The 57,131-nt window shown below is 72.8% G+C and carries 50 protein-coding genes and 3 tRNA genes (1 of these 53 running past the window's edge); 13 read left to right on the forward strand and 40 right to left on the reverse strand.

What is annotated here, in order from left to right; genetic code table 11:
• Positions 1–122: 122 nt before the first annotated feature.
• The 4 genes from ACFVHI_RS08055 to leuA all read right to left on the reverse strand — a co-directional run bounded on the left by ACFVHI_RS08055 (position 123) and on the right by leuA (position 4,637).
• A complete protein-coding gene (locus tag ACFVHI_RS08055; RefSeq protein ID WP_380336833.1) occupies positions 123–962 on the reverse strand; it encodes an isoprenyl transferase in 840 nt (279 codons plus the stop codon).
• Between the two features lie 4 nt (positions 963–966).
• Positions 967–1,713, reverse strand: a complete 747-nt coding sequence (gene recO, locus ACFVHI_RS08060; protein WP_063347510.1) for a DNA repair protein RecO — start codon at positions 1,711–1,713, stop codon at positions 967–969.
• A 224-nt stretch (positions 1,714–1,937) separates the two neighbouring features.
• A complete protein-coding gene (locus tag ACFVHI_RS08065) occupies positions 1,938–2,480 on the reverse strand; it encodes a TerB family tellurite resistance protein (protein ID WP_244293348.1) in 543 nt (180 codons plus the stop codon).
• A 360-nt stretch (positions 2,481–2,840) separates the two neighbouring features.
• Complete coding sequence (gene leuA, locus ACFVHI_RS08070) at positions 2,841–4,637, reverse strand: 2-isopropylmalate synthase (protein ID WP_063347512.1); 1,797 nt, start codon at positions 4,635–4,637, stop codon at positions 2,841–2,843.
• A 330-nt stretch (positions 4,638–4,967) separates the two neighbouring features.
• On the opposite strand from leuA, the gene ACFVHI_RS08075 reads away from it, so the two are divergent.
• Both ACFVHI_RS08075 and ACFVHI_RS08080 read left to right on the forward strand, forming a co-directional pair.
• Entirely contained in the window at positions 4,968–5,990 is a 1,023-nt protein-coding gene (locus tag ACFVHI_RS08075; RefSeq protein WP_380336837.1) for a M4 family metallopeptidase, read from the forward strand.
• Between the two features lie 159 nt (positions 5,991–6,149).
• A complete protein-coding gene (locus ACFVHI_RS08080; protein ID WP_063351090.1) occupies positions 6,150–6,416 on the forward strand; it encodes a protealysin inhibitor emfourin in 267 nt (88 codons plus the stop codon).
• Positions 6,417–6,492: 76 nt separating this feature from the next.
• On the opposite strand, the gene era is transcribed toward ACFVHI_RS08080, so the two are convergent.
• The 14 genes from era to hrcA form a co-directional block, all read right to left on the reverse strand.
• Positions 6,493–7,422: a GTPase Era gene (era, locus tag ACFVHI_RS08085; RefSeq protein WP_063347514.1), complete on the reverse strand. Its 930-nt coding sequence runs from the start codon at positions 7,420–7,422 to the stop codon at positions 6,493–6,495.
• A gap of 59 nt (positions 7,423–7,481) precedes the next feature.
• Positions 7,482–7,631 (reverse strand): hypothetical protein, encoded by a 150-nt coding sequence (locus tag ACFVHI_RS08090; RefSeq protein ID WP_380336842.1) that lies wholly within the window; start codon positions 7,629–7,631, stop codon positions 7,482–7,484.
• Positions 7,632–7,791: 160 nt separating this feature from the next.
• Positions 7,792–8,145: a hypothetical protein gene (locus ACFVHI_RS08095; protein ID WP_063351091.1), complete on the reverse strand. Its 354-nt coding sequence runs from the start codon at positions 8,143–8,145 to the stop codon at positions 7,792–7,794.
• Between the two features lie 31 nt (positions 8,146–8,176).
• Positions 8,177–8,722: a DUF4383 domain-containing protein gene (locus tag ACFVHI_RS08100; protein WP_063347515.1), complete on the reverse strand. Its 546-nt coding sequence runs from the start codon at positions 8,720–8,722 to the stop codon at positions 8,177–8,179.
• A gap of 22 nt (positions 8,723–8,744) precedes the next feature.
• Positions 8,745–8,981 (reverse strand): hypothetical protein, encoded by a 237-nt coding sequence (locus ACFVHI_RS08105; RefSeq protein WP_063351092.1) that lies wholly within the window; start codon positions 8,979–8,981, stop codon positions 8,745–8,747.
• Positions 8,982–9,014: 33 nt separating this feature from the next.
• Positions 9,015–10,340: a hemolysin family protein gene (locus ACFVHI_RS08110; RefSeq protein ID WP_063347516.1), complete on the reverse strand. Its 1,326-nt coding sequence runs from the start codon at positions 10,338–10,340 to the stop codon at positions 9,015–9,017.
• A gap of 19 nt (positions 10,341–10,359) precedes the next feature.
• Positions 10,360–10,854, reverse strand: a complete 495-nt coding sequence (gene ybeY, locus ACFVHI_RS08115) for an rRNA maturation RNase YbeY (RefSeq protein WP_063347517.1) — start codon at positions 10,852–10,854, stop codon at positions 10,360–10,362.
• Positions 10,855–10,868: 14 nt separating this feature from the next.
• Positions 10,869–11,987 (reverse strand): PhoH family protein, encoded by a 1,119-nt coding sequence (locus ACFVHI_RS08120; protein ID WP_063347518.1) that lies wholly within the window; start codon positions 11,985–11,987, stop codon positions 10,869–10,871.
• 176 nt (positions 11,988–12,163) lie between these two features.
• Positions 12,164–13,087, reverse strand: a complete 924-nt coding sequence (locus ACFVHI_RS08125; protein WP_063347519.1) for a ribonuclease Z — start codon at positions 13,085–13,087, stop codon at positions 12,164–12,166.
• Positions 13,088–13,092: 5 nt separating this feature from the next.
• Positions 13,093–13,446 (reverse strand): histidine triad nucleotide-binding protein, encoded by a 354-nt coding sequence (locus ACFVHI_RS08130; protein WP_063347520.1) that lies wholly within the window; start codon positions 13,444–13,446, stop codon positions 13,093–13,095.
• 120 nt (positions 13,447–13,566) lie between these two features.
• Entirely contained in the window at positions 13,567–16,803 is a 3,237-nt protein-coding gene (locus ACFVHI_RS08135) for a S41 family peptidase (protein ID WP_063351093.1), read from the reverse strand.
• Positions 16,804–16,875: 72 nt separating this feature from the next.
• Complete coding sequence (locus ACFVHI_RS08140) at positions 16,876–17,625, reverse strand: 16S rRNA (uracil(1498)-N(3))-methyltransferase (RefSeq protein ID WP_063347521.1); 750 nt, start codon at positions 17,623–17,625, stop codon at positions 16,876–16,878.
• A gap of 112 nt (positions 17,626–17,737) precedes the next feature.
• Entirely contained in the window at positions 17,738–18,877 is a 1,140-nt protein-coding gene (gene dnaJ / locus ACFVHI_RS08145; RefSeq protein ID WP_063347522.1) for a molecular chaperone DnaJ, read from the reverse strand.
• A gap of 76 nt (positions 18,878–18,953) precedes the next feature.
• Positions 18,954–19,988 (reverse strand): heat-inducible transcriptional repressor HrcA, encoded by a 1,035-nt coding sequence (gene hrcA, locus ACFVHI_RS08150; protein ID WP_063347523.1) that lies wholly within the window; start codon positions 19,986–19,988, stop codon positions 18,954–18,956.
• A gap of 263 nt (positions 19,989–20,251) precedes the next feature.
• On the opposite strand from hrcA, the gene htpX reads away from it, so the two are divergent.
• The 3 genes from htpX to ACFVHI_RS08165 all read left to right on the forward strand — a co-directional run bounded on the left by htpX (position 20,252) and on the right by ACFVHI_RS08165 (position 22,680).
• The gene (gene htpX, locus ACFVHI_RS08155; RefSeq protein WP_063347524.1) at positions 20,252–21,172 is read left to right on the forward strand and encodes a zinc metalloprotease HtpX; all 921 of its coding nucleotides are present in this window, start codon (positions 20,252–20,254) and stop codon (positions 21,170–21,172) included.
• 71 nt (positions 21,173–21,243) lie between these two features.
• Positions 21,244–21,828: a hypothetical protein gene (locus tag ACFVHI_RS08160; RefSeq protein ID WP_063347525.1), complete on the forward strand. Its 585-nt coding sequence runs from the start codon at positions 21,244–21,246 to the stop codon at positions 21,826–21,828.
• 24 nt (positions 21,829–21,852) lie between these two features.
• Complete coding sequence (locus tag ACFVHI_RS08165) at positions 21,853–22,680, forward strand: DUF3097 domain-containing protein (RefSeq protein WP_063347526.1); 828 nt, start codon at positions 21,853–21,855, stop codon at positions 22,678–22,680.
• A 3-nt stretch (positions 22,681–22,683) separates the two neighbouring features.
• Here ACFVHI_RS08165 and ACFVHI_RS08170 read toward each other — a convergent pair whose 3' ends face one another.
• Genes ACFVHI_RS08170 through ACFVHI_RS08180 form a run of 3 tightly spaced genes read right to left on the reverse strand, consistent with a single transcriptional unit; the run spans position 22,684 to position 26,577 of the window.
• The gene (locus tag ACFVHI_RS08170) at positions 22,684–23,238 is read right to left on the reverse strand and encodes a Uma2 family endonuclease (RefSeq protein WP_063347527.1); all 555 of its coding nucleotides are present in this window, start codon (positions 23,236–23,238) and stop codon (positions 22,684–22,686) included.
• A 41-nt stretch (positions 23,239–23,279) separates the two neighbouring features.
• Positions 23,280–24,509, reverse strand: coding sequence for a radical SAM family heme chaperone HemW (hemW, locus tag ACFVHI_RS08175; RefSeq protein ID WP_063347528.1), 1,230 nt, complete (start codon positions 24,507–24,509; stop codon positions 23,280–23,282).
• Positions 24,510–24,567: 58 nt separating this feature from the next.
• A complete protein-coding gene (locus ACFVHI_RS08180; protein ID WP_063347529.1) occupies positions 24,568–26,577 on the reverse strand; it encodes a long-chain fatty acid--CoA ligase in 2,010 nt (669 codons plus the stop codon).
• A 359-nt stretch (positions 26,578–26,936) separates the two neighbouring features.
• Between ACFVHI_RS08180 and ACFVHI_RS08185 the strand changes: the two genes are divergently transcribed.
• Together ACFVHI_RS08185 and ACFVHI_RS08190 are read left to right on the forward strand one after the other, a co-directional pair.
• Positions 26,937–28,670 (forward strand): ABC transporter ATP-binding protein, encoded by a 1,734-nt coding sequence (locus ACFVHI_RS08185; protein ID WP_063347530.1) that lies wholly within the window; start codon positions 26,937–26,939, stop codon positions 28,668–28,670.
• A 239-nt stretch (positions 28,671–28,909) separates the two neighbouring features.
• Positions 28,910–30,808, forward strand: coding sequence for an ABC transporter ATP-binding protein (locus ACFVHI_RS08190; RefSeq protein ID WP_063351094.1), 1,899 nt, complete (start codon positions 28,910–28,912; stop codon positions 30,806–30,808).
• A 217-nt stretch (positions 30,809–31,025) separates the two neighbouring features.
• On the opposite strand, the gene lepA is transcribed toward ACFVHI_RS08190, so the two are convergent.
• A complete protein-coding gene (gene lepA, locus ACFVHI_RS08195; protein ID WP_079135577.1) occupies positions 31,026–32,894 on the reverse strand; it encodes a translation elongation factor 4 in 1,869 nt (622 codons plus the stop codon).
• Between the two features lie 188 nt (positions 32,895–33,082).
• Between lepA and ACFVHI_RS08200 the strand changes: the two genes are divergently transcribed.
• Both ACFVHI_RS08200 and rpsT read left to right on the forward strand, forming a co-directional pair.
• Positions 33,083–33,388, forward strand: coding sequence for an antibiotic biosynthesis monooxygenase family protein (locus ACFVHI_RS08200; RefSeq protein ID WP_380336856.1), 306 nt, complete (start codon positions 33,083–33,085; stop codon positions 33,386–33,388).
• Between the two features lie 174 nt (positions 33,389–33,562).
• Positions 33,563–33,832, forward strand: a complete 270-nt coding sequence (rpsT, locus tag ACFVHI_RS08205) for a 30S ribosomal protein S20 (RefSeq protein ID WP_063347533.1) — start codon at positions 33,563–33,565, stop codon at positions 33,830–33,832.
• 396 nt (positions 33,833–34,228) lie between these two features.
• Here the strand turns inward: rpsT and holA are convergent, their stop codons facing one another.
• Complete coding sequence (gene holA / locus ACFVHI_RS08210) at positions 34,229–35,227, reverse strand: DNA polymerase III subunit delta (RefSeq protein WP_380336861.1); 999 nt, start codon at positions 35,225–35,227, stop codon at positions 34,229–34,231.
• A gap of 173 nt (positions 35,228–35,400) precedes the next feature.
• On the opposite strand from holA, the gene ACFVHI_RS08215 reads away from it, so the two are divergent.
• On the forward strand, positions 35,401–35,694 hold the full coding sequence (locus ACFVHI_RS08215; RefSeq protein ID WP_244293349.1) for a hypothetical protein: 294 nt from the start codon (positions 35,401–35,403) through the stop codon (positions 35,692–35,694).
• A 206-nt stretch (positions 35,695–35,900) separates the two neighbouring features.
• On the opposite strand, the gene ACFVHI_RS08220 is transcribed toward ACFVHI_RS08215, so the two are convergent.
• The 15 genes from ACFVHI_RS08220 to ACFVHI_RS08290 form a co-directional block, all read right to left on the reverse strand.
• On the reverse strand, positions 35,901–38,525 hold the full coding sequence (locus tag ACFVHI_RS08220; protein WP_380336865.1) for a ComEC/Rec2 family competence protein: 2,625 nt from the start codon (positions 38,523–38,525) through the stop codon (positions 35,901–35,903).
• Positions 38,526–38,640: 115 nt separating this feature from the next.
• On the reverse strand, positions 38,641–39,693 hold the full coding sequence (locus tag ACFVHI_RS08225) for a ComEA family DNA-binding protein (RefSeq protein ID WP_380336868.1): 1,053 nt from the start codon (positions 39,691–39,693) through the stop codon (positions 38,641–38,643).
• A 152-nt stretch (positions 39,694–39,845) separates the two neighbouring features.
• Complete coding sequence (locus ACFVHI_RS08230; protein ID WP_063347537.1) at positions 39,846–40,691, reverse strand: DegV family protein; 846 nt, start codon at positions 40,689–40,691, stop codon at positions 39,846–39,848.
• A 163-nt stretch (positions 40,692–40,854) separates the two neighbouring features.
• Positions 40,855–41,655, reverse strand: a complete 801-nt coding sequence (locus ACFVHI_RS08235) for a hypothetical protein (protein ID WP_380336872.1) — start codon at positions 41,653–41,655, stop codon at positions 40,855–40,857.
• Between the two features lie 334 nt (positions 41,656–41,989).
• Positions 41,990–44,872 carry a leucine--tRNA ligase gene (gene leuS, locus ACFVHI_RS08240; protein ID WP_380336875.1) on the reverse strand — a complete coding sequence of 961 codons (2,883 nt, stop codon included), beginning with the start codon at positions 44,870–44,872 and terminating at the stop codon, positions 41,990–41,992.
• Positions 44,873–45,228: 356 nt separating this feature from the next.
• Positions 45,229–46,536 (reverse strand): hypothetical protein, encoded by a 1,308-nt coding sequence (locus ACFVHI_RS08245; RefSeq protein WP_380336878.1) that lies wholly within the window; start codon positions 46,534–46,536, stop codon positions 45,229–45,231.
• Between the two features lie 97 nt (positions 46,537–46,633).
• A tRNA-Ala gene (locus ACFVHI_RS08250) sits at positions 46,634–46,706 on the reverse strand.
• Between the two features lie 306 nt (positions 46,707–47,012).
• A tRNA-Ala gene (locus ACFVHI_RS08255) sits at positions 47,013–47,085 on the reverse strand.
• A gap of 43 nt (positions 47,086–47,128) precedes the next feature.
• Positions 47,129–47,201, reverse strand: a tRNA-Ala gene (locus ACFVHI_RS08260).
• Between the two features lie 224 nt (positions 47,202–47,425).
• Entirely contained in the window at positions 47,426–48,073 is a 648-nt protein-coding gene (locus tag ACFVHI_RS08265) for a histidine phosphatase family protein (RefSeq protein ID WP_380336979.1), read from the reverse strand.
• Entirely contained in the window at positions 48,070–48,528 is a 459-nt protein-coding gene (rsfS, locus tag ACFVHI_RS08270) for a ribosome silencing factor (RefSeq protein ID WP_063347541.1), read from the reverse strand. Before rsfS ends, ACFVHI_RS08265 begins: the two co-directional genes overlap by 4 nt.
• A gap of 130 nt (positions 48,529–48,658) precedes the next feature.
• Positions 48,659–50,533 carry an LCP family protein gene (locus ACFVHI_RS08275; RefSeq protein ID WP_380336880.1) on the reverse strand — a complete coding sequence of 625 codons (1,875 nt, stop codon included), beginning with the start codon at positions 50,531–50,533 and terminating at the stop codon, positions 48,659–48,661.
• A gap of 12 nt (positions 50,534–50,545) precedes the next feature.
• The gene (gene nadD / locus ACFVHI_RS08280; RefSeq protein WP_063347543.1) at positions 50,546–51,178 is read right to left on the reverse strand and encodes a nicotinate-nucleotide adenylyltransferase; all 633 of its coding nucleotides are present in this window, start codon (positions 51,176–51,178) and stop codon (positions 50,546–50,548) included.
• Between the two features lie 124 nt (positions 51,179–51,302).
• Positions 51,303–51,458, reverse strand: coding sequence for a hypothetical protein (locus ACFVHI_RS08285; RefSeq protein WP_167745857.1), 156 nt, complete (start codon positions 51,456–51,458; stop codon positions 51,303–51,305).
• 152 nt (positions 51,459–51,610) lie between these two features.
• Positions 51,611–51,757, reverse strand: coding sequence for a hypothetical protein (locus ACFVHI_RS08290; RefSeq protein ID WP_159398425.1), 147 nt, complete (start codon positions 51,755–51,757; stop codon positions 51,611–51,613).
• A gap of 248 nt (positions 51,758–52,005) precedes the next feature.
• Between ACFVHI_RS08290 and ACFVHI_RS08295 the strand changes: the two genes are divergently transcribed.
• Positions 52,006–53,100 carry a M48 family metallopeptidase gene (locus tag ACFVHI_RS08295; protein WP_063347544.1) on the forward strand — a complete coding sequence of 365 codons (1,095 nt, stop codon included), beginning with the start codon at positions 52,006–52,008 and terminating at the stop codon, positions 53,098–53,100.
• A gap of 213 nt (positions 53,101–53,313) precedes the next feature.
• Here ACFVHI_RS08295 and ACFVHI_RS08300 read toward each other — a convergent pair whose 3' ends face one another.
• Positions 53,314–54,711 carry a DUF2079 domain-containing protein gene (locus ACFVHI_RS08300; RefSeq protein WP_380336885.1) on the reverse strand — a complete coding sequence of 466 codons (1,398 nt, stop codon included), beginning with the start codon at positions 54,709–54,711 and terminating at the stop codon, positions 53,314–53,316.
• A gap of 129 nt (positions 54,712–54,840) precedes the next feature.
• On the opposite strand from ACFVHI_RS08300, the gene ACFVHI_RS08305 reads away from it, so the two are divergent.
• Positions 54,841–55,518 carry a response regulator transcription factor gene (locus ACFVHI_RS08305; RefSeq protein ID WP_380336888.1) on the forward strand — a complete coding sequence of 226 codons (678 nt, stop codon included), beginning with the start codon at positions 54,841–54,843 and terminating at the stop codon, positions 55,516–55,518.
• Complete coding sequence (locus ACFVHI_RS08310) at positions 55,508–57,088, forward strand: sensor histidine kinase (protein ID WP_380336891.1); 1,581 nt, start codon at positions 55,508–55,510, stop codon at positions 57,086–57,088. Before ACFVHI_RS08305 ends, ACFVHI_RS08310 begins: the two co-directional genes overlap by 11 nt.
• Here the strand turns inward: ACFVHI_RS08310 and ACFVHI_RS08315 are convergent.
• Positions 57,085–57,131, reverse strand: partial view of a hypothetical protein gene (locus tag ACFVHI_RS08315; RefSeq protein WP_063347548.1) — the end only. Its footprint extends 1,012 nt past the window's final position; only the last 47 of its 1,059 coding nucleotides appear in the window; its start codon lies beyond the right edge, outside the window; it ends in the stop codon at positions 57,085–57,087. The two genes, ACFVHI_RS08310 and ACFVHI_RS08315, sit on opposite strands and share 4 nt — an antisense overlap.

The raw sequence follows: 57,131 nt of genomic DNA on the forward strand, positions 1-57,131 counted from the left end.
GGTCCATCTCGCCCCCCTGCGCGGTGTGCCCCACTACGGTCGCCCCGGCGGCGCCCCGGCCCGGCGACGGGCCCGTGGGAGCGATTCCCACGGGCCCTTCGCCGTACCGCCGCCGTACCGCGTCAGCGCTGGGTGGGCAGGTCCAGCGGCTCGGGCACCTCGTTCGGGATCGCCCCGCCGAAGCGGCGGTCGCGCCTCGCGTACTGCTCGCAGGCGCGCCACAGGTCGCGGCGGTCGAAGTCCGGCCAGAGCACGTCCTGGAACACGAACTCGGCGTACGCGGACTGCCAGAGCAGGAAGTTGGAGGTGCGCTGCTCGCCGCTGGGGCGCAGGAACAGGTCCACGTCCGGCATGTCCGGGTGGTACATGTACTTGGCGAGGGTCTTCTCGTTGACCTTCTTCGGGTCCAGCTTCCCGGCGGCGACGTCGGCCGCGAGGGCCGCCGCGGCGTCCGCGAGCTCGGCCCGGCCACCGTAGTTGACGCACATGTAGAGCGTGACGGCGTCGTTGTCCTTGGTCTGCTCCTCGGCGACCTGGAGCTCCTGGACGACGCTCTTCCACAGCTTGGGCATCCGGCCCGCCCAGCGGACCCGCACGCCCATCGCGTCCATCTCGTCGCGGCGGCGGTGGATGACGTCCCGGTTGAAGTTCATCAGGAACTTCACCTCGTCGGGCGAGCGCTTCCAGTTCTCGGTGGAGAACGCGTACAGCGAGATGTTCTTCACGCCGAGCTCGATCGCGCCCTTGAGGACGTCCAGCACGACGGACTCGCCGACCTTGTGGCCCTCGGTGCGGGGCAGTCCGCGCTCCTTGGCCCAGCGGCCGTTGCCGTCCATCACGATGGCGACGTGTTCGGGGACCAGCTCGCCGGGAATCTTCGGGGGCTGTGCGCCACTGGGGTGCGGGGTCGGGGGGAGGTACTCCCTCTGCTTGCCGCCGCCGAAGAGCCGTCGCGCTGCCATGTGCTCACTTCTCCACGTATCTCATCGAGCGGATGCCCCGCTCCAAATGCCACTGCAGATAGGCCGCGACCAGGCCGCTGCCCTCCCGCCAGTACCTCGGCTCGCAGGAATCGGCCGTCTGCCAGTCCCCTGACAGCAGCGCCCCGAGCAGTACCAGTGTCTCAGGGGAGGGTACGGCACATCCGGGCACTCGGCAGTCCGGGCAGAGGACCCCGCCTGCGGGAAGGGAGAAGAAACGGTTCGGCCCCTCCAGCCCGCATTTGGCGCAGTCCGTGAAGCTCGCGCCGTACCCGTTCACCGCGAGCGAGCGCAGCAGGAAGGCGTCCATCACCAGGTGCGACTCGTGCAGCCCGGCCGCCAGCGTGCGCAGGGCGCCCACCAGCAGCAGGTACTGCTGGACGGCCGGTTCGCCCTCGTTCTCGGCGAACCGCTCGGCCGTCTCCAGCATCGCCGTCCCGGCGGTGTAGCGGCCGTAGTCGGTGACGATCGAACCGCCGTACGGCGCGATCGTCTCCACCTGGGTGCACAGCGGCAACCCACGGCCGATCAGCTCACTCCCCCGGCTGAAGAACTGCACGTCCACGTGCGAGAACGGCTCCAGCCGGGCGCCGAACTTGGACTTGGTCTTGCGCACCCCGCGCGCCACCGCCCGCACCTTGCCGTGGTGCCGGGTCAGCAGGGTGATGATCCGATCGGCCTCGCCGAGCTTCTGCGCCCGCAGCACGACGCCGTCGTCCCGGAAAAGACTCATGGGAACCATTCTCCCCCACGGCGCGCCCCGGCCACCGACAGCCGTGTTGCCCGCACCGGGTCCGTGGGGGAGGACCGAGCGGTGCGGGTCACGGCGGGCCCGGAGGGGGATTTCGGGCCCGTTTTGTGGGGGATCGGAGATGGCTCGGGGGGTTGCGCGACAGGCCCGGCACCACGGGGCGGGCCCGGTACTGCAAAGGAGGTGCGCCGTCCTGCGGAGAAGGTCTAGTACGGAGCCCGGGTCGCCGCCTCCAGCAGCGCCCCGACCCGCGACTGCGGTAGATCCAGACAGCGCCCGACCGCGGCCAGCGCCTCGCGCTCCTGCGGCAGGTAGCGCCCGTCGGACAGGGCGATCGCCGCGCCCTGCAGCAGCAGCCGCTCCCGGCCCTGGTGGGCCAGGTGCGGGGCGAGCGGTTCGAGCACCGCGTGCAGTTCCACGGCCAGGCCGCCGGCCATCCCGTGGGCGTCGTAGAGTTCGCCGCCGAGCCCGGACAGCGCGGCGAGCGCGGCCAGCACCTGGGCCTCGCCGCAGTCCTCGAACCCGGCCTCGCGCACCGCCGTGCAGGCCGACTCGCGGGCCGCGCGGTGCGCGGTGCCGCCGGCCGCGAGCAGGGCGAGCGCGATGGTGTACTGCGCGTCCCGCAGCATCGCGCCGAGCCGTACGGAGGTGGGCTGTTCCAGGCTCTCGACGCCGTAGCGGCCGTGGCAGCTGGTGCACTGCACGCTGCCGATCACCGGGCCGAGCGGGGCCACCGGGGTCCCCAGCAACCGCAGCCACCGCCGGCCGTGCTGCCGGCGGTAGTTGCGGTCCCCGCCACAGCCCGGGCAGAAGAAGTCACCGAGAACGTCAGTCCGCCACCGCGGGCGAACACCCCACAACCTGGTCACGGCGCCACTCCCCAGACATGGCAGACGGCCTGCACAACAATGGGCAGGTCACGCGACCGGACACCGAGGCCGTCCCACCGACCCGGCTTTCCGGTGGATCGATGTTGCCATGGTTACCGGCACGTGTCAGTACCTCGAACGGCTTCCGACCCGAAAAAATGTGGCGCAGGACACAACTGGCCCCAGGTGCGGCGAAGGGCCGCCCCGGAGGACGGCCCTGCCACATCTCACTCGTACGAACTACCCGCGCTGTGCCCGGTTGACGGCGCTGATGATCGCCTTCAGCGAGGCCAGCACGGTGTTGGCGTCGATGCCGACGCCCCACAGCACCTTGCCGTCCACCGCGCACTCGACGTACGCGGCGGCCTGGGCGTCGCCACCCTCGCTCAGCGCGTGCTCGGCGTAGTCCAGGACGCGGACGTCCAGGCCGATCCGGGCCAGCGCGTCCGTGAAGGCGGAGACCGGGCCGTTGCCGACACCGGTCAGGGTCACCGGTACCGAGTCCACCAGCGCGCCGGCGATCAGCGCGTCCCGGCCGTCCTCGGTGGTCAGGGTGCGCGAGCCGCTCAGCGAGATCCGGCCCCACGGGTTGTCCGGGGTCGGCAGGTACTCGTCCTCGAAGACCCGCCAGATCTCGGCCGGGGTGACCTCGCCGCCCTCGGCGTCGGTCTTGGCCTGGATGATCCGGGAGAACTCGATCTGCATCCGGCGCGGCAGGTCCAGCTTGTGGTCGTTCTTCAGGACGTACGCCACACCGCCCTTGCCGGACTGGCTGTTGACCCGGATGACCGCCTCGTAGGTGCGGCCGACGTCCTTCGGGTCGATCGGCAGGTACGGCACGCCCCAGGTGTGCTCCCCCACCGGGACGCCCGCCGCCGCCGCGTCCGCCTCCAGGGCGTCGAAGCCCTTCTTGATGGCGTCCTGGTGCGAGCCGGAGAAGGAGGTGTACACCAGGTCGCCGGCGTACGGGTGGCGCGGGTGCACCTCCATCTGGTTGCAGTACTCGGCGGTGCGGCGCACCTCGTCGATGTCGGAGAAGTCGATCTGCGGGTCGATGCCCTGCGAGAACAGGTTCATGCCCAGGGTCACCAGGTCGACGTTGCCCGTCCGCTCGCCCTGGCCGAACAGGCAGCCCTCGATGCGGTCCGCGCCCGCCATGTAGGCCAGTTCGGCGGAGGCGACGGCGGTGCCGCGGTCGTTGTGCGGGTGCACCGACAGGCAGACGAACTCGCGGCGCGACAGGTTGCGCGACATCCACTCGAACTGGTCGGCCTGCACGTTCGGGGTGGCCCGCTCGATGGTGGCCGGCAGGTTCAGGATGATCTCGCGGCCCTCGCCCGGCTGCCAGACGTCCATGACCGCCTCGCAGACCTCCAGCGCGAAGTCCAGCTCGGTGTCCACGAAGATCTCCGGCGAGTACTGGTAGCCGAAGACGGTCTCCTCGCCCAGCAGCTTCTCGGCGTACTCCATCACCAGCCGGGTGCCGTCGGTGGCGATTGCCTTGGTGGCGGCCCGGTCGTTGCGGAACACCACCCGGCGGAACAGCGGCGCCGTCGCGTTGTACAGGTGGACCGTCGCGCGCGGGGCGCCGACCAGCGACTCGACGGTCTTCTCGATCAGCTCCTCGCGGGCCTGCGTCAGCACCGAGATGGTGACGTCCTCGGGGATCGCCCCCTCCTCGATCAGCGACCGCACGAAGGCGTGGTCGGTGGCGCCGGAGGACGGGAAGCCGACCTCGATCTCCTTGTAGCCCATCGCGACCAGCAGGTCGAACATCTTGCGCTTGCGGGCCGGAGACATCGGGTCGATCAGCGCCTGGTTGCCGTCCCGCAGGTCGGTGGAGAGCCAGCGCGGCGCCTTGGTGATCACCGTGCTCGGCCACGTGCGGTCCGGCAGGTCGACGGTGTCGAACGGCAGGTAGCGCCCGTACCGCATGCCGGAGGGCAGCTGGCGCACGGACGCGGCGGTGATCGGGGTGGGACGGTCGACGAAGGCGCGACCGGCGGGGATGGGCGCGGCGGAGCTCTGCTCGGTCATGGAATGACTCTCGGCTTCCTGTGATGCGTGGTGCGGGGGCGGGTCGGGGTGGTCGACACCGACTGGCCGGCAGCTGCCGCTCGCGACCCTCCGTTGGATCGCCGGATGACGCGCACAGCTCGATCCCCGCGGCGAGGGAGCCGGCCCTGTGGACTACAGGCCCTCGACGCGGCAGCTAAGAAGAAGCAGCCCGTTGCGCATGATGGCCCCAGCGTAACCCAGGGCCGCGCGCCCCCGAAGTGATCCGGGCCACCGTTCCACCCCTTGAGACACCGACCGGTCACGCCAAGAGTGGTGACAACCGGTCATCGAAGCCTCACCCTGGGCCACATGACTGCAGCAGTTCCGATCTGCGCGATCGTCCCGCCGTACGTCCTGGACCGCCTCGCCGAGGCCGGTCACGAGCCCGCCGTCCGCTCCCTCCTGCTCGACACCGCGCACCGCGCGGCCCGCCTCGCCCCTCCCCCGCCCGTCAGCACCGGCCCGACCCCCAGCCGGTTGATCGCCGACACCGCCCACAGCCAGCGGCTGCCCGGCCGGACCGTCCGCACCGAGGGCCAGGCCCCGGTCGCCGACCAGTCCGTCAACCACGCCTACGACGGCCTCGGCGACACCTTCGCCCTGTACGCCACCGTCTTCGGCCGCCGCTCGATCGACAACCGGGGGCTGCGCCTGGACGCCACCGTGCACTACGGCCAGGACTACGACAACGCCTTCTGGAACGGCCACCAGATGGTCTTCGGCGACGGCGACGGCGAGATCTTCGGCGACTTCACCGCCTGCGTCGACGTCATCGGCCACGAACTCACCCACGGTGTCACCCAGTTCACCGCCGGCCTGCAGTACCAGGACCAGCCCGGCGCGCTCAACGAGTCGGTCTCCGACGTCTTCGGCTCGCTGGTCAAGCAGTACGCGCTGCGCCAGGACGCCGCCCACGCCGACTGGCTGATCGGCGCCGGACTGCTCGCCCCCGGCATCCAGGGCGTGGCGCTGCGCTCGATGAAGGCCCCCGGCACCGCCTACGACGACCCCCGGCTCGGCAAGGACCCGCAGCCCGCGCACATGCGGGACTACGTGGACACCACCGACGACAACGGCGGCGTGCACATCAACTCCGGCATCCCCAACCACGCGTTCTACCTGCTGGCCACCGCCCTCGGCGGCCAGGCCTGGGACCGCGCCGGACGGATCTGGTACGACGCCCTGACCGGCCACCAGCTGGCCGCCGACGCCGACTTCACCGCCTTCGCCCGGGCCACCGTGGCCGCCGCCAAGGCCCGCTACCCCGACCAGTCCTCGGTCGCGGACACCGTGACGGCCTCCTGGGCGCAGGTGGGCGTCAGCCCCGGCTGAACCCTCCGGCGGCCCCTCCGGCGGCCCCCCGGCAGCCACGATGAAGGCCCCGGCGACGGCCCCGGCCGAGGACCGATTGAGACCAGGTTGAGCCGGGCTTAAGGTCACGGTCCGGGAAAAGACCGGCAAACTCCCTCCCCTGGTAGCACCATGGACACCATGCGTATCCAGGTGACCCGGACCGGCGGCTTCGCGGGGATCGTCCGCCATGCGGAACTCGACACCGTCGACCGCACGGACGCCCCGCACGTCCACGCGCTCGCCCGCGAGGCCGTCGCGGGCGGGCTGCGGGCGCCCTCGTACGGGGTGCCGGACGGCTTCCACTACGAGATCACCGTCGACGGCCGGACGGTCTACTGCGCCGACCCGAAGCTCACCGACTCGCAGCGCGAACTGGTGTCGCTGGTCCTGCGCGAGGGCGCGTAGCCCCACCGGCCCCCGGACACGCCGAAGGCCCGCCCGATCGATCAGATCCGGGCGGGCCTTCGCTGGGAGCCGGGGCTCAGAAGCCGAGCTTGCGCAGCTGCTTCGGGTCGCGCTGCCAGTCCTTGGCCACCTTGACGTGCAGGTCCAGGAAGACCGGCGTGCCGAGCAGCGCCTCGATGTGCTTGCGGGCGGTGGTGCCGACGTGCTTGAGCCGCGCGCCCTTGGCGCCGATGACGATCGCCTTCTGGCTCTGCCGCTCGATGTAGACGTTGGCGTGGATGTCCAGCAGCGGGCGGTCCGCCGGGCGGCCCTCGCGCGGGAGCATCTCCTCGACCACGACGGCCAGCGAGTGCGGCAGCTCGTCCCGGACGCCCTCCAGGGCGGCCTCGCGGATCAGCTCCGCGACCATGATCTGCTCGGGCTCGTCGGTGAGGTCGCCGTCCGGGTAGAGCGGCATGCCCTCCGGCAGCAGCTTGGTGATCAGGTCGCCGACCAGTTCCACCTGCTTGTCGCCGACGGCCGAGACCGGGATGATCTCGGCCCACTCGATGCCCAGTTCCTCACCGAGCTGGTGGATGGCGATCAGCTGCTCGGCGAGCCGCTTGGAGTCGACCAGGTCGGTCTTGGTGACGATGGCGACCTTGGGGGTCTTCTTGACCTCGGCGAGTTCCTTGGCGATGAACTTGTCGCCGGGGCCGAGCTTCTGGTCGGCGGGCAGGCAGAAGCCGATCACGTCGACCTCGGCCCAGGTGCTGCGGACCAGGTCGTTGAGGCGCTCGCCGAGCAGGGTGCGCGGCTTGTGCAGGCCGGGGGTGTCGACCAGGACGAGCTGGGAGTCCGGGCGGTGCACGATGCCGCGCACGGTGTGCCGGGTGGTCTGCGGGCGGTCGGAGGTGATCGCGACCTTCGTCCCCACCAGAGCGTTGGTCAGGGTCGACTTGCCCGCGTTGGGTCGGCCGACGAAGCACGCGAAGCCGGAGCGGTACGAGGAGGAAGGGGCACTCATGTGCTCCATTCTCCCTGATCACCGGAGTCGCGCTGCCCGGGCCCGCCCGCACCGCCCGATCAGCCCTTGCGACCGCCCCGCGAAACCACCGACATCACCACCAACAGGACCAGGAAGGCGACCGAACCCCAGAGCCAATACGGCGAGCCGGTCTCCTGCCACTTGCCCATCCCCATCACGAACAGCAGCAGCCCGGCGAAGAACGCCACCGCCCCCATGTGCCCAGCCCCCTCACCGAGTTCACTCCCCGGTGAGACTATCCGCTCGGTTCGGGCAGGTGTTCGCCAGGCCGCCGCCATCGCCCGCCGCGGCAGGCCACAGTGGGCCCTGAGCAGGCCCCGGCGGGCCTCAAGCAGCCCTCGGCAGCCCTCAGCGGGCCTCGGCCGCCACCCGCAGCGTCCCGTCCACACCGGCCAGCAGCACGGGCGTCCCGGCCCCGCCGAGGTCCCGGACGGCCGCCAGGTCGGCCTCGGCCGGCTGCTCCGCCTCGCTCACCACGGCCGCCGCCTCCAGCGACTTCGCACCGCTGGCCACCGCCATCGCCACCGCCGTCTGCAGCGCGCTCAGCCGCAGCGACTCCAGCGCGACCGTCCCGGCCACGTACGTCCGGCCGGTCTCGTCACGCACCGCGGCCCCCTCGGCGACGCCGTTGCGGGCGCGGGCCGAGCGGGCCAGGGTGATGATCTTCTTGTCTTCGGGGTCGAGCTCGACGATGTCACTCATGCCGCCGAGCATAGGCGGCCCCCGCGGCCGCTCAGTGGCCGACCGGGTGGGTCGGACCGGGGTTCGGGTTGAGGACCTTGACGAAGGTCTTCGGCCCGGACGGCCGCGCCGTCTCGTGCTCCGTGCGCTCGCGCCAGAACGGGTTGTCGTGCGGCAGGTGACTGCTCACCCGGCCGTACATCCCGAAGGTCGTCAGGATCACCCCGAAGATGAAGGCGAACAGCACGTTCGACATCCGGAAGTTCAGGATGTTGGCGTCCGGCCGCCCGAGCACCGCCAGGCCGTAGAAGCCGGACAGGACGAACAGCACGCCGACCACCATGTTCAGGTTGGACGCGAAGTTGCCGCCGACCACCGCCCCCGCCACCAGGATCGCGCCCGCCACGATGGACAGGATGCTCAGCGCCCCGTTGGTCGACAGCCCGGTGATCCGGTCACCGTGGGTGGCGAGGAAGCCCGGGTGATCGGCCAGCCCCAGGCACCCGAACACGATCAGGAAGATCCCCCCGAGCCCCGCCCCGATCCGCCACACCGTGGCGAGCCGGCTGTTCACGGGCAGTTCGTCTTGCAGCTTCATGGCGACCTCCACCAGACACGCCCTAGCTGTAGGGATGGCTCCCCTGCATGTGCGGCACCTCGTGCATGTAGAGCGAACCGCACTGCTGGCAGCAGCGCAGCCCGGTGCCCCACTCCTGCTCGGGCCTCGTCTCGGCGTCGTCGGCCAGGCTGCGGCCGCAGAGCGCCGTCGCGGGGTCGCCGTCGCGCACCACGTGCCAGACCTTGACCCCGCCGGTCGCACCCTGCGGGCCGTACTCCGCGCGAAGTTGATGCGTCATGCTGTCCATGGTCGCTCCGCCGGGGCGCGACCGCTACTCGCCGGGCTCCGCCCCGGCCTCCGCGGCCTTGCGGACCGGGGTCGCGACCATCGAGCCGATCCGGTTGCGGCGCCCGGCCGAGGACTCGGCGGTCAGCAGGATGCCGGTCAGCCCGGTGCCGGCGGGCTCGGGCAGCGGGATCTCGCAGGCCGAGCCGGGGATCGGCACCCGGCCGAGGTGCTTGGCCAGCAGGCCGCCGACGGTCTCGACGTCCTCGTCCTCCAGCTCGATGCCGAACAGCTCGCCCAGGTCCTCCACCAGCAGCCGGGCGGTGATCCGGTACGAGCCGTCGCCGAGGTCCTCCACCGGCGCGATCTCCCGGTCGTACTCGTCGGTGATCTCGCCGACGATCTCCTCCAGGACGTCCTCGATGGTGACCAGGCCGGCCGTGCCGCCGTACTCGTCGATCACGATCGCCACGTGCGAGCGGCGCTGCTGCATCTCGCGCAGCAGGTCGCCGGCCGGCTTGGAGTCCGGCACGAAGACGGCCGGGCGCATCACCGCGCCGACCTCCTCGGACTCCGCCTCCCGGTTGATGTGGGTGCGCCGGACCAGGTCCTTCAGGTAGACGATGCCGACCACGTCGTCCTCGCTGTCCCCGACCACGGGGATCCGCGAGAAGCCCGAGCGCAGCGCCAGGGTGAGCGCCTGCCGGACGGTCTTGTGCCGCTCGATCATCACCAGGTCGGTGCGCGGCACCATCACCTCGCGGACGATGGTGTCGCCCAGCTCGAAGACCGAGTGCACCATCCGGCGCTCCTCGTCCTCGATCAGGTCGTCCTTCTCGGCGAGGTCGACCAGCGCCCGCAGTTCGGCCTCGGAGGCGAACGGCCCCTCCCGGTAGCCCTTGCCCGGGGTCAGCGCGTTGCCGAGCAGGATCAGCAGCCGCGGGATCGGGCCGAGCACCGCGGCCAGCGGCAGCAGCACGAAGGAGGCGGCGGTCGCGGTGGTGAGCGGGTGCTGGCGCCCGATCGTGCGCGGCGAGACCCCCACCGCGACGAAGGACACCAGCACCATCACGCCGAACGCCAGCAGCACGGCCTGCCAGATCGGCTCCACGTTGCGCACGCACACCACGGTGACCAGGACGGCCGCCGCCATCTCGCTGGCCACCCGGATCAGGGTCGCCAGGTTGAGGTAGCGGATCGGGTCGGAGGCGACGGTCAGCAGCCGGGCCGAGCCGCGCCGCCCGGCCCGCACGGCCTCCTCCGCCCGGAACCGGGAGACCCGGGAGATGCCCGCCTCGGCGCACGCGGCCAGCCAGCCGAGGACGACGAGGAGCACGGCACCGAGGATGAAGCTCGTACTTTCACCACTCACAGGGGTTCGGGCTCCGCGCTCAGTGGGTGGTGGGGGCCGGGGAGAGACCACCGAGGCCCCGGCCCGCCCGCCAGTCGTCCAGAATGCGCTTCTGGAGGGCGAACATCTCCTCCTCCTCCTCGGGCTCCTCGTGGTCGTACCCGAGGACGTGCAGCACCCCGTGGACGGTGAGCAGTTGGAGCTCCTCGTCCATCGAGTGCTTGGAGGGGGCCGCCTTGCCCTGCTGCTCGGCGACCTCCGGGCAGAGCACGATGTCGCCGAGCAGGCCCTGCGGCAGCTCCTCGCCCTCCTTGCCGGGGCGCAGCTCGTCCATGGGGAAGGACATCACGTCGGTGGGGCCGGGGAGGTCCATCCACTGGATGTGCAGCTCCTCCATCGCCGCTCCGTCCACCAGGATCACGGACAGTTCGGACTGCGGGTGGATCCGCATCTTGTCCAGGGCGAAGCGGGCGACGTCGAGGATGGCTTCCTCATCGGCGTCCCAACCGGACTCGTTGGCGATGTCGATCGACATGACGGGCTGCGTACTCAGCTTTCGGTGCGATGGGACTGACGGGGTGCGCGGGAGCCGCGCCGCTGGGCCGGCTTGCGGGCGGGCGAGGGGTTCTCCTCGGCCTCCTGCTTGGCGTCCCAGCGTTCGTAGGCGTCCACGATCCGGCCGACCAGCTTGTGGCGGACCACGTCGGTGCTGGTGAGGACGGAGAAGTGGATGTCGGGCACGTCGGCCAGGATGTCCTGGACGACCTTGAGGCCGCTGCGGGTGCCGCCCGGGAGGTCGATCTGGCTGGTGTCGCCGGTGACGACCACCCGGGAGTTGAAACCGAGGCGGGTGAGGAACATCTTCATCTGCTCGGGCGAGGTGTTCTGGGCCTCGTCCAGGATGATGAAGGCGTCGTTGAGGGTGCGGCCGCGCATGTAGGCCAGCGGCGCGACCTCGATGGTGCCGGCCGCCATCAGGCGCGGGATGGAGTCCGGGTCCATCATGTCGTGCAGCGCGTCGTACAGCGGGCGCAGGTACGGGTCGATCTTCTCGTAGAGGGTGCCGGGCAGGAAGCCCAGCCGCTCCCCCGCCTCGACGGCCGGGCGGGTCAGGATGATCCGGTTGACCTCCTTGGCCTGGAGGGCCTGGACGGCCTTGGCCATCGCGAGGTAGGTCTTGCCGGTGCCGGCCGGGCCGAGGCCGAAGACGATCGTGTGCTTGTCGATCGCCTCGACGTAGCGCTGCTGGTTGAGGGTCTTGGGGCGGATCGTGCGGCCCCGGTTGGACAGGATGTTCGCGGTGAACACCTTGGACGGCGCCGGGCTGTCCGGGTCCTCCGCGGCACCGCGGAGCATGGCGATGGAGCGCTCCACGGAATCCTCCGTCAAGGGCTGGCCGGTGCGCAGCACCAGCATCATCTCGGTGAAGAGCCGCTGCACGAGGGCGACCTCGGCGCGCGCTCCGGTGGCGGTCACCTCGTTGCCGCGGACGTGGATGTCGGCGGCGGGGAAGCCCTGCTCGATCACGCGCAGCAGCGAGTCCGCCGTGCCGAGCAGGGTGACCATCGGGTGCTTCTCGGGGATGACGATCCGGGCGCTGACGCGACCGTCGTCGGCCGGTTCGGGGCGCGACTGTCCGTTCGTACGGGTCTGCGATGTGTCACTCATAGGTCGGCGCTGGGCCTGCCTCATCCCATCCGTGGTGTCGTGTGCCGATCGGTCTCTCCGGGGCACCAGGGTACGCCGCGCACGTGGTCGCCGCGGCGGGCGGCGGGGCCGCACCCGACGATGCTGCGGCAGATCGGGGAGCGGCGCGAGCGCTTTTCACGGGGTGCGGGCCGGGTTCACGGCTGGCGCCGGACGGGGACGGGCACCCGGGCGAGGTCGGCGGCGAGCACCAGCTCGCCGTCGAAGTGCTTGCGGGCGTCGGCCAGATGCTGGCCCAGGTCCGGGTAGCGCTGGGAGAAGTGGGTCAGCACCAGGGTGCGCACGCCGGCCTCGGCGGCGGCCTTGGCGGCCTGCCCGGCGGTGAGGTGGCCGTGCTCCTCGGCGAGCCGGGAGTCGGCGTCGGTGAAGGTCGACTCGGCGACCAACAGGTCGGCGCCCTCGGCGAGTTCGTACACGCCGTCGCAGAGCCGGGTGTCCATCACGAAGGCGAAGCGCTGGCCCGGCCGGGGCTCGCTGACCTCCTCCAGGGTGACCCGCCGGCCGTCCGCCTCGATCGCCCCCTCGTGCTGGAGGCGGCCGACCGCGGGGCCGAAGACGCCCAGCGCGGCGAGGCGTTCGGGCACCAGGCGGCGGCCGTCCGGCTCGGACAGCCGGTAGCCGAAGGACTCCACGGGGTGGGACAGCCGCACGGCGTCCAGCGCGAAGCGGGCGCCGGGCGCGGGCAGCGGGCCCGGCTCGTCGATCGGCCGGGGCCGCAGGACGGCCGTCTCGTGGTAGGCGGTGGCGTGCCGCAGCCGCTCGAAGTAGACCTCGCCGGAGGCCGGGAAGTAGACGTCCACCGGGTGGGGGACGCGGTCCAGGTTGATCCGCTGGATCACCCCGGCGAGGCCCAGGCAGTGGTCGCCGTGGAAGTGCGTGACGGCGATCCGGGTGATCTGGGTGGCCGAGACGCCGGCCAGCAGCATCTGCCGCTGGGTGCCCTCGCCGGGGTCGAACAGCAGGCCCTCGCCGTCCCAGCGGAGCAGGTAGCCGTTGTGGTTGCGGTGCCGGGTGGGCACCTGGCTGGCGGTGCCGAGGACGACGAGTTCGCGCTGTGACACGTAGGTCAGACCATGCTCTCGGTCATCGGCTTGCCGCCGAGCACGTGGACGTGGGCGTGGAAGACCGTCTGGCCGGCGCCGGCGCCGGTGTTGAAGATCAGCCGGTAGTCCTCGACGCCCTCGTCCCTGGCCACCGCGCCCGCCTCGGCGAGGAGTTCACCGGCGATCTCCGGCTCGGCGGCGGCCAGCGCGGCGGCGTTCGGGTAGTGGACGTGCGGGATGACCAGGACGTGCAGCGGCGCCTTGGGGGCGATGTCGCGGAAGGCGAGGACGCGCTCGGTCTTGCGCACCACGGTCGCCGGGATCTCGCCCGCAACGATCTTGCAGAACAGGCAGTCGGGCTGCGGCTCGCCGGCCATCGGCTTCTCCTCGGTTCGTGTCTGGTCTGGGGCCGTACGGGCGCAGCCTAGCGGGAAGTCGGCCGGGCCGACCTCCCGTTCGGCTGCTCTCCCGCCCGCCGGGGGCGACGGGGGCGCGCCCTACGCCCAGGGCATCGGCGGGGCCGTGCGGGGCGGGGCCGCGGCGAGCGCGGCGAGGGCGATCCGCACGCCCTCGGCCAGCTGCGGGTCCTCGCCGGCGGCCCACTGGTGCGGGGCCATCGGCACCTCGACGTCCGGGTCGACGCCGTGGTTCTCCACGCCCCAGCCGTAGTTCTCCAGCCAGTACGCGTACTTGGGCTGGGTGACGAGGGTGCCGTCGACCAGGTGGTAGCGGCTGTCGATGCCGATCACCCCGCCCCAGGTGCGGGTGCCGACCACCGGGCCGATGCCGAGCGTCTGGATGACGGCGTTGACGACGTCGCCGTCCGAGCCGGAGAACTCGTTGGCGAGCGCGACGACCGGCCCGCGCGGGGCGTCGAGGGGGTAGGGCACCGGGTGGTCGGTGTCCCGGATGGCGTTCCAGCCGACGATCCGGCGGGCGAGCTTCTCGATCACCAGCTGCGAGGTGTGGCCGCCGCGGTTCTCCCGGACGTCGACGATCACGCCGTCCCTGGCCAACTCCACGGCCAGGTCGCGGTGGATCTGGGCCCAGCCGGCCGACTGCATGTCGGGGATGTGCAGGTAGCCGAGCCGGCCGCCGGACAGCTCGCGCACCACGGCCCGCCGACCGGCCACCCAGTCGTGGTAGCGCAGCGGCTCCTCGTCGGCGATCGGGACGACCACCGGGTGGCGCCGGTCGGTGCCGTCCTTGCCGGCCACGGTCAGTTCGACCGGCTGCCCGGCGGTGCCGGCCAGCAGCGGGGCCGGGCCGGTGACCGGGTCCACCGGGCGGCCGTTGACGGCGAGGACCGCGTCGCCCGGGCGGATCGCGGCGCCGGGCGCGGCCAGCGGCGAGCGGGCCCGGGGGTCGGAGGACTCGCCGGGCAGGATGCGGGCGATCCGCCACCGGTCGCCGTCCCTGGCGAGGTCCGCGCCGAGCAGGCCCTGGCGCCGGGCGGGCTCGGTGTACCGGCCGTACGGGACGACGTAGGCGTGCGAGGTGCCGAGTTCGCCGTGCACCTCCCAGAGCAGGTCGACCAGGTCGTCGTGCGAGCCGAGGCGTTCCACGAGCGGCCGGTAGCGGTCCAGCACGCCGGCCCAGTCGACGCCGCCGAGGTCGGGGCGCCAGAAGTTGTCGCGCATCAGGCGGCCGTTCTCGGCGTACATCTGCCGCCACTCGGCGGCCGGGTCGACGGTGACCCGCAGCCGGGTCAGGTCGACGCCCACCTCGTCGTCCTCTCCGCCCGCCTTGTGCTCGGCCGGGACGATCCGCAGCTCGCTCCCGTCCAGCACGGCCACCCGGGTGCCGTCCCCGCTGACCGCGAAGCCGTCCACGCCGTGCACCAGTTGCTCGACGCGGCGCTTCTTCAGGTCGAAGCGCTCCAGCACCGGCCGGGGCCGCTCGTCCTCGGGCGAGGCCGCCTCGTCGCCGAGTTCGCCGAGCAGCGGGGCGCGGGTCCACAGCACGCCGTCCTTGGCGGCCCTGAGCGCGTCGAACCGGCCGCCCTCGACCGGGAACGGGACGATCCGGTCCGCGATGCCGTCCAGGTCGACCCTGGTCACCGGCGCGGCGTCGCCGGCGGCCTCCTCGCCGTCCGCCTTCCTGCCGCGCGGCTCGTCCTCCTCCCCGCCGAGCGGGCGCCCGGCCCGCTGCGGCCCGAACGGGGACGGCGTGTCGGCGGCCAGCGTGATCAGGTACGGGCGGCAGCCGTTGGGGAACGACAGGTCGAAGACGTGCGAGTCGTAGACCGGGTCGAAGTTGCGCACCGACAGGAACGCCAGGTAGCGGCCGTCCGCGGTGAAGGCCGGCGAGGTGTCGATGAAGCGCTCCTGGGTGACCTCGCCGACCGTCCGGGTCGCCAGGTCGGCCAGCACGATCTGGCGCAGCGAGTACGGGCCCAGCCGGTGCACCGGCCGCGACCAGGCCAGCCAGGCCGAGTCCGGGCTGAAGGCCAGCCCGCCGACCTCGCCGTCGGCGCTGCGGTCCAGCTCGTGCACGGTGCCGTCGGCGAGCGCGACCAGCAGGACCCGGCCGTCGTGCACGCCGAGCGCGGCCTGCCTGCCGTCCGGGGACACCGCCAGGGAGTTGACCCGGCCGATCCGCCCGGCGGCCAGCCGGCGGCGCTCGGCGCCCTGGGCGTCGGGGGCGAACTCCAGCGCGTCCTCGCCCTCGGCGTCGGACACCCACAGCACGCCCTGGGTGCCGTCCTCGCCCGGCACCACCCGGGCCAGCCGCCCGCGCACCCCCGGGGTCTCGTCCAGCACCCGGGCCGGGCCCTCGCGGTGGGTCAGCCAGTGCACGTCGCCGCGCACCACCACGGCGCCGGCCCGGCCGGTGCGGTCGGGGGCGGCGGACTCCAGCCAGTGCGCGGCGTGCACCGGGCGGGGGCGGCGGCCGCTGCGCGGGCCGGCCAGCCGGATGTCGAGGCGGCGGGGCGCGGCTCCCGCCAGGTCGTCCAGCAGCCAGACGTCGCCGGCCCGGTGGAACACCGCCCGGGTGCCGTCGGTGCCGGCGTTGCGGGCGTAGAAGCCGTCCGGGTCGGTGGTGTGGCGGCGCAGGTCGGAGCCGTCCGGAAGGCTGGAGTAGAGCTCGCCGACGCCCTCGTGGTCGGAGAGGAAGGCGATCCGCTCCCCCACCCACAGCGGCGAGTCGAGCTGGCCGTCCAACTCCTCGTGGACGCGGACGAATTCGTCCCGCCCGATCCACAACTTGCCCGCCCGGCCGCCCCGGTAGCGCTTCCACCAGGCCGGCTCGCGGTTGTTGACGGTGCCCAGCAGCACGCGGTCGCCGCCCGGCTCGAAGGCGAGCCCGCCGACCGGCCCGTACGGCAGCCGCACCGACTCGCCGCCGTCCAGCGGCACGGCGTGCGCCCAGCTGCGGCGCAGGGTCGCCTCACCGGCGGTGGTGAGGGCGATCGGGCGCCCGTCGGCCGTCCAGCCCCGCACCTCGGTCTGCTCGCTGCCCCAGTGGGTGAGCCGCCGGGACGGCCCGCCGTCCACCGGCACCACGTGCACCTCGGGCGCGCCGTCCCGGGTGGAGGTGAAGGCGATGTGCCGCCCGTCGGGGGCGAACCGGGGGTGCCGGACGGGCAGGTGATCGGCCGTCAGCCGCCAGGCCCGGCCACCGTCCAGCGGGGCCAGCCAGACGTCGTCCTCGGCGACGAAGGTGACCAGGTCACCGTGCAGATGGGGGTGGCGCAGGTAGGCGCCCGCAGAGGTGCTCAGGGGTTCCGTCACGCGGTCAGCGTAGGCACGCGCGCGCACGGCGCGGGCCGGTTCGGGCAGACTCCGACCGCACGGGCGGGCCGGCTACGACCAGCGGCCGGTGCGCCCCAGCAGCAGGGCGCCGGCGGCCACCCCGGCGGTGGAGGTGCGCAGCACCGAGGGGCCCAGCCGGTACGGCCCGGCGCCCGCCTCGGCGAACGCGGCCAGCTCCTCCGGGGAGACCCCGCCCTCCGGGCCGACCACCAGCACCACGTCCCCGGCCGCGGGCAGCGCGGCCAGCGCCAGCGGCTCGGCGCCCTCCTCGTGCAGCACGGCGGCGAACGCGGCCTGGGCCAGCAGCGGCGCCAGCTGCCGGGTGGTCGCCGGCTCGCGCACCTCGGGGAAGCGCAGCCGACGGGACTGCTTGCCGGCCTCCCGGGCGGTGGCCCGCCACTTGGCCAGCGCCTTGGCGCCCCGCTCGCCCTTCCACTGCGTGATGCAGCGCGAGGCGGCCCACGGGACGATCACGTCCACGCCGACCTCGGTCATGGTCTCCACCGCGAGCTCGCCGCGGTCGCCCTTGGGCAGCGCCTGGACGACGACGATCCGCGGCGCCGGCTCGGGCTCCCGGCGGACGGCGGCCACCGTGACGTCGATCGCGTCCTTGCCGAGCACCGCGGCGACCGTCCCGTCCACCCCGAGGCCCAGCCCGTCGGCGAGGGTCACCGCCTCGCCCGCCGCCAGCCGCTTCACCGCGGCCGCGTGCCGCCCCTCCGGCCCGTCGAGGCGCACCACGGAGCCGGGCGCGGCGGCGGCGATCCGCTCGGTCTCGACGACGAAGACGGGGGCGGTCATGCGGGGAACCTCCGGGGGGTGGGGCGGATCGGGAACGCGAAAGGGGCGCCGGGCAGAACCCGGCACCCCCGCGCGGACGGCCAGGGCCCGGCAAGCGGCCCCGGCCTAGGGCCTAGCGGCCGTTGAACGCGTCCTTGAGGCGCGAGAACAGGCCCTGCTGGCCCGGCGCGAACTGGCCGGACGGCCGCTCCTCGCCGCGCAGCACCGCGAGCCGGCGCAGCAGCTCCTCCTGCTCGGGGTCGAGCTTGGTGGGCGTCTGCACCTCGACATGCACTATCAGGTCGCCTCGGCCGCCGCCGCGCAGGTGCGTGATGCCGCGGCCGTGCAGCGGGATCGACTGGCCGGACTGGGTGCCGGGCCTGATGTCGAGCTCCTCCAGCCCGTCCAGGGTCTGCAGCGGCACCTGGGTGCCGAGGGACGCGGCCGTCATCGGGATGGTGACGGTGCAGTGCAGATCGTCCCCGCGCCGCTGGAAGACGGTGTGGGTGGTCTCGGCGATCTCGACGTACAGGTCGCCGGCCGGGCCGCCGCCGGGGCCGACCTCGCCCTCGCCGGCCAGCTGGATCCGGGTGCCGTTGTCGACACCGGCCGGGATCTTGACCGTCAGGGTGCGCCGGGCGCGGACCCTGCCGTCGCCGGCGCACTCCGGGCACGGGGTCGGCACGACCGTGCCGAAGCCCTGGCACTGCGGGCAGGGCCGGGAGGTCATGACCTGGCCCAGGAACGACCGGGTGACCTGGGACACCTCGCCCCTGCCGCGACACATGTCGCAGGTCTGCGCGGAGGTGCCGGGGGCCGCGCCCTCACCGCTGCACGTGGTGCAGGTGACGGCCGTGTCGACCTGGAGTTCCTTGGTGGTGCCGAAGGCGGCCTCCTCCAGGGTGATCTCCAGCCGGATCATGGCGTCCTGGCCGCGGCGGGTGCGCGAGCGCGGGCCGCGCTGGCCGGCCGCGGCGCCGAAGAAGGCGTCCATGATGTCGGAGAAGCCGAAGCCGGCCGCCCCCGCGCCGAAGCCGCCCGCGCCCCCGCCACCCGGCGAGAGCGGGTCACCGCCGAGGTCGTAGACCTGGCGCTTCTGCGGGTCGGAGAGCACCTCGTAAGCGGCGTTGATCTCCTTGAACCGCTCCTGCGTCTTCGGGTCCGGGTTGACGTCCGGGTGCAGTTCGCGTGCCAGGCGTCGGAAGGCCTTCTTGATCTCGTCCTGCCCCGCATCCCGTCGGACGCCGAGTACCGCGTAGTAGTCCGTGGCCACCAAATGCTCCGCTTGTTCCGCCTGTAGTAGTGCTGCGACTGGACACCGCCGTCAGAGGTTCCGACGGCGGCCTGTGCTACGACTCGGCCAGGATCTGGCCCACGTACCGCGCCACCGCACGCACCGCCCCCATTGTGCCCGGATAGTCCATCCGGGTCGGACCGATCACACCCAGTTTGGCCACGCTCTCGTCGCCCGAACCGTAACCGACCGACACCACCGAGGTGGAATTCAGCCCCTCGTAGGCGATCTCCCGCCCGATCCGGACCGTCATCGCGGCGTCCGCCGTCTCACCCAGGAGACGGAGCAGGACGACCTGCTCCTCCAGGGCTTCCAGCACCGGCTGGATGGTCAGGGGGAAGTCGTGCCCGAAGCGGGTCAGGTTGGCCGTGCCGGCCAGCATGATCCGCTCCTCGTTCTGCTCGGCGAGCGCTTCGAACAGCGTCGCCAGGACCGTGCTGACGGTCGGGCGGTCCGGCGGCTCGAAACCTGCCGGGAGCTCCTCCAGGAACCCCGGCACGTCCGGCAGCCGCTGGCCGACGGCCCGCGCGTTGATCCGGGCCCGCAGGTCCGCCAGGACCGTCTCGCCGACCGGGCCCGGGCAGTCGACCATCCGCTGCTCGACCCGGCCGGTGTTGGTGATCAGGACCAGCATCACCTTGGTCGGTGCCAGCGCCACCAGCTCGATGTGCCGGACGGTGGACCGCGACAGCGAGGGGTACTGCACCACCGCGACCTGCCGGGTGAGCTGGGCGAGCAGCCGCACCGTCCGCATGACCACGTCGTCCAGGTCGACGGCGCCGTCCAGGAAGTGCCGGATCGCCCGGCGCTCGGGGGCGCTCATCGGCTTGACCTCGGCGAGCTTGTCGACGAACAGGCGGTACCCCTTGTCGGTGGGGATGCGCCCGGCGCTGGTGTGCGGCTGGTGGATGTAACCCTCCTCCTCCAGCGCCGCCATGTCGTTGCGCACGGTCGCCGGGGAGACTCCGAGGTTGTGCCGCTCCACCAGGGCCTTGGAGCCGACCGGCTCCTCGGTGCCCACATAGTCCTGGACGATCGCGCGGAGCACGGCGAGCTTGCGGTCGTCCAGCTGGCGAACCTCACCGGCCATGGGGCACACACCTCCGTCTTCGCACGTTGTCCGTTCGTGTCACGCATGCTGCTGCCCGCTCCGGGAGGATCCCGGCTCCGGCACCCGCTTTGGCACTCTGAACCTGCGAGTGCCAAAACCGTACCTGCCAGTGTAAGGCCCGGGCCCAACGGCAGGAACGGCCCGGCCGGAGTGATCCTGCCCGCAGTTCCCGGCGCGGGGGTGGTGCCGCAGGGCCGTCCGGGTGGCAGCATCGAAGACGACGGCGAATGGAGGAGCAAGCAATGTCGAGCTCGGGCCAGCACACCCGTTTCGCGCCCGACCGCGGCCTGACCGGCCGCATGGTCGTGACGATGTTCGTGATCGGGCTGCTGTACGTCGGTTTCACCGGTCTGCTGATCGTGCTGCTGCGCGGCGCCTGGCCACTGATCGTCCTGATCTCCGGCGGGCTGTTCGTGGCCCAGTTCTGGTTCAGCGACAAGATCACCGAACGGGCGATGGGCGCCCACCAGGTGACCCCTGAGCAGTACCCGCAACTGCACGGCACCATCGACCGGCTCTGCGCGCTGGCCGACATGCCCAAACCCCGGGTGGCGGTCGCCGACAACGACATGCCGAACGCCTTCGCCACCGGCCGCAACCCGCAGAACGCCGTGGTGTGCGTCACCACCGGCCTGCTGCGCCGGCTGGAGCCCGAGGAACTGGAGGGCGTCCTCGCCCACGAGCTGTCCCACGTCGCCCACCGGGACGTCGCGGTGATGACCATCGCCGGCTTCCTCGGCGTCCTCGCCGGGGCCATGACCCGGATCGCCATGTACGGCGGGTTCATGGGCGGCAACCGCAACAACAACGACCAGAACGCGGCCATCGTCGCCCTGATCATCCCGCTGGTGTCGATGGTCGTCTACGCCATCAGCTTCCTGCTCACCCGGCTCCTGTCCCGCTACCGGGAACTCGCCGCCGACCGCGCCGCCGCCCAGCTCACCGGCCGGCCCAGCGCCCTCGCCTCCGCGCTCACCAAGGTCACCGGCCAGATCGCCGCCATCCCCAGCAAGGACCTGCGCCAGGCGCAGCCCTACAACGCCTTCTACTTCGCCCCCGCGCTGAGCGCCCGGGAGACCGCCTCGCAGCTGTTCTCCACCCACCCGACGCTGGAGAAGCGGCTCGCGGAGCTGGCGAAGATCTCCGAGCAGCTCGGCCGCTGAGGCCCCGGCCCCCTGCGGCCCTCCCGCCCCCCTCCTGGCTCCTCCCGACTCCCTCCCCCGAAAGGACCGCCGTGGGAATCCTGGACACCCTGTTCGGGCGCACCAAGCCCGTCAAGCCCGACCTCGACCAGCTGTTCGGCGTCCCGTCCGCCGCCCTCACCCTGGAGGCCGCGGCCGGGTTCACCCCCACCGGGCTCGGCTCGGTCTGCTTCGCCGCCGTCGAGGGCGCGGCCTTCGGCCAGGTCGAACAGCAGGTGCGGGCGCTGCTCGACGCCGACACCGAGCGCGGCGGCGTCCCGGTCGAGGCCTCCAAGGACGGCTACGGCTACTCCTGGCTGCTCGCCCGGCACACCCCCGAGGAACTGCCGGACCTGGTCAACGACCTGCACGCGGTCAACAGCGAGCTGGAGGCGAACGGCTTCGGGCCGCAGCTGCTCTGCTCGCTGGTCGGCTTCCGCAACCCGGGCGGGCAGTCGCTGGCCCTGGTCTACCTCTACAAGCGCGGCACCTTCTACCCCTTCGCCCCGATGCCCGGCGGCGGGGAGCGGCGCAACAGCCCGCTGGAGCTCCAGGTCAACGCGACGCTCGGGAACGACCTGCGGCTGGAGAAGGACCTCAGCCGCTGGTTCCCGGTCTGGGGCGCGCCGGGCCTCTGACGGTCCGTCCGTATAGTCGCTTTCATGCACAGCCGCCAGTACGGACCCGACCTGACCCCGCCGTGGAAGAAGCAGCAGCCCGCCCCGGAGGTGACCGCCGAACGGGACCTGGTGGTGGAGGAGGCCGCCACCGGCTTCTGCGGCGCGGTGGTGCGCTGCGAGAAGACCGCCGAGGGCTTCACCGTCACCCTGGAGGACCGCTTCGGCAAGCTCCGGGTGTTCCCGCTGGTGCCGCGCGGCTTCCTGCTGGAGGGCCGGACGGTCACCCTGGTGCGCCCGGCCGGCCCCGCCCCCTCCCGCACGCCGGGCCGCACCGCCTCCGGCTCGGTCGCCGTCCCCGGCGCCCGGGCCCGGGTCGCCCGCGAGTCGCGGATCTACGTCGAGGGCCGGCACGACGCCGAACTGGTCGAGCGGGTCTGGGGCGACGACCTGCGGATCGAGGGCGTGGTCGTCGAGTACCTGGAGGGCGTGGACGACCTGCCCGCGATCGTCGCCGACTTCGCCCCCGGCCCGGGCCGGCGCCTCGGCGTCCTGGTCGACCATCTGCTCCCCGGCACCAAGGAGCACCGCATCGCCGCCCAGGTCACCGGCGACGCCGTCCTGGTCGTCGGCCACCCGTACATCGACATCTGGCAGGCCGTGAAGCCCGCCTCCGTCGGCATCCCCGGCTGGCCCGCCGTCCCCCGCGGCGAGGAGTGGAAGGAGGGCGTCTGCCGCCGCCTCGGCTGGCCGGTGAACACCCCCGCCGCCTGGAAGCGGATCCTCTCCACGGTGGACAGCTACAAGGACCTGGAGCCGGAACTGCTGGGAAAGGTCGAGGAGTTGATCGACTTCGTGACGATTCCGGAGTGACTGTCAGAGCGTTCCGAACTCACCTGTGTCCAGCGTCACGCCCAGGACGTCGACCCGGACGGGGTCGCCGAACTTGAAGGGCTGCCCGACCGCGTAGTCCGGGGCGCCCGACGCGGTAGCGGTGTCGGGTTCGGTGAGCAGCAGACACTCGCCCTTGAAGGGGTCGACGATCAGATAGGCCTTGATCGTCCCGCCCGCGTACATCTCCCGCTTGACGTGGTAGTCGCGATAGGCGCTGGTCTTCGACACCACCTCGACGACCATGGTCACCGCAGGCGCCGGGACCAACCGTCCGGGGACTTCCACCGCGCCCCGCTCGATCACCACCAGATCGGGCTGCAGCTCGCTGGCCTCGTGCGCGAAGGCCAGGTCCTGGGTCTGCAACCGATGCCAGAGAGCCCTCGGGACCTGATCCACGATGCACTCGACGATGAGGTTGTGGACCAGGTCCGGCCCCGCCGTCATCACGATTTCCCCCCTGATGAGCTCGGCCTTGACGCCTTCCGGCACCTCCAGGTTCTCGAAGATCCCGGTCATCCGATCATCGATGGCGGTCATCGCACGCTCCCTCCGACGGCTGACGTCCACGTCAACGAATGTCAGTCCACCAGGTCACGTACGACCGCGTCGGCGAGCAGGCGGCCCTGGAGGGTGAGGACGGCGCGGCCCCCGGCGTACGGCTCGGCGGCGAGGAGGCCGTCGGCGAGGTGGCGGGCGGCGGCGTGGCGGCCGGTGTCGGTGAGGAGGGTGAGCGGGATGCCCTCGGCGAGGCGCAGTTCCAGCAGGATGCGCTCGACCCGGCGGTCCTCCTCGGCGAGCACCTCGCGGCCCAGGGCGGGGGTGCGGCCCTCGGCGAGGGCCTGGGCGTAGGCGGCGGGGTGCTTGGCGTTCCACCAGCGGACGCCGCCGACGTGGCTGTGCGCGCCCGGGCCGGCGCCCCACCAGTCGGCGCCGGTCCAGTACAGCTCGTTGTGGCGGCAGCGGCCCTCGGGGGTGGTGGCCCAGTTGGAGACCTCGTACCAGGTGTAGCCGGCGGCGCTGAGCGCCTGTTCGGCGATGAGGTAGCGGTCGGCGTGCACGTCGTCGTCGATCATCGGCAGTTCGCCGCGCTTGACCCGGGCGGCGAGCTTGGTGCCGTCCTCGACGATCAGGGAGTACGCGGAGACGTGGTCGGGCCCGGCGCCGATGGCGGCGTCCAGGGAGGCGCGCCAGTCGTCGTCGGACTCGCCGGGGGTGCCGTAGATGAGGTCCAGGTTGACGTGGTCGAAGCCGGCGGCGCGGGCCTCGGCGACGCAGGCCTCGGGGCGGCCGGGGGTGTGGTGGCGGTCGAGCAGCTTCAGGACGTGCGGGCGGGCGCTCTGCATGCCGAAGGAGACCCGGTTGTAGCCGCCCTCGCGCAGTTCGGCCAGGTAGGCCGGGTCGACGGACTCCGGGTTGGCCTCGGTGGTGACCTCGGCGCCGTCGGCGAGCCCGAACTCCTCGCGCAGCGCGGCGAGCATCTTCACCAGGTCGCGGGCGGGCAGCAGGGTGGGGGTGCCGCCGCCGAGGAAGACGGTCTGCACCGGCAGGTCGACCGGGCCGAGGACCTTTCGGGCCAGCCGGATCTCGGCGACCACGTTGTCCGCGTAGGTCTCCTGGGAGGCGACCGCCCCGGAGGAGCGCAGTTCGGTGGCGGTGTAGGTGTTGAAGTCGCAGTAGCCGCAGCGGCTGGCGCAATAGGGCACGTGCAGGTAGAAGCCGAACGGCCGCTGCCCGAGACCGGTGCGGGCGGATGCGGGCAGGGAACCGTCGGACGGCACCGGTTCGCCGTCGGGGAGTGCGGAGGGCATGACCCCATTGTCCCGTACGGCTCACCCGAACCGGTGAGCCGTACGGGGGCGGGGCCGATCAGGCCTCGTTGGCGCCCGCGTACATCGCGGTGACGGCGTCCGCGTAGGTCCGCTCGACCACCGGGCGCTTGATCTTCAGGCTCGGGGTGAGCTCGCCGTGCTCGATGTCGAGATCGCGCGGCAGCAAGTGGAACTTCTTGATCGTCTGCCAGCGCTGGAGGTCGGCGTTGAGCCGCTTGACGAAGCCCTCGATCAGCTGGTGCACCTGCGGGTCGGCGGTCACCTCGGCGTAGGACTTGCCCTTCAGCCCGTGCTCGGCGGCCCACGGCATGATGACCGCCTCGTCCAGGCCGATCAACGCGGTGCAGAAGTTGCGGCCGTTGCCGATCACGAGGATGTTGCTGACGAACGGGCAGACCGCCTTGAACCTGCCCTCGACCTCGCTGGGCGCGACGTACTTGCCGCCGGAGGTCTTGAACAGGTCCTTCTTGCGGTCGGTTATCCGCAGGAAGCCGTCGGGGCCGAGCTCGCCGATGTCCTCGGTGTGGAACCAGCCGTCGGCCTCCAGCACCTCGGCGGTCTTCTCGGGCAGGTCGTGGTAGCCGCGCATGACGCCGGGGCCGCGCAGCAGGATCTCGCCGTCCTCGGCGATCCGGACCTCGGTGCCGGGCAGCGGGCGGCCCACGGTGCCGATCCGGATGTCCTCCTCACGGTTGACGCAGGAGCCGGCGCTGGTCTCGCTGAGGCCGTAGCCCTCCAGGATCGGCACGCCGGCGCCGAGGAAGAAGTAGCCGATCTCGGGCGCGAGCGCGGCGCTGCCGGAGACGGCGCCGCGCAGCCGGCCGCCGAAGGCCGCGCGGATCTTGGCGTAGACCAGCTTGTCGGCCAGGCCGTGCTGGAGCCTGAGGCCCAGCGGGGCGGTGCCGGCACCGGTGGCGATCCGGCTCTCCTGGACGGCGCGGGCGTGCTCGCGGGCGACCTTGGCGGCCCACCGGAAGATCTTGTACTTGGCGCCGCCCTCGGCCCGGGCCCGGCCGGCGATGCCGTTGTAGACCTTCTCGAAGATGCGCGGCGCCGAGGCCATCACGGTCGGCCGGATGACCGGCAGGTTGTGGATGATCCGGTCGACCCGGCCGTCCACGGCCATCACGTGGCCGGTGGCGATCTGGCCGGAGATCAGCGTCTTGCCGAACACGTGCGACAGCGGCAGCCACATGAACTGGACGTCGTCGGAGCGCAGCAGCCCGCTGGCCTCCTGGGCCCGGGCCTCGTACGCCCAGCAGTCGTGCACCAGGCGCACGCCCTTGGGGCGGCCGGTGGTGCCGGAGGTGTAGATGAGGGTGGCCAGCTGCTCCTTGTCGAGCGCGGCGACGGTCTTCTCGACCGCGTCCGGGTGCTGCTCCAGGTACTCGGCGCCGCGCTGCTCCAGCTCGGCGAGGGTGAGCACGGTGAGGGCGTTCAGGCCCTCGGCCTCGGGGGTACTGGCCCCTGGGGCGCCCGCCTCGGCGGCATCAGTCCCAGCGGCGTCACTCCCGGCGGCGTCGGCCTCGGGGGCGTCGGCCTCGGGGGCGTCGAAGAGGATGACGGTCCGCAGCTCGGGCAGCTGTCCGAGCTGGTCGACGGCCTTGGCGAGTTGGGCGGAGTTCTCCGCGAACAGCGCCCTGGAACCGGAGTTGGAGAGGATGAACGCGGTCTCGTCGGCGTTGGTGCTGGGATAGACGGTCGTGGTGGCGGCACCCGCGCACATGTTCCCGAGGTCGGCGATGATCCATTCGAGCCGGGTGGAGGAGGCGAGCGCCACCCGGTCCTCCGGCTGGATGCCGAGCGCCATCAGCCCGGCGGCCACCGCCTTGACCCGGGCCGCGGTCTGCGCCCAGGTCAGCGAGCGCCACTGCTCGGCGCCGGGGGCGCTGTCCGCGGCGTGCTCGTCGACCGGGGCCGGGTAGCGGTAGGCCTCGGCGTTCGGGGTGGCGGCGACCCGCTCCAGGAAGAGGTGGGCGACGGAGGCGGGACGCCCGGCGACCAAGTCGGCACTGCCGGAGTCGATCAGGGACTGCGCGGAACTCAACGAGGACCTCCGGGGGCGGGTGGCCGTCTGAGGGATGGTTTCGGCGCCCGTGGGGGGCGGTCGCCGGGCCCCCGGTCAACCCTGGCGATACCGGCGAGTAACAAGGGGGCAATCAGCAGCCTAGGGGGAAACCGGTCATTCCGTAAGAGGGCGGGGCCCGGCCGGCACACCACCGCACCACCGGTGCCCGACGACGACTCCGCCCCGCGCCCCGGTGAACCCCTGCAACCGGGCCCGCCGTACGGTTCGGCAAAGGACTGGGCAAACCTGCGGTCCACAACTCGTGAATCTCCTGTACGAGTCCACCAAAGAACGAGAATCGGGATGCGAATCCACCCGTCGACGACAAGAGTGTGCCAGTGCTGATCAGACTTCTCAGGGCGTACCTGCGCCCGTACTCCCGACCGATCGCGCTGCTCGTGGGGCTCCAACTGGTGTCCACCCTGGCGGCGCTCTACCTGCCGACGCTCAACGCCGACATCATCGACGACGGCGTGGTCAAGGGCGACACCGGCTACATCCTGCAAGTGGGCGGGGTGATGATCGGCATCACCCTGGTCCAGGCGCTCTGCTCGATCGGCGCCGTCTACTACGGATCCCGCACCGCCATGGCCTTCGGCCGGGACGTCCGCGCCGCCGTCTTCGACCGGGTGCAGAGCTTCTCCGCCCGCGAGGTCGGCCAGTTCGGCGCCCCCTCGCTGATCACCCGCACCACCAACGACGTCCAACAGGTCCAGATGCTGGCCCTGATGAGCTTCACGCTCATGGTGGCCGCCCCGATCATGTGCGTCGGCGGCATCATCATGGCCCTCAACCAGGACGTGCCGCTGTCCGGCCTGCTGCTCGCGGTCATCCCGCTGCTCGGCGCCGTCGTCCTCCTCCTGGTCCGCTCGCTGCGCCCCAAGTTCCGCAGCATGCAGACCCGGATCGACACCGTGAACCGGGTCCTGCGCGAGCAGATCACCGGCATCCGGGTCATCCGCGCCTTCGTCAAGGACGACCACGAGCAGGCCCGCTTCGCCAAGGCCAACGGGGACCTCACCGACACCGCCCTCCAGGTCGGCCGGCTGATGTCGTTCATGTTCCCGGCCGTGATGCTGGTCGTGAACGTCTCCAGCGTCGCCGTGCTCTGGTTCGGCGCCCACCGGATCGACAACGGCGGCATGCAGATCGGCGCGCTCACCGCCTTCCTCTCCTACCTGATGCAGATCCTGATGAGCGTCATGATGGCCACCTTCATGTTCATGATGGTGCCGCGCGCCGAGGTCTGCGCCGAGCGCATCGAGGAGGTCCTCGGCACCTCCTCCAGCGTCGTCCCGCCCGCCGCGCCGATCACCGAGGTGCTGCGCCGCGGCAACCTGGAACTGCGCGACGTCGACTTCCGCTACCCCGGCGCCGAGGCCTCGGTGCTGCGCGGCATCGCCATCACCGCCCGCCCCGGCGAGACCACCGCCGTCATCGGATCCACCGGCAGCGGCAAGTCCACCCTGCTCGGACTCGTACCCCGACTGTTCGACGCCACCTCCGGCCAGGTCCTGCTCGACGGCGTCGACGTGCGCGAACTCGCCCCCGAGACGATCGCCGAGAGCGTCGGCCTCGTCCCGCAGAAGCCCTACCTGTTCTCCGGCACCGTCGCCAGCAACCTCCGCTACGGCCGGCCCGACGCCACCGACGAGGAGCTCTGGCACGCCCTGGAGATCGCCCAGGCCAAGGACTTCGTCGAGGAACTGGCCGAAGGCCTGGACGCCCCGATCGCCCAGGGCGGCGGCAACGTCTCCGGCGGCCAGCGCCAACGCCTGGCCATCGCCCGGGCCCTGGTCCGCCAGCCCGACGTCTACCTGTTCGACGACTCCTTCTCGGCGCTCGACTACGCCACCGACGCCAGGCTGCGCAAGGCCCTCGCCCGCGAGACCTCCGACGCCACCGTGCTGATCGTCGCCCAGCGCGTCTCCACCATCCGCGACGCCGACCGGATCATCGTCCTCGACGAAGGCGCGGTCGTCGGCACCGGCACCCACCACGAACTGATGGCCGACAACCCGACGTACCGGGAGATCGTGCTCTCCCAGCTCACCGAGCAGGAGGCGGCGTGACCACCCCCGGCAAGCCCGACGCGGACACCAGGACCGCGGACACCGCGACAGCGGACACCAGGACCGCGGACACCGCGACAGCGGACCCCGAGGCCGCGGACACCAGAACCGCGGACCCCGAGACCACGGACACCACACAGCCCGACCCGGACACCAAGGCCGCGGACCCCGCCGACGAACTGCCCAGCGACTCGCAGGCCGCCGCCGCCCGCCGCGGCCCCGCCGGACCGGGCCGCTTCATGGGCGGCCAGGGCACCGAGAAGTCCATGGACTTCAAGGGCTCCGGCAAGCGGCTGCTCGCCCTGCTGCGCCCCGAACGCAACCTGATCTCCGGCGTGCTGGCCCTCGGCGTGCTCAGCATCGGCTGCGCCGTCACCGGCCCCAAGGTCCTCGGCAACGCCACCGACCTGATCTTCGCCGGCGTCGTCGGCGCCCGCTTCGAACCCGGCACCTCCAAGGCGCAGATCGTCGAGGGGCTGCGCGCCCACGGCGAGGGCGGCGTCGCCGGCCTGCTCTCCTCGGTGGACTTCACCCCCGGCCAGGGCATGGACTTCGGCGCCATCGGCACCGTCCTGCTCTGGGTGCTGGTCATCTACCTCGCCTCCGCCCTGTTCGGCATCGTCCAGGGCCGGCTGGCCACCACGGCGATCCAGCGGGCCGGCTACCGGCTGCGCCAAGACGTCGAGGCCAAAATCGCCCGACTGCCGCTCAGCTACTTCGACAAGCAGCCGCGCGGCGAGGTGCTCAGCCGGGTCACCAACGACATCGACAACATCAGCCAGTCCATGCAGCAGACCATGGGACAGGTCGTCAACTCGCTGCTCACCGTGGTCGGCGTGCTGGCCATGATGTTCTGGATCTCCCCGCTGCTGGCGACGATCGCCCTGGTCTCGGTGCCGCTGTCGGTGGCCGTCGCCGCCAAGGTCGGCAAGCGGGCGCAGCCCCAGTTCGTCCAGCAGTGGAAGTCCACCGGCCAACTCAACGCGCACATCGAGGAGATGTACACCGGCCACACCCTGGTCAAGGTGTTCGGCCGCCAGCGCGAGTCCGCCGAGACCTTCCGCGAGCACAACGAGGCGCTGTACACCTCCAGCTTCCGGGCGCAGTTCATCTCCGGGATCATCCAGCCCGCGATGATGCTGATCGGCAACCTGCAGTACGTGCTGGTCGCGGTCGTCGGCGGCCTGCGGGTGGCCAGCGGCGCGCTGTCCATCGGCGACGTGCAGGCGTTCATCCAGTACTCGCGGCAGTTCAGCCAGCCACTCACCCAGGTCGCCAGCATGGCCAACCTGGTGCAGTCCGGGGTCGCCTCCGCCGAGCGCGTCTTCGAGCTGCTGGACGCCCCCGAGCAGACCCCCGAACCGGCCGTGTCCGAGCGGCCCGACACCATCCACGGCCGGGTCGCCTTCCAGGACGTGTCCTTCCGCTACGACCCCGAGAAGCCGCTCATCGAGGACCTCTCGCTCAAGGTCGAACCCGGCCAGACCGTCGCCATCGTCGGCCCCACCGGCGCCGGCAAGACCACCCTGGTCAACCTCCTGATGCGGTTCTACGAGGTCAGCTCCGGACGCATCACCCTCGACGGGGTCGACGTCTCCGCGATGTCCCGCGAGGACCTGCGCTCCGGCATCGGCATGGTGCTCCAGGACACCTGGCTGTTCGGCGGCACCATCGCCGACAACATCGCCTACGGCGCCCAGGGAGCCACCCGCGAGCAGGTCGTCGAGGCCGCCAAGGCCGCCCACGTCGACCGCTTCGTGCGCACCCTGCCGGACGGCTACGACACCGTCATCGACGACGACGGCGCCGGGGTCAGCGCGGGCGAGAAGCAGCTGATCACCATCGCCCGGGCGTTCCTCGCCCAGCCGTCGATCCTCGTCCTGGACGAGGCGACCAGCTCCGTCGACACCCGCACCGAGGTGCTGATCCAGCGGGCCATGGCCCGGCTGCGCACCGGCCGCACCAGCTTCGTGATCGCGCACCGGCTCTCCACCATCCGGGACGCCGACGTGATCCTGGTGATGGAGAACGGCTCGATCGTCGAACAGGGCTCGCACGACGAGCTGATCGCCGCGCACGGCGCCTACGCGCGGCTGTACCAGGCGCAGTTCGCGGAGGCCGTGGCCGAGGTGGACTGACCGTCACACACCGCCGGTGCCGAGCCGGGGCGGGCCCGAACCGCCCCGGCTCCTCGTCCGCGGCGCGCTGCGGTGGGGGAAGCTGCGGTGGTCCGCTCCGGCGGGGAAGCTGCGGCGGCCCGCTCCGGCGGCCCGCTCCGGTGGAGAGCGCTCCGGTGGAGAGAACGAGGAGGGGCCCGGGCGGTTGTCCGCCCGGGCCCCTCTCACGCGCCTGTGGTTACTTCTTTTCCTTCGGCGCCTCGGCGTCGGTGGACAGCGCGGCGATGAAGGCCTCCTGCGGGACCTCCACGCGGCCGACCATCTTCATCCGCTTCTTGCCTTCCTTCTGCTTCTCCAGCAGCTTGCGCTTGCGCGAGATGTCACCGCCGTAGCACTTGGCGAGGACGTCCTTGCGGATCGCGCGGACCGTCTCACGGGCGATCACCCGGGAGCCGATGGCCGCCTGGATCGGCACCTCGAACTGCTGGCGCGGGATCAGCTTCTGCAGCTTGCCCGCCATCATCACGCCGTAGCCGTAGGCCTTGTCCTTGTGCACGATCGCGGAGAAGGCGTCCACCGCGTCGCCGTGCAGCAGGATGTCGACCTTCACCAGCTGGGCGGACTGCTCGCCGATGGGCTCGTAGTCGAGCGAGGCGTAGCCGCGGGTCTTGGACTTCAGCTGGTCGAAGAAGTCGAAGACGATCTCGGCGAGCGGCAGGGTGTAGCGCAGCTCGACCCGGTCCTCGGACAGGTAGTCCATGCCCTGGAGGTTGCCGCGGCGGGACTGGCAGAGCTCCATGATCGCGCCGACGAACTCGTTGGGCGCCAGGATCGTGCCGCGCACGACCGGCTCGTACACCTCGGCAAGCTTGCCGGTCGGGAACTCGCTCGGGTTGGTGACGATGTGCTCGGTGCCGTCCTCCATGACCACCCGGTAGACCACGTTCGGGGCGGTGGAGATCAGGTCGAGGTTGAACTCGCGCTCCAGGCGCTCCCGGATGATCTCCAGGTGCAGCAGGCCGAGGAAGCCGCAGCGGTAGCCGAAGCCGAGCGCGACCGAGGTCTCCGGCTCGTACACCAGCGCGGCGTCGTTCAGCCGCAGCTTGTCCAGGGCGTCGCGCAGCAGCGGGTAGTCCGAGCCGTCCAGCGGGTACAGGCCGGAGAACACCATCGGGCGCGGCTCCTTGTAGCCGCCCAGCGCCTCGGTCGCACCCTTGTGCATCGAGGTGATGGTGTCACCCACCTTGGACTGCCGGACGTCCTTCACGCCGGTGATGATGTAGCCCACCTCGCCGACGCCCAGGCCGTCGGCGACCTTCGGCTCGGGCGAGATGACGCCGATCTCCAGCAGCTCGTGGGTGGCGCCGGTGGACATCATCGCGATCCGCTCGCGCTTGGTGAGCTGCCCGTCCACGACACGCACGTAGGTGACCACGCCGCGGTAGGAGTCGTACACCGAGTCGAAGATCATCGCGCGGGCCGGGGCGTCCTTGACGCCGACCGGGGCCGGGATGGTGTTGACGATGTGGTCCAGCAGGTCCTCGACGCCGAGGCCGGTCTTGGCGCTGACCTGCAGCACGTCCGAGGGGTCGCAGCCGATGATGTGCGCGATCTCCGCCGCGTACTTCTCCGGCTGGGCGGCCGGCAGGTCGATCTTGTTCAGCACCGGGACGATCGTGAGGTCGTTCTCCAGCGCCAGGTACAGGTTGGCGAGGGTCTGCGCCTCGATGCCCTGGGCCGCGTCGACCACCAGGATGGTGCCCTCGCAGGCCGCGAGGGAGCGGGACACCTCGTACGTGAAGTCCACGTGGCCGGGGGTGTCGATCATGTTGAGGATGTGCGTCGTCCCGGCATTCGGACCGGTCTTCGGCGCCCACGGGAGGCGGACCGCCTGCGACTTGATGGTGATGCCGCGCTCGCGCTCGATGTCCATGCGGTCGAGGTACTGGGCGCGCATCTGCCGCGGGTCGACGACGCCGGTGATCTGCAGCATCCGGTCTGCGAGCGTCGACTTGCCGTGGTCGATGTGGGCGATGATGCAGAAGTTGCGGATCAGCGCCGGGTCGGTACGGCTGGGCTCTGGCACATTGCTGGGGGTCGCGGGCACCTTGGTCCGATTCTCCGTTGGTCCGGGGCCGGGGGTGTCCTGGTCATCGCTGACCGGTTTTCCCGGGGACCGGACAGTCTCGTCCGATCGAAATAGTTCCTCCCATCTTCCCACGACCACGGCGCGGACCGCCGTTCGGTCCGCCCGGACCTTCTCCGGGCCCGCGCCAGGCGGCAGGATGACACCCCGTGATCCTCGAAAGCGCCCTGCTCGACGTCCTGCCCGGCCAGGAGGACGAGTTCCTCGCCGCCTTCGCCGAGGCCCGGCCCCTGATCGCCGTCCAACAGGGCTTCCGCTCCCTGCACCTGCGGCGCTGCCTCGACGAAGGACGCGGCTCGCGATTCCTCCTCCAGGTGGAATGGGAGACGCTCGCGGACCACACCGAGGGCTTCCGCCGCTCAGCCGAGTACCGGCAGTGGCGGGAACTGCTGCACCGCTTCTACCGGCCGTTCCCGGAGGTCGAGCACTACGGGGAGCCGGTGCTCAGCGCGTAGCCGACCCAGTACTGCGCAGGCGACCCGCCGTGGGGCCGGGCTCCCGGTTTGGGGCGGGTGGCGGGCCCCTGGTAGCGTGGGCTGCTGCACCTGGCCCCGGCATGCCCTCTCAGCTGCCCGGCGGCCGCGCGGTGCAGCCCGTTCAATCCTTTTAGACAAGACTGAGGCTCCTTCGTGGCGAACATCAAGTCCCAGATCAAGCGCAACAAGACCAACGAGAAGGCGCGCCTGCGCAACAAGGCCGTCAAGTCCTCGCTGAAGACCGCCCTGCGCAAGGCCCGCGAGGCCGCTGCCGCCGGCGAGACCGAGAAGGCCACCGTGCTGGCCCGCGCCGCCTCCAAGGCGCTGGACAAGGCCGTGAGCAAGGGCGTCATCCACGCCAACCAGGCCGCCAACAAGAAGTCGGCCATCACCAAGCGCGTCAACACGGCCGCCCAGGCCTGACGCCCCGGGGGCCTCGGCCCCACCGCCTCGGGACGGACCCGGCCCTCTACCCGGACCCCTGAGGCGCGTGAGACTCGCACCGCACGCGGCCTGCGTTCGCCACGCGGGTGCGGTGTACGAAGCAGTACGACAGGCGCCGTAGTCGGCCTCTCTCCAGAGGCCCACTGCGGCGCCTGTCGCGTTCCGCGGCCCGACCGCTGTCGTCGGTCACGCGTGTCTGGGGCTCGGGGGTTCCGGGGCTCCGGGGCTCCGGCGGCGCTGCGGGCCGGCGCCTGGGGGACCGTCCGCTCGATGGGCACGTAGGCGGTGGCACGTAGGCGGTGGCAGGTGGGTCGGCAAGTAGCCGGGTAGCCGGGTCCGGCTCGTCCCGGGTTCGGTCCGGTGGCCGCGCCGCCGTCAGTACGCCGGGCGGGACCCGGCCCGGGCCGCCCGGGCGACGGCCACCACCGCGCGCTCCAGCGCGAAGGCCGGATCGTCCGAGCCGCCCTTGACGGCGGCGTCGGCCTGGGCGATCGCGGTCAGCGCGGTGGCCACCCCGTCGCCCGTCCAACCGCGCATCTGCTGGCGCACCCGATCGACCTTCCACGGCGGCATGCCCAACTCGCGGGCCAGGTCCGCCGGACGCATGTTCCGCCCGGTGGTCGCCAGCCGCCCGATGCTGCGCACGCCGGAGGCCAGTGCGTAGGTGATGCCGGTCGGCGGCTGGCCCACCGCCAGCGCCCAGCGCAGCCGCTCCAGCGCCTCCGCAGCCCGGCCGGTGACCGCCAGGTCGGCCACCTCGAAGCCCGTCGCCTCGGCCCGGCCGCTGTAGTAGCGGGCCACCACCGTCTCGTCGATCGCGCCCTCGACGTCCGAGGTCAGCTGGCTGCACGCGGCCGCCAGCTCGCGCAGGTCGCTGCCGAGCGAGTCCAGCAGGGCCTGGCAGGCCTCCGGTGTGGCCGAGCGGCCCAGCGTACGGAACTCGCCCCGGACGAAGGCCAGCCGCTCGCTCGCCTTGGTCAGCTTCGCGCACGCCACCTCGCGACCGCCCGCCTTGCGCCCGGCGTCCAGCAGGCCCTTGCCCTTGGCCCCGCCCGCGTGCGCCAGCACCATGATCACTTCTTCGGCCGGCGCCTCGATGTACGCCTTGACCTCCTTCACCGAGTCGGCGGAGAGGTCCTGCGCGGCCCGCACCACGATCACCTTGCGCTCGGCGAACAGCGACGGCGTGGTCAGCTCGGCCAGGCTGCCCGGCTGCAGGCTGCCGGGCGGCAGATCCCGCACGTCGGTGTCCGGGTCCGCCGCCTTCGCCGCCGCCACCACCTGGGCGACCGCGCGGTCCAGCAGCAGCTCCTCCTGGCCGACCGCGAGGGTCAGCGGGGCGAGCAGGTCGTCGGGTGCACTCTTCCTGGCCATCGCCTACCAGCATCCCACGGGGCGCGGACACTCCCGCCCGGGGCAACCCCCGCCCCCGGCCCCGCCCGGTCCCGCCCGGTCCCGCCTCTCCGGCCCGACCTGCCCGGCCCGACCCTGCCCGCCCGACCCGACCTGCCCGACCGCGCCGATCACCCGACCTGGAGAATGGTCCGGTGACCGAGAACCACACCACCGACCTGCCGGACGTCAACGACCCGCACGCCCGGCAACTGCTCGTCCTGCCCGACCGCGACGCCGCCGAGGACGCCTCCGAGGAGCTCAGCGCCGCCCACCCCGACCTCGGCGAGCTCGACCTCGTCCGGGACGCCCTGGCCGGCGAGGACGACGCCGAGGACGCCCAGTGGCTGGTCGTCGTCGAGCCCCCGGAGGAGGGCTGGACCCCGGCCCTCCTGCGCGCCCTCGACGCTCTCGCCGTCGAGCACGAGGGCTGGCGCGAGGAAGGCTGACCCGGCCGGCCCTGCCAAGGGCTCGCGTTCGACGGTCGAGCGCGACGCACCACCGCAGGTGCCCGTACTTCGGCGCGCTCCGGGTGGGGCCCGGAGCGCGCCGCAATCGTTCTCCGGGCCCCGCCCCGCCCCCCGCCCCCTCCCTCCTCCCCACCCCAACCCCTTTCCCTTCCCCACCTGATGGTTGGGAGGAGAGGAGGGCGGGGTCAGCCGGGCGGGGCTCGCGGGGTGTGCGAGCCCCGCCCGGTACGGGAGTCGGGCGCTCCGTCCGCAGCGTGCGAGCGGGGCTTGCGCGCCTCGTGCGCCGCCTGCGGGTGCACGGACACCCCGAGGACGGCCGGCGATCCGCCCGTCACCGCGATGTCGCCCACCCGATCGGTGCGCAGCACGCTCGCACCCAGCGCGCGCAGCCGGTCCACCGTCCGCACGGACGGATGCCCGTACGCGTTTCCCTCGCCGCACGAGATCAATGCCAGCCGGGGACGCAACGCACCGGTCAAAGCCCAGTCCTGATGCGCCGATCCATGGTGCGCCACCTTCAGGACGTCCACCCGCCCCAACCGGCCCAGCAGCGCCGACTGGGCAGGCGGTTCGAGGTCCCCGAGCAACGCCATCCGCAGTCCGCCCGCCACCGACACCAGCAGCGCGACGCTCGCGTTGTTCGCCCCCGGGGCCTCGACAGCCGCCCCGGCGTCGGGCCAGACCACCTCCCAGGACAACCCCGGGCCCGCCGAGCGCCGTTCACCGCGCCCCGCGCGCAGCAGCGGGACTCCGGCACCGACCGCCCAGCCCGCCACCCGGGCCGCCTCACCCGGTGGATCGTCCAGGGTCGTGCCCTCGATCGCTCCGACCCGGCGGCCCCGGACCACCCCCGGCACACCCTCGACGTGATCGGCGTGGAAGTGCGTCACCACCAACAGCGGCACTTCCGTGACACCCAGATCCCGCAGGCACCTGTCGGCGGCGTTCGGATCCGGCCCCGCATCGACCACCACCGCGCTGTCCGGTGCACCGGCCGCGAGCACCAGCATGTCCCCTTGGCCCACGTCGCACATCACCATCCGCCACCCCGGCGGCGGCCAGCCGGTCGCGATCCGGGTGAGCTGCGGTGGCCGCAGCAGCACGGCCAGCAGGACCACGAGCAGCACCCCCGTCACCAGCACCCGTACCCACCGCCGCCGGGCGCGGACGGGCTTGCCGGACGGCGCTCGCCGTGGCAGCAGGAGCGGCATCACCCAACAGGCCGCCAGGGTGGTCAGCGCGACCGTCGCCGTCCCGAACCACCCGCCCGGCCAGGAGAGTTGGCCGCCCGGAAGTTCGGCGCCGCGCCGCGCCACCAGGGCGAGCCAGCCGACCGGCACTCCGGCCGGCTCCGCGAGCAGGCGGGCCAGGTCCGGGAGGAGCGGCTGCAGCACGAGCACCCCGAAGCCGAGCAGGGTCGCCGGGGCCACCGCCAGTTCGGCCAGCAGGTTGCACGGGATCGCGACCAGGCTGACGTGCCCGGACAGCACCACCGTCACCGGCGCGCACAGGGCCTGGGCGGCGGCCGTCGCCGCCAGGGCACCCGCCAGGTGGTGCGGCCAGCGCCGGGACCGCAGCGCCTCGGCCCAGTGCGGCCCGAGGACGAGCAGCCCGGCCGTGGCGAGCACCGAGAGCAGGAATCCGAAGGAACGCGCCAGGAACGGGTCGAGCAGGACGAGCACCAGGACCGCCCCGGCGAGCGCGGGCACCGCCTGCCGGGGCCGGCCGGTGGCCAGCGCGAGCATGCCGATCAGCCCCGTCCCGGCCGCGCGCAGCACGCTGGGCTCCGGCCGGCAGACGGCGACGAAGGCCAGCGTCAGCGCCGTCCCGAGCAGCGCGCTGGTGTGCAGCGAGAGCCCCAGCAGCGCGGCCAGCCCGCGCCGTTCCGGGGTGCCGGCCTGCCCCGGGGCGCCCAGCAGCGCGCCGAGGACGATCGCCAGGTTGGCCCCGCTCACCGCCACCAGGTGCACCAGGTCGGTGGCCCGGAAGGCGTCCTCAAGGTCGTCGGGCAGTCGCGAGGTGTCCCCCACGACCAGGCCCGGGAGCAGTCCGCGCGCGTCCGGCGGGAGCCCGTCGCTGGCCGTGCGCAGACCGGCACGCAGCCGCCCGGCGATCCGCTGCGGCAGGTTCGGCGGCGCGAGGCGGCGGGGCGGGCCGTGGACGACCAGCAGCGCCGCGCACTCGGTGTCGTAGCCGTCTCCCGCGGGCCGCACCTCGGCCTCCACCACCAGCCGCTCCGACGGGAGCAGCCCCTGCCAGGGCCCGGATTCCGCGCCCCGGACCATGACGGTCACCGGGGTTCGCGTCCGGGTACTGCGCCCGTCCGGCAGGAGCGTGACCCGGTCGGCCACCGCGTCGACGGTGAGGAGGGTCTGCCCGCCAGTGGTGCCGCCCCGGGCCGCGTGGGACTTCGGGTCCCCCGCGACGGTCAGCTCCGCCTCCACCACCCGAGCGGGCTCGCCCGGGGATCGCGGCGGGGCGTGCTCGGCCGCTCGGACGAGCTCCGGCAGCGGCCCCCGGTGCAGATCGGCGGTGTGCAGCGGGGTGGCCACCGCGGCGGCGGCTCCGGTGAGCAGGACGGCGGCCAAGGTCACCGCCGCTGCGCGTCGGCGTGGGAGCGCGGGCCTGACGAGCAGCAGGACGGCCGCCAGTGCGGCGGCACCCGCCAGGCCGAAGGCGAGGACGTCGTACCCCGGCTCCAGGCCGAGGAGCGCGGCCGTCACCACCCAGGCCGAGACGGCGGGAAGCAGCAGCCGGAAGTCGGCACCGGTGGAGCGGTTCGGCAGGTTCGGTTCGATGGTGGCGGGCACGGCGGTACCTCCCTTCGGCGGGTGGCGGCGACGGACGAACGACGACGACGACGAGCAACGACGGCCGACGACGGACGGACGGGAGAACAGGCGGGCAAGGGGACGGACGGGGAGGTCAGAGGGTCAGCAGCGGACGGAGTTCCGCGAACGTGCGCGCCCCGATGCCGCTGACCTGCCGGAGCTGGTCGAGCGTGCGGAACGAGCCGTGCGACGTGCGGTAGGCGAGGATGCGCTGGGCGAGGGTCGGGCCGACGCCGGGGAGGGTGTCCAGCTGTTCGAGGCCGGCGCGGTTGAGGCTGACGGGCGGTCTGGGCGTGCCGGCCGCCGGCGGTCCGTTGCTGGCCCCGGCGCCCGGGGCGGAGGCCTGAGCCGGCTCGCCGACCAGGATCTGTTCACCGTCCGTCAGGACCCGGGCCAGGTTGAGGCTTCGGGTGTCCGTCTCCGGCAGCGGACCGCCCGCCGCCCGTAGGGCGTCGGCCACCCGCGAGCCGCCGGGCAGGGTGTGCAGGCCGGCGAGGTGAACCCGCCCGCCGATGTCGACCACGACGACCGCCCCGCCCCCGGGGCCGACGGGATCGGCCGCCGAGACCGCGGCCGGGCCCGGGCCCAAGGCCGGAGTCGACACGGACGCGGATGCCGCCCCCTCTGCCCCCTCCGCCCCCGGTGAGACTGGTGAGACCGGGGCGGACGCCAACGCCGGCACGGCCACCGCCTGCGGTCTGGCCAGCCAGAAGTGCTGCACGGCGTAGCCGACCGCGAACAGCAGCAGGACGGCCAACCCGGCCACCGCCCGCCGGTCGAGTGCCATCGCCGAGCCGAATCGAAGGCCCGACCCGGCCCCCGGCCCCGGCGGATCCGCGTCACCGCCCGCCCTGACCGGCTCCAACGGCACAGGTGGCACAGGCGGCGCAGGCCCCGCCGACGGAGGCCGCTCCCCCGCCCCGACCGGAACCGCGCCCGAAGGCGGACCGGTCGACGCGAGCGCGCCCATCGCGGCACCGGAGCCCACCGGCCCGCCCGCCCCGGCACCGACCCCGGCACCGGCCTCTGCTCCCGCCCCATCGCCCACGACGGCGCCGCCGCCGGTCGGCAGCAGCGCCGCCATCCGCAGCCGGACGGTCTCGTTGATCTCGTGGCGCTTCGCCGCGCCCAGGCCCATGGTCGTCATGCCGAGGACGGTAGGAGTCCTCGGCAGAGTGCGCAGAAATTACCGAACCCCTGTGGATAACTCAGGGGTTGTGGACAAAACAGATCACTCACACGAGTGATCAGCGCCGCGAGGAGTTGACCAGAGCCCGCGACGCGGCACGCCCGGCCCGCTCAGCGCGGCGCGACGACCACCGCGAGCAGCCCCGGCCCGACGTGCGCGCCGATCACCGCCCCCACCTCGCCCACGTACAGCTCCCGCAGCCCCGGCACCCGGGCCCGCAGCCGCTCCGCGAGCGGCTCGGCCCGTTCCTCGGCCGCCAGGTGGTGCACGGTGATGTCGACCTCCCCGCCCCCCGACCGCTCGACCGCGATCTCCTCCAAGCGCGCGATCGCCCGCGACGCGGTGCGCACCTTCTCCAGCGGTTCGATCCGCCCCCCGTCCAGGTGCAGCAGCGGCTTGACCGCAAGCGCCGACCCGAGCAGCGCCCGCGCCGCCCCGATCCGGCCGCCCCTGCGCAGGTGTTCCAGGGTGTCGACGTAGAAGAACCCGCTGGTCACGGCCGCCCGCCGGGTGGCGGCCTCGGCCGCCTCCGCCAGGTCCCGCCCGGCCGCGATCGCCTCGGCCGCCGCCAGCACCGCGTATCCGAGGGCCATGCCGACCAGTCGGCTGTCCACCACCCGCACGGGTACCGGCGCCTCGGCGGCCGCCAGCCGGGCGGCCTCCACCGTGCCGGACAGCTCGCCGGAGATGTGCACCGAGACGATGCCCTTCGCCCCGGCCTCGGCGGCGGCCCGATAGGCGGCGGCGAAGGCCTCGGGGTTCGGTCGGGAGGTCGTCACCCGCTGCTTGTCGCGCAGCGCCTCGGCGACGTCCTTGGGGGAGATCTCGACGCCTTCGCACAGGACCGCGTCACCGACCGCGACGCTCAGCGGGACCACCGTGATCCCGTACCGGTCGAGGGTCTCCTGCGGCAGGTAGGCCGTGGAGTCGGTGACAAGTGCGAGGTCAGAGGGCATGAGGCGGAGATTACTCCCCGTTCGTCCGGGAGGACAGCGCCCGGGTGCGAGCCCCGAAAGGCCCCGAGGGCGCCGCCGGAGCAAGCACGCAGCACCCGCCGAAGCACGGCCGCAGCACCCGGCGCGGGGTGCTCAGCTCAGGCTCGGCTCGGCTCGGCTCGGCTCAGCCTGCCGTGGGCCCCGCCGACGGCTTCCGCAGCCGCTGGGCCAGCTTGGCCAGCGGATCGACGAGTCCGAGGAGCTCCTCGGCGCTCGGACGGCTCTTCCCGTCCGTCAGCCCGGCCCGCGCAGCACCCCCGGAGGCCGCCCCCGAGCCAGAACCCGAGCCCGCCCCCGAACCCGAGGACGCGGACGACGCGGAGGAAGCAGCGGAGCCGGAGCCAGAGGCGGACGCGGACGACGACTCCCCCGAGGTGTCCCAGTGCCGCAGCGCCCCCGCCTCGCTCTCGCACTCCTGGCTGAGCCGGCTCAGCTCGTCGTCCGCGAACCGGTGCATCCGGTCCTGCGCGGCCCAGCGCATGGTCTCCGCGGAGTGGGTGATCCGTTCGGCGCGCTCGCGCAGCTCCGGCAGCTTGGCCGCGATCCGCGCGGTGTCCGGCTCCCGCTCCAGCATCCGCAGTTCGCCGTCGAGCTCGGCGGCGTGTGCGTCGAGCCTGCCGAGCAGGGCGAGGGACTCGCCGAGCTGGCCGTCCTGGGGGAGGCCGCTCTCCAGCACCTGCCGGGTGCCGTCGAGCGAGGTGCGCAGACCGAGCCGGACGGCGGCGATCTGGCCGGGCGGTCCGACCTTGGTGAAGGTCTTCGCCTTGAGGGTGGCGTTCTCCACGGCGCGCCGGGCGTTGGCCTCGTGCCGCCCGATCTTCGTGGCGACGGCCTTCGCCGCCTTGACCGTGCCGACCACGGCCAGGACGAACGCCGCGATCCCGAAGAGCAGGACCAGGCCGATCATCACGCCGAACGCGTCCATCGCGAGCCACCTTCCGCCACCGTTTCGGCCCCCACCGGACCCAACGCGGGCCGTACTGCCGAGGGTTCCACGGTAGCCGCCGGATCGGGCCCGGGGCGGACGGAACGGGCCCGGGCGGCGGAGATCAGGGACAGATCGGGGATCTCCCCGAGGGTTCGAGGGTCCTCCCAGGGCCCCGGGCACGAGCGAGGGCGGGCGTCCCGAAGGACACCCGCCCCAGCAGCCTCGGCCGGCCGACTACCAGCCGACCGACATCAGCCGCGCGACCTCAACCGCAGCCGGCCGACCTGAGCCTCAGCCTCAACTGACCGACCTCAGCCTCAGCCTCTCAGCCTCAGCCCGTGACGATGTTCACCAGCTTCGGCGCCCGCGCGATCACCTTGCGCACCGGCGCCTCGCCGATCGCCGCGACTACGGCCGGGTCGGCCAGCGCCAGCGTCTCCAGCTCGGCGTCCGAGATCGTCGGCGCGACCTCCAGCCGGGCCTTCACCTTGCCCTTGAGCTGCACCACGCAGGTCACCGTCTCGTCCACCACGTACGCCGGGTCGGCGACCGGGTAGTCGGTGTGCGCCAGCGACTCGTCGTGGCCCAGCCGGCGCCACAGCTCCTCGGCGATGTGCGGGGCCAGCGGCGCGACGATCAGGACCAGCTGCTCGGCCACGGCGCGCGGCGTGGAGCCGCGCTTGACCAGGTAGTTGTTCAGCTCGATCGCCTTGGCGACGGCCGTGTTGAACCGCAGCCCGGCCATGTCGCCGCGGATGCCGTCGATCGCCTTGTGCAGGGCACGCAGCGTCGCCTCGTCCGGCTCCTCCTCGGTGACGACCAGGTCGCCGGTGGCCTCCGAGACGACGTTGCGCCACAGCCGCTGCAGGAAGCGGTACGAGCCGACGACGGCGCGGGTGTCCCAGGGGCGGGAGACGTCCAGCGGGCCCATGGACATCTCGTACAGGCGCAGCGTGTCGGCGCCGTACTCGTCGGCGATCTCGTCGGGCGCGACGGCGTTCTTCAGGGACTTGCCCATCTTGCCGGCCTCGCGCTTGACGGCCTCGCCCTGCCAGAAGTACTGGCCGTCGCGCTCCTCGACCTCGGCGGCGGGCACCGGGAAGCCGCGCTCGTCGCGGTAGACGTCGGCGGTGATCATGCCCTGGTTGAACAGCTTGTGGAACGGCTCGACGGACGAGACGTGGCCCAGGTCGTGCAGCACCTTGTGCCAGAAGCGCGCGTACAGCAGGTGCAGCACGGCGTGCTCGGCACCGCCGACGTACAGGTCGGCGCCGCCGGCCGGCTTGGTGGCCGTGGGGCCCAGCCAGTACTTCTCGTTGGCCGGGTCGACGACCGCCGAGGAGTTCGACGGATCGACGTAGCGCAGCTCGTACCAGCACGAACCCGCCCAGTTGGGCATGGTGTTGGTCTCGCGCCGGTAGGTGCGGACGCCGTCGCCCAGGTCCAGTTCGACGTTGACCCAGGCCTCGTTGCGCGACAGCGGGGTCTTGGGCGAGGAGGTGGCGTCGTACGGGTCGTAGGTGTGCGGCGAGTAGTCCTCGACCTCGGGGACCTCGACCGGCAGCATCGACTCGGGCAGCGCGTGCATGACGCCGTCCTCGTCGTAGACGATCGGGAAGGGCTCGCCCCAGTACCGCTGGCGGCTGAACAGCCAGTCCCGCAGGCGGTAGTTGACGGTGCCCTCGCCGATGCCGCGCTCGGCCAGCCAGGCGGTGACGGCGGCCTTGGCGTCGACGACGCCCAGCCCGTCCAGCGTCAGCCCGTCCCGGGAGGAGTTGACGATGACGGAGTCGTAGGTGTCGAAGGCGTCGTCCCAGGCGGCCGGGTCCTCGCCGCGCCCGTCGGCGGGCTGGACGACGCAGCGCATCGGCAGCGCGAAGGCGCGGGCGAAGGCGAAGTCGCGGTGGTCGTGGGCGGGGACGGCCATGATGGCGCCGGTGCCGTAGCCCATCAGCACGTAGTCGGCGATGAACACCGGGACGGACGCGCCGCTGACCGGGTTCACGGCGTAGGCGCCGGTGAAGACGCCGGTCTTGACCTTGGCCTCGACCTGCCGCTCGACGTCCGACTTGGCGGCGGCGGTGGCGCGGTAGGCGGCGACGGCCTCGGCGGGGGTGGCGGCGCCGCCGGTCCACTCGGCGGGCACGTCCGCGGGCCAGGCGGCCGGGACGATCGAGTCGACCAGGCCGTGCTCGGGGGCCAGCACCATGTAGGTGGCGCCGAACAGGGTGTCGGGCCGGGTGGTGAAGACGGTGATCTTCTCACCGGAGTCGACGGCGAAGTCGACCCGGGCGCCCTCGGAGCGCCCGATCCAGTTGCGCTGCTGGAGCTTGATGGCCTCGGGCCAGTCCAGCAGGTCCAGGTCGGAGATCAGACGGTCGGAGTACGCGGTGATGCGCATCATCCACTGGCGCAGGTTGGACTTGAACACCGGGAAGTTGCCGCGCTCGGAGCGGCCGTCCGCGGTGACCTCCTCGTTGGCCAGGACGGTGCCCAGGCCGGGGCACCAGTTGACCGGCACCTCCTTGGAGTACGCCAGCCGGTACTCGCCCAGCAGTTCGTCGCGCTCGGCGGCGGAGAGGTCGGCCCACGGGCGCCCGTCCGGGGTCGGCTTCGCGCCGGACTCGAACCGGGCGATCAGCTCGGCGATCGGCCGGGCCCGGCCGGCCTGCTCGTCGTACCAGGAGTTGAAGATCTGCAGGAAGATCCACTGGGTCCAGCGGTAGTACTCCGGGTCGATCGTGGAGATCGAGCGGCGCGGGTCGTGGCCCAGGCCCAGCCGGCGCAGCTGCTGGCGCATGTTGGCGATGTTGGCCTCGGTGGAGACCCGCGGGTGGGTGCCGGTCTGCACCGCGTACTGCTCGGCGGGCAGGCCGAACGCGTCGTAGCCCAGCGTGTGCAGCACGTTGTGGCCGGTCATCCGCTGGTAGCGGGCGTAGACGTCGGTGGCGATGTAGCCCAGCGGGTGGCCGACGTGCAGGCCCGCGCCCGAGGGGTACGGGAACATGTCCATGATGAAGCTGTGCGGCTTCGCGGCGACGTCTCCGGCCGCCGGGTCGGCCAGCGCACCGGCGGGGTTGGGGGCGTTGAAGGTGCCCTCCTTCTCCCAGAGGTCCTGCCAGCGGGACTCGATCTCCGCCGCCAGCGCGGCGCTGTACCGGAACGGCTCGGTCGCGGTCTCGGCCGTGCCGGACGCAGGGGTCGTCTCGCTCATGGTCCTTCAAGCTCCATCGATGTCAGTTGGCGAACCGCGGACACGGCCGGCCCGTGAACGGGGGCGGAAAACAAAAAATCCCCTCGCAGGAGGGGACGCCACGCCGACTCCGGCACCGCCCGAGGGCGTAACCGGTCCTGGTCAGCGCGGCCGGCTAAGGAGCAGGCGCACGGTTCGCATGGGCTCAGGGTACCGCAAGCAGATCAGCGCGCTCCCGGGTATCCACCGGGGCCCGACGGCCCCGGGCCCGCCCCCGCACGGACCTCACCGCCGACCCGGGAAGCCCCCCACCACACGCAGCCCCCGCCCCGCCGACGCCGCCCCCGCCCCCGCCCCCGCCCCACCACACACAGACCTCACCGCCCCGCCGACGCCGACGCCGCCCGCGTCGCCGCGTCGAAGTCGCGCAGCGCCCGCGCCAGCCGCTCGGACTGCATGCCCGCCGCGAGCGCCCGGGCGAGCGACGCGGTGCGGGCGGCCTCCCGCTGGTCGCCGAGGCGCCGGTGGGTCTCGGCGAGGCGGACCATCAGCAGCGCCTTGGACCGCCCGCGGCCGGCCCCCAGCCCGGCGACGGCCTCGGCGAGCAGCGCCTTGGCCATCCGGTGCTGGCCGAGTGCCAGCCGCCCCTCCCCCACCATCCCGGCGAGTTCGGCGCGGGCCGCCTCCGTGCCGGGCACGCCGTCGAGTTCGGCGAAGGCCCGGGCGGCGGCGGCCTCGGCCTGCTCGGCCTCGCCCCGGCGGCCGTGCGCGCGGGCGATCCGGCCGAGTTGCCGGGCCCGGCCGACGGGGCTCAGTACGGAGCCGTGCCGGGCCAGGGCGGTGTTGAGCGCGGCGACGGCATCCAGGCCGCGCCCTCCGGTGCCCTGGGTGGCGAGCACCACCAGGCCGCCGAGCACGGCGACGCCGAGCCGGACGTCGCCGCTGACGTGGGCGGCCCGCAGGGCGGCGACGAAGGCGCGCTGGGCGGCCGCGTCGTGGCCGAGGTCGTACGCGGCCCAGCCGGCCAGCCGGGCGAGCCTGCTGGCCGTGCCGTACAGCTCGCGGCCGACCCGTTCGTCGTAGGCGCCGAGTTCCAGCAGCTTGGCCAGCATGGCGAGTTCGGCCCGGGTGGGGCCGAGGACGAGTCCGCCGCCGCAGGAGCGTTCGAGCCGCTGCTTGCTGCGGTAGGACAGGCCGAGGTCGCCGACGAGGCCGGGGTCGATGCGCAGCGCCCCTTCGCCGCCCCCGACGGGCGGGGGCGGGGAGGCGAGCCGTTCGGCGGCCTGGTCGAGGTCGGCGCCGCGGAAGAGGTCGGTGAGGCGGACGGGCCCGGCGTCGGTGGCGGCCTCGCGCAGCGCAGTCTGGGCGGTGTCGGCGGTCCACGGGTCGGTGAGCAGCCGGGGCGAGAGGATCTTGGCGCCGCGGTGGCCGCCCATCCGGCCCCAGAGCTGCTCGTAGGTGACGGCGATGCCGAGGGTGCGGCTGAGCACTTCGCAGACGGTCTGGTCGTGCGGGCTGCGCGGCACCATGCCGCGGTCGCGCCACTTGTAGGGGGCGGTGGAGCTGATGGCCAGGCCTGGCGGCAGGGCGAGGCTCACCTCGCGGGCGAGCCGTTCCGGACTCCAGCCGAGCTGGTGCAGTATCCGGGCCAGTTCCTCGTTCCGCCTTCGCTCCAGATCGGCCATGGAACGACGGTAGCGGTCTTTCCGGCCCTTCCGCCGGTGGCATGCGCAGAACGCCGAAGGGCCGCCCCCCATTTCGGGAGGCGGCCCTCGACTGCTGTGGAGCTACGGGGAATTGAACCCCGGACCTCTTGCATGCCATGCAAGCGCTCTACCAACTGAGCTACAGCCCCTTGACCTGCGATGTCACCGGAGGCTTTCGGCCGTTTCCGTCCGGTTTCCCTCGGCGACATCGCCTACTTTACACGGTCCCGGGGGTGCTCCACGAATCCGTTCCCGGGGGGCCCGCGTTCCCGCTCCCTCAGGCCCCCGCTCCCCCTCCCCGGAGCCCGCGCCCCCCACCCCGAGACCCGCACTCCCGCCCCCGGGGCCCGCGCCCACCCCGGAGGCGCCCCGGTGACTTGAACTGGCAGACCCACAAAGGCGGCCCGGCAACGCGAGAGGCCGCCACCCGATGGGTGACGGCCTCTCAACTACTGTGGAGCTACGGGGAATTGAACCCCGGACCTCTTGCATGCCATGCAAGCGCTCTACCAACTGAGCTACAGCCCCGCGACACGGGCGCTCCTGATCGAACAGGATCGCTGGTGCGGAGTGGAGCTATGGGGAATTGAACCCCAGACCTCTTGCATGCCATGCAAGCGCTCTACCAACTGAGCTATAGCCCCGCAGTCGTCGGATCTCCCGCTTCCCTTCCGGGCCGCGTTCCTTCCCTGCGAACGAGGAAAACTCTAGCTGGTCAGGCCCGGAACTGCGAAATCCGCCCCTGCGAAGCCCCTGCACGCCCCTGGCGAGCCCCCGGCAAGCCCCTGCATGCCCGCAACCCCGCCCGCACCCCACCCCACCCCGCGACGCGCCCGTCGCTCAGGCGTCATCGCTCAGGCGTCATCGCTCAGGTGTCGTCGCCGATGACCGGCTGCGGGAGCGTGCCCGCGTTGTGCTCCAGCAGGCGCCAGCCGCGCGCCCCCTGCCCGAGCACCGACCAGCAGCAGTTGGACAGCCCGCCGAAGCACTCCCACTGGACCGGGTCCAGGTCCAGCATCCGCCCGAGCATGGTGCGGATGGTGCCGCCGTGGCTGACCACCACCAGCGTCCCGTCCTCCGGCAGCTTGTCGACGGCCTCCAGCACGACCGGCACCGAGCGGTCGGCGACCTCGGTGGCCAGTTCGCCGCCGCCGCGCCGCACCGGCTCGCCGGCCGCCCAGGCCGCGTACTCCTCCGGGAAGCGGTCGCGGATCTCGGCGTTGGTCAGGCCCTGCCAGGAGCCCGCGTAGGTCTCCCGCAGGCCCTCGTGGTGCTGCACGTCGAGGCCGGTGACCTCGGCCAGTTCCTCGGCCGTGCGCTTGGCCCGGGTGAGGTCGGAGGAGATCAGCAGGTCGGGGCGCAGGCCGGAGAGCAGCCGGGCCGCCCGCTGGGCCTGGAGGACGCCCTGGTCGGTCAGTTCGATGTCCGTGGTGCCCTGGAAGCGGGACTCCAGGTTCCACGAGGTCTGGCCGTGGCGCCAGAAGACGACGCGCGGCCCCCGCCCGTCCCGGCTCAGTGCAGGTCCTCGGGCTTGCCGAAGTCGTCGGCCGGGGCGACGACGTTGCCGGCCTCGTCGGTGTGGGCGTCGGGCCGGTTGCGCGTGGCCAGGGCGTCCTCGGGCAGCGGCAGCTCGGGGCAGTCCTTCCAGAGGCGGTCCAGCGAGTAGAAGGAGCGCTCCTCGGAGTGCTGGACGTGCACGACGATGTCCAGGTAGTCGAGCAGGATCCAGCGGCCGTCGCGCTCGCCCTCGCGGCGCACCGGCTTGATGTCCAGCTGCTCGCGCAGCTGGTCCTCGATCTCCTCGGCGATCGACCGGACCTGGCGGTCGTTGTTGGCGGAGGCGATCAGGAAGGCGTCGGTGATCGACAGCACCTCGCTGACGTCGAAGGCGATGATGTTGTGCGCGAGCTTGTCGGCCGCCGCCTGCGCGGCGACGGTGATGAGCTGCTGGCTGTGGTCGGTGACGGTCACGGTGTTCTTCCGGCTCGGCGGCTTGGGGGGCGACCCCTGGCTCCTGGCCGGGGGTCGCCTTCCAGGATCTCACGCCGCCCGGGCGGCCCCGGAACGCTTTTCCGGGGCCGCCCGGGCCGGAGGCCGCGGCCTACTGGCTCTTCGGCGGCTGGTAGTCCTTGCCGAGCACGACCACCAGGTCCGCGTTCTGGGCGTCGCCGACCTTCTTCACCGCCGTGTCCGGCAGTCCGAGGCTGATCGCCAGCGACTTCGCCGCGGCCTGCCGGGCGTCGTCGGTGTAGCGGATCTCACTGGCGGCCTGCGCGGCGGTCTTGGAGCCGGGCAGGAAGGTCAGGCCGGAGTTCACGATCTGGACCTGTGCGGCGGCCGCCGCCTGGTCGTTGCCGGTGGCGTCCTGGAGCGAGACCCGGGCGGGGGCGTCGGCGGAGGCCGCGGACTTCACGGTGCCGCCGAGCACGTCCTTGACCTGCTTGCCGGCGGTGGCCTCGTCCAGGCCGCCGTCCGGTTTGACGGTCAGCGCGGTGGTGCCGAGGTGGCCGTCCTTCGCCTGCTGGGCGAGCTGGGCGAGCACACCGGCGAGGGCGTCCTCGGGCAGCGAGGGGTCGAGCACCGCGTTCATCCGGTGCACGTCGTCCTTGGCGTCCTTGAACTCGGTGGGCATGGTGCGCACCACCGCGTCCATCACCTGTCCGAACCGGGCCAGTTGGGCGTCCCGGTTCTCGCCGGTCGCCTGGAGGGTGGCGTACGCGACCGCGGCCTTCCCGTTCAGCAGGGTGTTCTTGCCGGCCGCGGACAGCAGCTTGCCGTCCGGCTTGCCGCCCTCGTGGGTCTCGGCGTTGGTGTCCACCCGGACGCCGCCGAGCTGGGAGACCAGCATCTCCAGGTAGGGGGTGTCCAGCCGCCAGGTGCCCGCGACCGGGGCGCCGAGCACGGTGGACAGGCCGTCGCGGGTCGCGGAGGCGCCGATGCTGTCCATGGCCTGGCCGACGGTGGTGACCGGCGGGTCGCCGGGGCCGGGCAGCCGCAGGGTGTCGGGCAGCAGGAGCACGGTGCCCTTCTTCCCGGTGGAGTCGTTGACCAGCAGCGCACTGGAGACCTTGCCCTGGAGGTCGCGCAGGTGGACCACGCTGACCTGGCGCGGACCGGCCGCGCTCGCCGCGGTCTGCTTGTCGCCGGTGAACCAGAGGTAGCCGCCGGTGCCGGCCGCCGCGAGCGCCACCACCACGCCGAGGCCGATCAGCCGGTTGCGCAGCCGGCGGCGGCGCTCGGCGCGCACCTCGCTGCGGGACTCGGCGAACTTCAGCCAGTCGATGACGTCCTCGGACTCCTCCCCCTCCTCGTCGACGAAGGTGAACTCGTCCGTGGGGTAGTCGTCCTTGGCGGCCTTGCCACCAGGCTTGCCGCCCGCCTTGCCGGCCCGGGCCCCGCCGACCAGTTCGGACGGCGGCTCGGGCTTGGCGCCCGCCGCCTCGGCGGCGGGCCGGGGCACGCGCGGGCGCGGCGGCGCGGGGGCGACGGGGGCGCCGGGCGCGGACGCGACGGGCGCAGGCGCGACGACGGCCTCGGGCTCGACCGCCGCCGGCGCACCCGCCGCCGGGTAGGCCTGCTGCTGGTAGCCGCCCCCGGCCTCCGGCCCGGGCGACCCCCATGCGCCGTACGCCGGGTCCTGGTAGCCGTAGCCCCCCTGCTGCTGGTACGCCTGCACGGGCTGCCCAGGCTGCACGGGCTGCCCGTACTGGTCGTACTGCTGCTGGTCGTACTGCTGCTGCAGGGGCTGCTGGTACGCCTGGTACGGCTGCTGCTCCTGGTAGCCGCCGTACGGGTCCCCCGTGTACACCGGCTGCCCGTACTGGTCGTACTGCTGCTGGTCGTACTGCTGCTGCTCCGGGACCTGTTCGGGCTGCTGCTGGTAGCCCCCCTGGTACTGCTGGTACTGCCCGGTCGACCAGTCCTCCGGCTGCTGCTGGTGCTGGTGCTGCCGGCCTCCGCCGCTTCGCTCGGTCACGCCCGCTCCTGGTCAGGTCCGGTGCGGCGCGTAGAGCGCCCGCTTGTCGATGTAGCGGACCACGCCGTCCGGGACGAGGTACCAGACCGGTTCGCCCTTGGCGACCCGGTTGCGGCAGTCCGTGGAGGAGATGGCCAGCGCGGGGACCTCGACCAGGGAGACCCCGCCCACCGGGAGTCCGGCGTCCGACAGGGTGTGTCCCGGGCGGGTGCACCCGATGAAGTGCGCGAGCGAGAAGAGCTCGTCGGAGTCGCGCCAGGACAGGATCTGGGCGAGCGCGTCGGCGCCGGTGATGAAGAAGAGGTCGGCGTCCGGGTGCTGGGAGTGCAGGTCGCGCAGGGTGTCGACGGTGTACGTCGGGCCCTCGCGGTCGATGTCGATCCGGCTGACCGAGAACTGCGGGTTCTCGGCGGTGGCGATGACCGTCATCAGGTAGCGGTCCTCGGCCGGGGTGACGTGGCGGTCGCTCTTCTGCCACGGCTGCCCGGTCGGCACGAAGATCACCTCGTCCAGGTGGAACGCGCTCGCCACCTCGCTGGCGGCGACCAGGTGGCCGTGGTGGATCGGGTCGAAGGTGCCGCCCATCACCCCGAGGCGCTTCTTCACCGGTTCCGGTCCGCCGGGATTCCCGGCCTGCTCTCCCATGCCGCCACACCTTACGCGACGCCCGTTACGGTGCGGGAACGCCCGGGTGGGGGTTGTCCGAAGACGCGTGAGGGAGCGGCCGGCCGGTACGCCGGACGCTCCCCGAGCGGCCCCGGGAGGCGGCTCAGCGGTCCCGGTTGAAGCGGGTGGTCACGAAGAGCAGGAGCGCCAGGATGAACAGTGCGGCGCCACCCGTCAGGTACGGGTTCAGGCTCTCGTGGTTGCCCCCCTCGCTCTCGGCGAGCAGGTTCAGGACGGGGAGTGCGGCGGCAGTGTTCATGGTCGGCGGGACCTTCTCGGCTCGGGTGAACGGACCAGGGGTTCTTCCGGGCCGGTGAAGGCCCACCTGTCATCGTACGGGGGCTTACCCGGCAACCGCTCGGCGGCCCACCGCCGCTGACCGGGCGTGAGCCCGAACCGGGGCGGCGGTGCTCAGTTGCCGCGGAAGGCCCGCGCCATGATCCAGACCAGCAGGCCGACGCCGACGAACGACGCCACCACGATGATCCGCAGGAACAGGCCCGGGCCGGCCTCGTTGGAGATGGGTGCGGCCAGGCTGACAAGCGCGTCGGTGGACATCTGCGGGGCTCCTCGAACTGCTCGGTACCGCGGCCGGATCCGGTCTCGGTTCTCCAGGACATTCAGGGTAGACCGGCCTCACACCCGCGCCGCCCACCGGCCCCTGCGGCGTGGCCCGGCCCGCGCGTACGCTGCCCGCGGGGACGAGTACGCAACCGCGGACGTTGCAAGGACAGTCGTTGCAGGCGTAGACCAGCGGGGGCCGGCCGCCGAGCCGGGGCCGCCGTCGACCAGGAGGTACTCAGACCATGACCGACCCGACCGCGAAGACCCCGAGCCGGCGCCGCCAGCGCTTCCCCGACATCTCCACCCGCGCCTGGGAGCACCCCGCGGACCGTTCCGCCCTGGTCGCCCTGCGCAAGCTCACCGGCTTCGACGACGTCCTGCGGAAGCTCGCCGGGCTGGTGTCCGAGCGCTCGATCCGGCTGATGTTCCTGGCCACCGCCGTGAAGACCTCCGAGCGCCAGTTCCCCGAGCTGTACGACATGGTGCGCGACGCCGCCTACGTGCTCGACCTGGAGCAGGTCCCGGACCTGTACGTCACCCAGGACCCGACGGTCAACGCGTACTGCATCGGCATCGACACCCCGATCATCGTGATCACCAGCGGCCTGATCGAGCTGCTCGACGAGGAGGAGCTGCGCTCGGTCATCGGCCACGAGGTCGGCCACGCGATGTCCGGCCACGCGGTCTACCGGACGATGCTGATGATCCTCACCAACATCGCCACCCGGGTCGCCTGGGTGCCGCTCGGCAACCTGGCGATCATGGCGATCGTCACCGCGCTCAAGGAGTGGTTCCGCAAGGCGGAGCTGTCCAGCGACCGGGCCGGCCTGCTCGCCGGGCAGGACGTCCAGGCGTCCATGCGCGCCCTGATGAAACTGGCCGGCGGGCACAATCTGGCCGAACTGAACGTCGACGCCTTCCTGGAGCAGGCCGAGGAGTACGACAAGGCCGGCGACCTGCGCGACGGCGTGCTCAAGCTGCTCCAGCTGCTGCCGCAGAGCCACCCGTTCGCGGTGGTACGGGTCGCCCAGCTGAAGAAGTGGGCGGAGAGCGACGAGTACCGCTCGATCCTGGCCGGCGCCTACCCGCGCCGCACGGACGACCCGGACACCTCGGTCGGCGAGCAGTGGAAGGCCGCCGCCGACCACTACACGACCTCGGTGAAGGAGAGCAAGGACCCGCTGATGGGCCTGATCCGCGACGTGGCCGGCGGCGCCGCGACCGTCGGCGGCAAGCTCCGCGACACCTTCGCCGACACGTTCACCGGCGGCTCCCGCGGCGGTTCCGCCACCCGCGAGGACGGCCGCACCGACCGGGGCGAGCGCACCGACGGCTGACCCGCCGCACCCGCGCCGACGGGCGGGGCACCCCGCCCCGGGGCCCCGGCCGTCGGCCAGCCGGGGGCGACCCCCGCGGCCCGTGGTTCACCCCCCCCCCCCCCCCCGCCCCCCCCCCCCCGTGGGCCCGCCCCCCGCGCGGCCCCCCCCCCCCCCCCCGGCGCGCCGCGGCCCCCCCCCGCCGGGGCCCCCGGGCCGTCGGCCTGCCGGGGCCTACCCCGGCTGCCAGTGGTACACCGCCACCCCGGCCCCGTCCGCCACCCGCCGGTACCCGCCGCCGTCGACCAGCCCGGCCAGGAACCGCCGCTGCTCCGCCACCGGCACCGGGAAGCCGTCCGGCTCCTCCAGCACCGCCACCCACTCCGCCACCGGCCGCCCCCAGCCGCCCGGCCCGGCCGCCCCGCCCGGCCCGCCCGGCGGCGTCAGGTACGGGAACAGCGACACCGTGCAGCGCCCGGTCAGCTGCGGCGCCAGACGGTTGGCGGCGGCCACCCGGGCGCCGTCCGGGACGACCGCCAGCACCCGGCGCACCTGCGCCGCCCGCCCGTCGCCCCGCCAGGCGTCCCCCGACAGCACGCCCGCCACCGGGCCGGTCGCGGTCAGCGCCACCGTGACGGCGAGCATCCCCGCCGCCACCGGCAGCCCCCGGCCCAGCCGGGACAGCCGGGGCAACAGCAGGCCCGCCCCGTGCAGCCCCGCCGTGCACAGCAGCGGCACCAGCACCGCGTCGTAGTGCTGCCCGGTGCGCCAGAACGCCGGATTGTCCACCCAGAACCGGGCCGCCAGCAGCACGCCCGCCAGCAGCACCAGCGGCGAGCGCAGCGCCAGCAGCAGCGTCGGCGCCAGCAGCAGCAGGACGGTCAGCGCCTTGACCGCCGGGAACAGCAGCCGGACCAGCGGGTTCCCGCCGCCGTACTCCCCCATGTGCCCGTACGTGTACTCGCCGCCCGGGTTGAGCGCCGGGATCACCACCAGGGTGACCAGCAGCCCGGCCGCCACCGCCACCAGCACGGTGACCGCCCCCAGCCGGCGCCGCCCGCGCCACCACACGTAGCCGCCGACCGCCGCGACCAGCAGCGCCTGGTCCTCCTTGACCAGCAGCAGCGGCAGCGCCCACGCCACCGCCGGGCCGTACCGCTCCCGGGCCAGCGCCACCACCGCGCACGCCGCGAGCGGCACCGCGAAGGCCACCTCGTGGAAGTCGAACGCCACCGCGCTCTGCAACCCCGCCGACAGCCCGTACGCGACCCCGGCGACCGCCCCGCCCGCCGGCCCCAGCACCCGCACCGCGTACCCCGTCACCGGCACCGCGGACAGCGCCACCAGCACCGCCTGCGCCACCAGCAGCGTGCCCGCCCCCGGCCAGACCCGGTAGAACGGCGCCAGCACTGCCAGCACCGGGCTGAAGTGGTCGCCCAGGAGGTTGAAGCCCGTGCCCTTCAGCGCGACCACCGGTGCTTCGAGCCGGGCGTAGGCGCGCACCGCCTCCTCGAAGATGCCCAGGTCGAAACCCGCACTCTCCAACCGGCCGTATCTGGTGAGCGAGACGGCCGCGTACAGCGGGGCGAGCAGGGCGGCCACCGACCACGGCAGCACACGTCGGAAATCCATGACCCGGACGCTAGGAATTCCCCGCTGAAGGGAAACTGAGGAAAGCTGAGGAAAACTTCAGCTCGGATATCCCGGGCAAGCCGGTCAAGGCCGTTGCGGGAAAACGGAATTCCCCCAAGGATGTCCGTCATGCGGCTACTGATCATCGAGGACGAGGAGCGGCTCGCGCAGTCCCTGAGGCAGGGGCTGGCGGCCGAGGGATATGCGGTCGACCTGGCCCACGACGGCGTCCGGGGGCTCGAACTCGCCCTCACCGAGCCCTATTCGGCGATCGTGCTCGATCTGATGCTGCCCGGCCTCAACGGCTTCAAGGTCTGCCGCGAACTGCGCACCGCCGGGAATTCCGTACCGATTCTGATGCTCACCGCGAAGAACGGCGAGTACGACGAGGCCGAGTCGCTGGACTGCGGCGCGGACGACTTCCTCAGCAAGCCGTTCTCCTACGTCGTGCTCACCGCCCGGCTGCGCGCCCTGCTGCGCCGCGGCGCCGCCGCCCGCCCGCCGGTGCTCGCGGTCGGCGCGCTGCGGATCGACCCGGCGGCCCGCCGCTGCACCGCCGCCGACCGACAGGTCCGGCTCACCACCAAGGAGTTCGCCGTGCTGGAATGCCTGGCCCACCGCCCCGGCGAGGTGGTCCCCAAGGGCGGCATCCTGGACACCGTCTGGGACGCCGCCTTCCGGGGCGACGTGAACATCGTCGAGGTCTACATCGCCGCCCTGCGGCGGAAACTGGACGTGCCCGGCGTCGGCTGCCGGATCGAGACGGTGCGCGGCGCCGGATACCGGCTGGTGCCCGATGCGCACTGACCGTCTCCGCCCGCTGCTGCGCCCCTGGCACCGCTCCTCGCTCCGCGTCCGCGCCGCCCTCGGCGCGGCCCTCGCCTCGGTGCTGGCCTTCTCGGTGGCCGCCCTCTGGGTCGGCGGCGCGGTCCACGACCAGTGGACGGCGGTCGCCGAGAAACAGGCCCAGGACAGTGCCGAGCTCGTCGCCCACGACATACCCACCGGCGCCCAGACCTGGACCTCGACCCTGAAGGAGTCGTTCCTGCTGGTACTGGCCGATGGCCAGGTGGCCTTCCCGCTATCCCCCAACGGCCGGGCCAGCATCACCATCTACCCCAACAAGAAGGGGCTCGGGCCCAGCACCCTGCTGGGCGAGTACGCGGGCCTGCCACCCGAACCCTTCGCTCCCCTCCCGCCCTACCCCCAGGACGTCTCCCCCGCACACACCGAGCAGGTCCGGATCACCCTGCCCGACCACACCCGGCTGTGGCACTGGCCCGAGAACGGCCCCTCCCTCACCAGCCGGGACGTCACCATGGTCAAGCGGGTCACCGACCCGGTCTCCTCCCAGGCCCTGCGGCAGTACACCGGCATCCTGGGCCTGCCGGAGCAGCGCGTCACCATCTACCTGCTGGTCAACCCCACCGTCGCCGACCAGGCCGAGGACCGGATCACCGGCATCCTGCTGCGCTACGTGCTGCCCGGCGCCACCCTGTTCACCGCCCTGATCGCCTGGCTGGTCACCGGCCTGGCGCTGCGGCCGGTGGAGTCGATCCGCCGCGGCATGGCCCGGATCGGCGCCGGCGCCTTCCACGAGCGGGTCCCGGTGCCGCCCTCGCGGGACGCCATCGCACGGCTGGCCGAGACCACCAACACCACGCTCGGCCGCCTGGAACACGCGATCGACGAGCAGCGCCGGCTGGTCTCGGACGCCTCGCACGAGCTGCGCAGCCCGCTGGCCGCGCTGCGCAACTCGCTGGAGGTGCCGCTGGCCCACCCGGCGGGCGTGGAGTGGCCGCAAGTGGTGCGCGACGCGCTCACCGGCACCGAGCGACTGCAACTGCTCACCGACGACCTGCTGCTGCTCGCCGCCGTCGAGGAGCCCACCGGGCCGCTCGGCGGCGAGCCGGTGGACCTCGCCGACCTGGTCGGCGAGCAGGTCGCCGAACGCGCCCACCCGTCCACCGGCGGGCCCGCCTTCCTGGCCGTCTCCCTGGAGCCCGCGCCCGTCCCGGGCAGCGAGCTGCGGCTGGGCCGGCTGGTGCGCAACCTGCTCGACAACGCCGCCCGGCACGCCGGCACCGCCGTCGCGGTCTCGGTGACCGTCGAGGACGGGCACGCCGTGCTGACCGTCACGGACGACGGCCCGGGCATCCCGCCCAAGGACCGGGAGCGGGTCTTCGACCGGTTCGTCCGGCTGGACGACGCCCGCTCCCGCGACGCCGGCGGCGCCGGCCTGGGCCTCGCCCTGGTCCGCTCGATCGCCCGCGGCGTCGACGGCACCGCCGCCTTCACCGACCCGCCGCCGCCCGGCCCGGGCGCCCGCGCGGTGGTCCGCCTCCCGCTCGCCGCCGGCGCCCCGGACAGGGACTAGGGCGCGAGCACCCCGCACACCTGCCAGGCCGGCTGCGCGTGGT

The sequence above is a fragment of the Kitasatospora sp. NPDC127121 genome (assembly GCF_042677305.1).
GTDB lineage: Bacteria > Actinomycetota > Actinomycetes > Streptomycetales > Streptomycetaceae > Kitasatospora.

Excerpts from the sequence above, each read along its gene's own strand:
- ybeY (WP_063347517.1), bottom strand. The coding sequence starts at position 10,854 with ATGTCGATCGACATCGCCAACGAGTCCGGTTGGGACGCCGATGAGGAA.
- ACFVHI_RS08295 (WP_063347544.1), top strand. The coding sequence starts at position 52,006 with ATGACCGACCCGACCGCGAAGACCCCGAGCCGGCGCCGCCAGCGCTTC.
- ACFVHI_RS08170 (WP_063347527.1), bottom strand. The coding sequence starts at position 23,238 with ATGACCGCCATCGATGATCGGATGACCGGGATCTTCGAGAACCTGGAG.
- ACFVHI_RS08080 (WP_063351090.1), top strand. The coding sequence starts at position 6,150 with ATGCGTATCCAGGTGACCCGGACCGGCGGCTTCGCGGGGATCGTCCGC.
- ACFVHI_RS08095 (WP_063351091.1), bottom strand. The coding sequence starts at position 8,145 with ATGAGTGACATCGTCGAGCTCGACCCCGAAGACAAGAAGATCATCACC.
- ACFVHI_RS08245 (WP_380336878.1), bottom strand. The coding sequence starts at position 46,536 with ATGGCCGATCTGGAGCGAAGGCGGAACGAGGAACTGGCCCGGATACTG.
- holA (WP_380336861.1), bottom strand. The coding sequence starts at position 35,227 with ATGGCCAGGAAGAGTGCACCCGACGACCTGCTCGCCCCGCTGACCCTC.
- nadD (WP_063347543.1), bottom strand. The coding sequence starts at position 51,178 with ATGGGAGAGCAGGCCGGGAATCCCGGCGGACCGGAACCGGTGAAGAAG.
- hemW (WP_063347528.1), bottom strand. The coding sequence starts at position 24,509 with ATGCCCTCCGCACTCCCCGACGGCGAACCGGTGCCGTCCGACGGTTCC.
- htpX (WP_063347524.1), top strand. The coding sequence starts at position 20,252 with ATGTCGAGCTCGGGCCAGCACACCCGTTTCGCGCCCGACCGCGGCCTG.
- era (WP_063347514.1), bottom strand. The coding sequence starts at position 7,422 with ATGAGTGCCCCTTCCTCCTCGTACCGCTCCGGCTTCGCGTGCTTCGTC.
- ACFVHI_RS08130 (WP_063347520.1), bottom strand. The coding sequence starts at position 13,446 with ATGGCCGGCGAGCCGCAGCCCGACTGCCTGTTCTGCAAGATCGTTGCG.
- ACFVHI_RS08235 (WP_380336872.1), bottom strand. The coding sequence starts at position 41,655 with ATGGACGCGTTCGGCGTGATGATCGGCCTGGTCCTGCTCTTCGGGATC.
- ACFVHI_RS08190 (WP_063351094.1), top strand. The coding sequence starts at position 28,910 with ATGGGCGGCCAGGGCACCGAGAAGTCCATGGACTTCAAGGGCTCCGGC.
- ACFVHI_RS08225 (WP_380336868.1), bottom strand. The coding sequence starts at position 39,693 with ATGACGACCATGGGCCTGGGCGCGGCGAAGCGCCACGAGATCAACGAG.
- ACFVHI_RS08290 (WP_159398425.1), bottom strand. The coding sequence starts at position 51,757 with ATGTCCACCGACGCGCTTGTCAGCCTGGCCGCACCCATCTCCAACGAG.
- ACFVHI_RS08100 (WP_063347515.1), bottom strand. The coding sequence starts at position 8,722 with ATGAAGCTGCAAGACGAACTGCCCGTGAACAGCCGGCTCGCCACGGTG.
- ACFVHI_RS08105 (WP_063351092.1), bottom strand. The coding sequence starts at position 8,981 with ATGACGCATCAACTTCGCGCGGAGTACGGCCCGCAGGGTGCGACCGGC.
- leuA (WP_063347512.1), bottom strand. The coding sequence starts at position 4,637 with ATGACCGAGCAGAGCTCCGCCGCGCCCATCCCCGCCGGTCGCGCCTTC.
- ACFVHI_RS08310 (WP_380336891.1), top strand. The coding sequence starts at position 55,508 with ATGCGCACTGACCGTCTCCGCCCGCTGCTGCGCCCCTGGCACCGCTCC.
- ACFVHI_RS08165 (WP_063347526.1), top strand. The coding sequence starts at position 21,853 with ATGCACAGCCGCCAGTACGGACCCGACCTGACCCCGCCGTGGAAGAAG.
- leuS (WP_380336875.1), bottom strand. The coding sequence starts at position 44,872 with ATGAGCGAGACGACCCCTGCGTCCGGCACGGCCGAGACCGCGACCGAG.
- ACFVHI_RS08285 (WP_167745857.1), bottom strand. The coding sequence starts at position 51,458 with ATGAACACTGCCGCCGCACTCCCCGTCCTGAACCTGCTCGCCGAGAGC.
- ACFVHI_RS08120 (WP_063347518.1), bottom strand. The coding sequence starts at position 11,987 with ATGAGTGACACATCGCAGACCCGTACGAACGGACAGTCGCGCCCCGAA.
- ACFVHI_RS08305 (WP_380336888.1), top strand. The coding sequence starts at position 54,841 with ATGCGGCTACTGATCATCGAGGACGAGGAGCGGCTCGCGCAGTCCCTG.
- ACFVHI_RS08075 (WP_380336837.1), top strand. The coding sequence starts at position 4,968 with ATGACTGCAGCAGTTCCGATCTGCGCGATCGTCCCGCCGTACGTCCTG.
- ACFVHI_RS08055 (WP_380336833.1), bottom strand. The coding sequence starts at position 962 with ATGGCAGCGCGACGGCTCTTCGGCGGCGGCAAGCAGAGGGAGTACCTC.
- ACFVHI_RS08140 (WP_063347521.1), bottom strand. The coding sequence starts at position 17,625 with ATGACCGCCCCCGTCTTCGTCGTCGAGACCGAGCGGATCGCCGCCGCC.
- ACFVHI_RS08230 (WP_063347537.1), bottom strand. The coding sequence starts at position 40,691 with ATGCCCTCTGACCTCGCACTTGTCACCGACTCCACGGCCTACCTGCCG.
- recO (WP_063347510.1), bottom strand. The coding sequence starts at position 1,713 with ATGAGTCTTTTCCGGGACGACGGCGTCGTGCTGCGGGCGCAGAAGCTC.
- hrcA (WP_063347523.1), bottom strand. The coding sequence starts at position 19,988 with ATGGCCGGTGAGGTTCGCCAGCTGGACGACCGCAAGCTCGCCGTGCTC.
- ACFVHI_RS08300 (WP_380336885.1), bottom strand. The coding sequence starts at position 54,711 with ATGGATTTCCGACGTGTGCTGCCGTGGTCGGTGGCCGCCCTGCTCGCC.